At 69.8% G+C, this 56,306-nt stretch carries 49 protein-coding genes (2 of these 49 only partly in view); 24 read left to right on the forward strand and 25 right to left on the reverse strand.

Annotated elements, in window-relative coordinates; translation table 11 throughout:
- The 4 genes from ASF94_RS01655 to ligD all read left to right on the forward strand — a co-directional run.
- Positions 1 to 205 carry the 3' portion of a ligase-associated DNA damage response DEXH box helicase gene (locus tag ASF94_RS01655; protein ID WP_056660809.1) on the forward strand. 2,717 nt of this gene lie to the left of the window's left edge, so only the last 205 of its 2,922 coding nucleotides appear in the window; the start codon falls outside the window, past its left edge; its stop codon occupies positions 203 to 205.
- 31 nt (positions 206 to 236) lie between these two features.
- Positions 237 to 938, forward strand: coding sequence for a ligase-associated DNA damage response endonuclease PdeM (pdeM, locus tag ASF94_RS01660; protein ID WP_056660532.1), 702 nt, complete (start codon positions 237 to 239; stop codon positions 936 to 938).
- Between the two features lie 89 nt (positions 939 to 1,027).
- Positions 1,028 to 2,131 (forward strand): Ku protein, encoded by a 1,104-nt coding sequence (locus ASF94_RS01665; RefSeq protein ID WP_056660535.1) that lies wholly within the window; start codon positions 1,028 to 1,030, stop codon positions 2,129 to 2,131.
- Between the two features lie 14 nt (positions 2,132 to 2,145).
- The gene (ligD, locus tag ASF94_RS01670) at positions 2,146 to 4,833 is read left to right on the forward strand and encodes a DNA ligase D (protein ID WP_056660536.1); all 2,688 of its coding nucleotides are present in this window, start codon (positions 2,146 to 2,148) and stop codon (positions 4,831 to 4,833) included.
- 52 nt (positions 4,834 to 4,885) lie between these two features.
- On the opposite strand, the gene ASF94_RS01675 is transcribed toward ligD, so the two are convergent.
- Entirely contained in the window at positions 4,886 to 5,074 is a 189-nt protein-coding gene (locus ASF94_RS01675; RefSeq protein ID WP_056660537.1) for a hypothetical protein, read from the reverse strand.
- Positions 5,075 to 5,295: 221 nt separating this feature from the next.
- Here ASF94_RS01675 and ASF94_RS01680 point away from each other — a divergent pair, with 221 nt between their 5' ends.
- From ASF94_RS01680 to ASF94_RS01700, 5 genes are all read left to right on the forward strand, one after another.
- Positions 5,296 to 6,180 (forward strand): hypothetical protein, encoded by an 885-nt coding sequence (locus ASF94_RS01680; protein WP_056660538.1) that lies wholly within the window; start codon positions 5,296 to 5,298, stop codon positions 6,178 to 6,180.
- 145 nt (positions 6,181 to 6,325) lie between these two features.
- A complete protein-coding gene (locus ASF94_RS01685) occupies positions 6,326 to 9,763 on the forward strand; it encodes a response regulator (protein ID WP_056660543.1) in 3,438 nt (1,145 codons plus the stop codon).
- 62 nt (positions 9,764 to 9,825) lie between these two features.
- Positions 9,826 to 10,683, forward strand: coding sequence for a protein-glutamate O-methyltransferase CheR (locus tag ASF94_RS01690; protein ID WP_056660812.1), 858 nt, complete (start codon positions 9,826 to 9,828; stop codon positions 10,681 to 10,683).
- Positions 10,683 to 11,321, forward strand: a complete 639-nt coding sequence (locus ASF94_RS01695; protein WP_056660545.1) for a chemotaxis protein CheB — start codon at positions 10,683 to 10,685, stop codon at positions 11,319 to 11,321. Before ASF94_RS01690 ends, ASF94_RS01695 begins: the two co-directional genes overlap by 1 nt.
- A complete protein-coding gene (locus ASF94_RS01700; RefSeq protein ID WP_056660548.1) occupies positions 11,318 to 12,496 on the forward strand; it encodes a hybrid sensor histidine kinase/response regulator in 1,179 nt (392 codons plus the stop codon). Before ASF94_RS01695 ends, ASF94_RS01700 begins: the two co-directional genes overlap by 4 nt.
- A gap of 56 nt (positions 12,497 to 12,552) precedes the next feature.
- On the opposite strand, the gene ASF94_RS01705 is transcribed toward ASF94_RS01700, so the two are convergent.
- Positions 12,553 to 12,927, reverse strand: a complete 375-nt coding sequence (locus tag ASF94_RS01705; RefSeq protein WP_056660815.1) for a response regulator — start codon at positions 12,925 to 12,927, stop codon at positions 12,553 to 12,555.
- A gap of 601 nt (positions 12,928 to 13,528) precedes the next feature.
- Between ASF94_RS01705 and ASF94_RS01710 the strand changes: the two genes are divergently transcribed.
- Positions 13,529 to 14,446 carry a transglutaminase family protein gene (locus ASF94_RS01710; RefSeq protein WP_056660551.1) on the forward strand — a complete coding sequence of 306 codons (918 nt, stop codon included), beginning with the start codon at positions 13,529 to 13,531 and terminating at the stop codon, positions 14,444 to 14,446.
- Positions 14,447 to 14,537: 91 nt separating this feature from the next.
- On the opposite strand, the gene alkB is transcribed toward ASF94_RS01710, so the two are convergent.
- On the reverse strand, positions 14,538 to 15,191 hold the full coding sequence (gene alkB / locus ASF94_RS01715; protein WP_056660554.1) for a DNA oxidative demethylase AlkB: 654 nt from the start codon (positions 15,189 to 15,191) through the stop codon (positions 14,538 to 14,540).
- Between the two features lie 175 nt (positions 15,192 to 15,366).
- Between alkB and ASF94_RS01720 the strand changes: the two genes are divergently transcribed.
- Together ASF94_RS01720 and ASF94_RS01725 are read left to right on the forward strand one after the other, a co-directional pair.
- A complete protein-coding gene (locus tag ASF94_RS01720; RefSeq protein WP_056660556.1) occupies positions 15,367 to 16,053 on the forward strand; it encodes a DsbA family oxidoreductase in 687 nt (228 codons plus the stop codon).
- A 170-nt stretch (positions 16,054 to 16,223) separates the two neighbouring features.
- A complete protein-coding gene (locus ASF94_RS01725) occupies positions 16,224 to 16,652 on the forward strand; it encodes a GFA family protein (RefSeq protein ID WP_056660818.1) in 429 nt (142 codons plus the stop codon).
- Between the two features lie 24 nt (positions 16,653 to 16,676).
- Here ASF94_RS01725 and ASF94_RS01730 read toward each other — a convergent pair whose 3' ends face one another.
- The 3 genes from ASF94_RS01730 to cphA (ASF94_RS01740) all read right to left on the reverse strand — a co-directional run bounded on the left by ASF94_RS01730 (position 16,677) and on the right by cphA (ASF94_RS01740) (position 22,079).
- Positions 16,677 to 17,180 (reverse strand): CreA family protein, encoded by a 504-nt coding sequence (locus ASF94_RS01730; protein ID WP_056660558.1) that lies wholly within the window; start codon positions 17,178 to 17,180, stop codon positions 16,677 to 16,679.
- 34 nt (positions 17,181 to 17,214) lie between these two features.
- Positions 17,215 to 19,797 carry a cyanophycin synthetase gene (cphA, locus tag ASF94_RS01735; protein ID WP_056660821.1) on the reverse strand — a complete coding sequence of 861 codons (2,583 nt, stop codon included), beginning with the start codon at positions 19,795 to 19,797 and terminating at the stop codon, positions 17,215 to 17,217.
- A 65-nt stretch (positions 19,798 to 19,862) separates the two neighbouring features.
- Positions 19,863 to 22,079 carry a cyanophycin synthetase gene (gene cphA / locus ASF94_RS01740; protein WP_056660561.1) on the reverse strand — a complete coding sequence of 739 codons (2,217 nt, stop codon included), beginning with the start codon at positions 22,077 to 22,079 and terminating at the stop codon, positions 19,863 to 19,865.
- A gap of 234 nt (positions 22,080 to 22,313) precedes the next feature.
- Between cphA (ASF94_RS01740) and ASF94_RS01745 the strand changes: the two genes are divergently transcribed.
- The 3 genes from ASF94_RS01745 (at position 22,314) to ASF94_RS01755 (ending at position 25,838) form a co-directional block, all read left to right on the forward strand.
- Positions 22,314 to 24,638, forward strand: a complete 2,325-nt coding sequence (locus ASF94_RS01745; RefSeq protein ID WP_056660564.1) for an ABC transporter ATP-binding protein — start codon at positions 22,314 to 22,316, stop codon at positions 24,636 to 24,638.
- 31 nt (positions 24,639 to 24,669) lie between these two features.
- Positions 24,670 to 25,170, forward strand: coding sequence for a DUF1854 domain-containing protein (locus ASF94_RS01750; protein WP_056660567.1), 501 nt, complete (start codon positions 24,670 to 24,672; stop codon positions 25,168 to 25,170).
- Positions 25,171 to 25,388: 218 nt separating this feature from the next.
- Entirely contained in the window at positions 25,389 to 25,838 is a 450-nt protein-coding gene (locus ASF94_RS01755) for a hypothetical protein (protein WP_056660570.1), read from the forward strand.
- 101 nt (positions 25,839 to 25,939) lie between these two features.
- Here the strand turns inward: ASF94_RS01755 and ASF94_RS01760 are convergent, their stop codons facing one another.
- The 4 genes from ASF94_RS01760 to ASF94_RS01775 form a co-directional block, all read right to left on the reverse strand.
- A complete protein-coding gene (locus ASF94_RS01760) occupies positions 25,940 to 26,179 on the reverse strand; it encodes a hypothetical protein (protein ID WP_369818615.1) in 240 nt (79 codons plus the stop codon).
- A 182-nt stretch (positions 26,180 to 26,361) separates the two neighbouring features.
- Complete coding sequence (locus ASF94_RS01765) at positions 26,362 to 27,300, reverse strand: 5'-nucleotidase (RefSeq protein ID WP_056660574.1); 939 nt, start codon at positions 27,298 to 27,300, stop codon at positions 26,362 to 26,364.
- Between the two features lie 52 nt (positions 27,301 to 27,352).
- Positions 27,353 to 28,588, reverse strand: coding sequence for a type II secretion system inner membrane protein GspF (gene gspF, locus ASF94_RS01770; protein ID WP_056660575.1), 1,236 nt, complete (start codon positions 28,586 to 28,588; stop codon positions 27,353 to 27,355).
- A 341-nt stretch (positions 28,589 to 28,929) separates the two neighbouring features.
- On the reverse strand, positions 28,930 to 29,964 hold the full coding sequence (locus ASF94_RS01775) for an LLM class flavin-dependent oxidoreductase (RefSeq protein ID WP_056660576.1): 1,035 nt from the start codon (positions 29,962 to 29,964) through the stop codon (positions 28,930 to 28,932).
- A 200-nt stretch (positions 29,965 to 30,164) separates the two neighbouring features.
- Here ASF94_RS01775 and ASF94_RS01780 point away from each other — a divergent pair, with 200 nt between their 5' ends.
- The gene (locus ASF94_RS01780) at positions 30,165 to 30,656 is read left to right on the forward strand and encodes a CZB domain-containing protein (protein WP_056660577.1); all 492 of its coding nucleotides are present in this window, start codon (positions 30,165 to 30,167) and stop codon (positions 30,654 to 30,656) included.
- A gap of 194 nt (positions 30,657 to 30,850) precedes the next feature.
- Here ASF94_RS01780 and ASF94_RS01785 read toward each other — a convergent pair whose 3' ends face one another.
- Positions 30,851 to 32,575, reverse strand: coding sequence for a hypothetical protein (locus ASF94_RS01785; protein WP_156382380.1), 1,725 nt, complete (start codon positions 32,573 to 32,575; stop codon positions 30,851 to 30,853).
- 151 nt (positions 32,576 to 32,726) lie between these two features.
- Between ASF94_RS01785 and ASF94_RS01790 the strand changes: the two genes are divergently transcribed.
- On the forward strand, positions 32,727 to 33,740 hold the full coding sequence (locus ASF94_RS01790; RefSeq protein WP_056660583.1) for a LuxR C-terminal-related transcriptional regulator: 1,014 nt from the start codon (positions 32,727 to 32,729) through the stop codon (positions 33,738 to 33,740).
- A gap of 171 nt (positions 33,741 to 33,911) precedes the next feature.
- Here ASF94_RS01790 and ASF94_RS01795 read toward each other — a convergent pair whose 3' ends face one another.
- The 10 genes from ASF94_RS01795 to gspG form a co-directional block, all read right to left on the reverse strand.
- Positions 33,912 to 35,276: a GspE/PulE family protein gene (locus ASF94_RS01795; RefSeq protein ID WP_056660586.1), complete on the reverse strand. Its 1,365-nt coding sequence runs from the start codon at positions 35,274 to 35,276 to the stop codon at positions 33,912 to 33,914.
- 13 nt (positions 35,277 to 35,289) lie between these two features.
- The gene (gene gspD, locus ASF94_RS01800) at positions 35,290 to 37,707 is read right to left on the reverse strand and encodes a type II secretion system secretin GspD (protein ID WP_056660589.1); all 2,418 of its coding nucleotides are present in this window, start codon (positions 37,705 to 37,707) and stop codon (positions 35,290 to 35,292) included.
- 4 nt (positions 37,708 to 37,711) lie between these two features.
- A complete protein-coding gene (gene gspN, locus ASF94_RS01805) occupies positions 37,712 to 38,464 on the reverse strand; it encodes a type II secretion system protein N (protein ID WP_369818618.1) in 753 nt (250 codons plus the stop codon).
- Between the two features lie 155 nt (positions 38,465 to 38,619).
- The gene (gene gspM / locus ASF94_RS01810) at positions 38,620 to 39,261 is read right to left on the reverse strand and encodes a type II secretion system protein GspM (RefSeq protein ID WP_056660824.1); all 642 of its coding nucleotides are present in this window, start codon (positions 39,259 to 39,261) and stop codon (positions 38,620 to 38,622) included.
- 5 nt (positions 39,262 to 39,266) lie between these two features.
- Positions 39,267 to 40,514 (reverse strand): type II secretion system protein GspL, encoded by a 1,248-nt coding sequence (gene gspL / locus ASF94_RS01815; protein WP_056660592.1) that lies wholly within the window; start codon positions 40,512 to 40,514, stop codon positions 39,267 to 39,269.
- Between the two features lie 89 nt (positions 40,515 to 40,603).
- Positions 40,604 to 41,620, reverse strand: a complete 1,017-nt coding sequence (gspK, locus tag ASF94_RS01820; protein ID WP_082492921.1) for a type II secretion system minor pseudopilin GspK — start codon at positions 41,618 to 41,620, stop codon at positions 40,604 to 40,606.
- 74 nt (positions 41,621 to 41,694) lie between these two features.
- A complete protein-coding gene (locus ASF94_RS01825) occupies positions 41,695 to 42,390 on the reverse strand; it encodes a type II secretion system protein J (RefSeq protein WP_369818616.1) in 696 nt (231 codons plus the stop codon).
- A gap of 202 nt (positions 42,391 to 42,592) precedes the next feature.
- Positions 42,593 to 43,000 (reverse strand): type II secretion system minor pseudopilin GspI, encoded by a 408-nt coding sequence (gspI, locus tag ASF94_RS01830; protein WP_082492905.1) that lies wholly within the window; start codon positions 42,998 to 43,000, stop codon positions 42,593 to 42,595.
- Entirely contained in the window at positions 42,997 to 43,431 is a 435-nt protein-coding gene (locus ASF94_RS01835; protein WP_056660603.1) for a Tfp pilus assembly protein FimT/FimU, read from the reverse strand. Before ASF94_RS01835 ends, gspI begins: the two co-directional genes overlap by 4 nt.
- Positions 43,432 to 43,468: 37 nt before the next feature.
- Positions 43,469 to 44,014: a type II secretion system major pseudopilin GspG gene (gene gspG / locus ASF94_RS01840; RefSeq protein WP_304439484.1), complete on the reverse strand. Its 546-nt coding sequence runs from the start codon at positions 44,012 to 44,014 to the stop codon at positions 43,469 to 43,471.
- Between the two features lie 23 nt (positions 44,015 to 44,037).
- On the opposite strand from gspG, the gene ASF94_RS01845 reads away from it, so the two are divergent.
- Positions 44,038 to 44,478: a type II secretion system protein N gene (locus tag ASF94_RS01845; protein WP_056660604.1), complete on the forward strand. Its 441-nt coding sequence runs from the start codon at positions 44,038 to 44,040 to the stop codon at positions 44,476 to 44,478.
- Positions 44,479 to 44,507: 29 nt separating this feature from the next.
- Here the strand turns inward: ASF94_RS01845 and ASF94_RS01850 are convergent, their stop codons facing one another.
- Genes ASF94_RS01850 through ilvA form a run of 3 tightly spaced genes read right to left on the reverse strand, consistent with a single transcriptional unit; the run spans position 44,508 to position 47,581 of the window.
- Positions 44,508 to 45,113 carry a histidine phosphatase family protein gene (locus ASF94_RS01850; RefSeq protein WP_056660606.1) on the reverse strand — a complete coding sequence of 202 codons (606 nt, stop codon included), beginning with the start codon at positions 45,111 to 45,113 and terminating at the stop codon, positions 44,508 to 44,510.
- The gene (locus ASF94_RS01855; protein WP_056660609.1) at positions 45,110 to 45,967 is read right to left on the reverse strand and encodes an adenosylcobinamide-GDP ribazoletransferase; all 858 of its coding nucleotides are present in this window, start codon (positions 45,965 to 45,967) and stop codon (positions 45,110 to 45,112) included. The genes ASF94_RS01850 and ASF94_RS01855 overlap by 4 nt, the downstream gene beginning before the upstream one ends.
- 54 nt (positions 45,968 to 46,021) lie before the next feature.
- Positions 46,022 to 47,581, reverse strand: a complete 1,560-nt coding sequence (ilvA, locus tag ASF94_RS01860; protein ID WP_056660612.1) for a threonine ammonia-lyase, biosynthetic — start codon at positions 47,579 to 47,581, stop codon at positions 46,022 to 46,024.
- 289 nt (positions 47,582 to 47,870) lie between these two features.
- Between ilvA and ASF94_RS01865 the strand changes: the two genes are divergently transcribed.
- Positions 47,871 to 48,320 carry an OsmC family protein gene (locus ASF94_RS01865; RefSeq protein ID WP_056660615.1) on the forward strand — a complete coding sequence of 150 codons (450 nt, stop codon included), beginning with the start codon at positions 47,871 to 47,873 and terminating at the stop codon, positions 48,318 to 48,320.
- Positions 48,321 to 48,458: 138 nt separating this feature from the next.
- Here ASF94_RS01865 and coq7 read toward each other — a convergent pair whose 3' ends face one another.
- A complete protein-coding gene (gene coq7, locus ASF94_RS01870) occupies positions 48,459 to 49,076 on the reverse strand; it encodes a 2-polyprenyl-3-methyl-6-methoxy-1,4-benzoquinone monooxygenase (RefSeq protein WP_056660616.1) in 618 nt (205 codons plus the stop codon).
- Positions 49,077 to 49,371: 295 nt separating this feature from the next.
- On the opposite strand from coq7, the gene ASF94_RS01875 reads away from it, so the two are divergent.
- The 5 genes from ASF94_RS01875 to ASF94_RS01895 form a co-directional block, all read left to right on the forward strand.
- Positions 49,372 to 50,421 carry a porin gene (locus tag ASF94_RS01875; RefSeq protein ID WP_056660619.1) on the forward strand — a complete coding sequence of 350 codons (1,050 nt, stop codon included), beginning with the start codon at positions 49,372 to 49,374 and terminating at the stop codon, positions 50,419 to 50,421.
- 193 nt (positions 50,422 to 50,614) lie between these two features.
- Positions 50,615 to 51,811 carry a porin gene (locus ASF94_RS01880; RefSeq protein WP_056660622.1) on the forward strand — a complete coding sequence of 399 codons (1,197 nt, stop codon included), beginning with the start codon at positions 50,615 to 50,617 and terminating at the stop codon, positions 51,809 to 51,811.
- A gap of 543 nt (positions 51,812 to 52,354) precedes the next feature.
- Positions 52,355 to 53,335 carry an ABC transporter permease gene (locus ASF94_RS01885; RefSeq protein WP_056660623.1) on the forward strand — a complete coding sequence of 327 codons (981 nt, stop codon included), beginning with the start codon at positions 52,355 to 52,357 and terminating at the stop codon, positions 53,333 to 53,335.
- 277 nt (positions 53,336 to 53,612) lie between these two features.
- A complete protein-coding gene (locus ASF94_RS01890) occupies positions 53,613 to 54,860 on the forward strand; it encodes a M20 aminoacylase family protein (RefSeq protein WP_056660624.1) in 1,248 nt (415 codons plus the stop codon).
- Between the two features lie 68 nt (positions 54,861 to 54,928).
- Positions 54,929 to 56,306: the 5' portion of an ABC transporter substrate-binding protein gene (locus ASF94_RS01895; protein ID WP_082492922.1), read on the forward strand. The gene runs 170 nt beyond the window's last position; only the first 1,378 of its 1,548 coding nucleotides appear in the window; the start codon lies at positions 54,929 to 54,931; its stop codon lies beyond the right edge, outside the window.

Below are 56,306 nucleotides of genomic sequence, written 5' to 3' on the forward strand. Positions count from 1 at the left end.
GCCGCGCGTCCAGGCGGCGCGCCCCGGATCGGCGCCCGACCCAGTGGCCCCGGAGCAGGGCGAGCCCACGGAGCTGCAGGCGGCTGCGGCCACGGTGCGGCGGATGCTCGATTTTTCGCTCACCAGCGCTGACGGGCCGGAAGCCGGCCGCAGCCAGCGCCAGCGCCGCGTGCGCAAGCCCTCGCGGCCTTTGCCGCCCCTCTGAGGGGCCTCTGCCCGACCGCTACCATCGCTGAATGCTTTTCGGATCCGAGACGTTGTCCCCCGCTGCGCTGATCGGCGCGCATGCCACCACCCTCGCCGGCGAGCCGGTCCATCTGCTGGCGGGCCATGCCGTGTGGTGGCCGGCGGGCGCCACCGTGTTCGTGGCCGACGTGCACCTGGGCAAGGCTGCCACCTTCCGGGCACGGGGCATTCCCGTGCCCGGAGGCACCACGCAGGACAACCTGGCGCGGCTGACGGCGCTGCTGCACGGCCTGCCGGCGCGGCGCCTGGTGGTGCTGGGCGACTTCCTCCACGCCGCCGAGGCGCACACGCCCACGCTGCGCGCGGCGCTTGCCGACTGGCGCGACCAGCACGCGGCGGTCGACATGGTGCTGGTGCGCGGCAACCACGACAGCCATGCGGGCGACCCGCCGCCGGGCCTGGGCATCGCGGTGGTGGACGAGCCCTGGTGCGCGGGCCCGTTCGCCTGCTGCCACCACCCGCAGTCGCACGCCACCCACCATGTGCTGGCAGGCCATGTGCATCCGGCCACGGTGCTGTGGGGCCCCGGGCGGGACGCCTTGCGCCTGCCGTGCTTCGCCGTCGCGCCACGGCTCACGCTGCTGCCCGCCTTCGGCAGCTTCACCGGCGCTGCCACGCTGCCGCCGCAGGCCGACCGCCGGCTCTTCGCCGTGGGCGGCGGGCGGGTCTGGCCCGTGCCGCCCGGGCGCTGAGCGCGCGGCCTTCCGCGTCCCTCCGCCGTCCTACAGGAGCCTGCGGGGCCGGGTGCTAATTTGCCCCTCGCAGCTTCTGGAGACACCCCATGGCAGACGACGACGGCAAGGCCCCCACATCGACCCGCACCCTCTGGAGGGGCGCCATCAGCTTCGGGCTGGTGCACGTGCCGGTGGGGCTCTATGCGGCCACGCAGAATTCCGGCATCGACTTCGACTGGCTCGACAAGCGTTCGATGGAGCCGGTGGGCTACAAGCGCATCAACAAGATCACCGGCAAGGAGATCACGGCCGCCAACATCGTCAAGGGCGTGGAATACGAAGACGGGCGCTATGTGGTGCTGTCGCCCGAGGAGATCGAGGCGGCCTTCCCCAAGACCACGCAGACTATCGAGATCGAGGCCTTCCTCGACGCCGACGAGATTCCGTTCGTCTACCTGGAGCGGCCCTACTACACGGCTCCGCTCAAGCGCGGCGAGAAGGTCTACGCGCTGCTGCGCGAGGCGCTGCGCAAGACCAACAAGGTGGGCGTGGCCAAGGTGGTCATCCAGACCAAGCAGCATCTGGCGGTGCTCATCCCCTGCGGCCGGGCGCTCATCCTGAACCTGCTGCGCTGGGGCGGCGAGATCCGCTCGTTCGAGCAGTTGAACCTTCCGCCCCTGGGCGCGAAGGCGGCCGGCATCCGCGATGCGGAGATGACCATGGCCACGCAGCTGATCGACGACATGACCCAGGGCTGGAACGCCGACCAGTTCCGCAATTCGTTCGCCGAGGAAATCCACAAGCTGGTGCAGACCAAGGCCGAGGCGGGCGACATCGCCGACGTGGTGAAGGCTGCCGCGCAGGAGACCGCGCCCGCCAGCGCCGACGTGCTCGATCTCACCGCGCTGCTCAGGCGCAGCCTGGAGGGCGGCAAGGGCAGGAAGGGCGGCGGCAGCGGCAAGGGCGCCGCGGACCCGGAGGCGGATGAAGACGCCGCAGCAAAAGAGGCCGGGAAGAAGACCGCCAGCCGGGGCGGCAAGTCCGCCTCGGTGACCGACCTGCCCCGCAAGGCCGCCGCCAAGAAGGCTGCGCCCGCGGCGAAGAAGGCCGCCGCTGCCAGGAAGGCTCCCGCCAAGAAGGCCGCTGGCGCTGCCAAGGCGAAGAGCCGCAGCCCCGCGCCAGCGAAGAAGCCCGCCCGCCGGGCGGCCTGAGGGGCAGGCGCGCCATGGCCCGAAAGACCCAGGACCCGACGAAGGCGACGAGCGGCACGAGCGCCACGAGCGCGAAAAAGAAGAAGGCCGCTCCCGCTCCCGCAGCCGACGCTGCGGCCGCACCCGACGCACCCGACGCACTCGCGGTCTACCGCGGCAAGCGCAACTTCGCGGTGACGCCGGAGCCCGCGGAGGGCGGCGAACCGGGCACGGAGGCGCTGCAGTACGTGATCCAGAAGCACTGGGCCAGCCGGCTGCATTACGACCTGCGGCTGGAGATCGGCGGCACCATGAAGAGCTGGGCGGTGCCCAAGGGCCCCAGCTTCGACCCGGCCGACAAGCGCATGGCGGTGCAGGTGGAGGATCACCCCATTTCGTACAACCGCTTCGAGGGGCAGATTCCGGCCAAGCAGTACGGCGCCGGCAAGGTGATCATCTGGGACAGCGGCTACTGGTCGCCGGTGGGCGACCCGGAAGCCGGCTGGCGCGAGGGCAAGCTCAAGTTCAGTCTGCACGGCCACAAGCTGGAAGGCCACTGGACGCTGGTGCGCATGCACGGACGCGGCAGCGAGAAGCAGCCGCCCTGGCTGCTCATCAAGGAGCGCGACGGACTGGAGCGCCCAGCCGCCGAGTTCGACGTGGTGGAGGCCATGCCCGACAGCGTGGCCGCGCTGCCCCCCGTGCCGGCACCGGGCGCGCAGGTGGCGCGTGCCGCTGCAGAACCCACGGTCAAGCACGCCGCCAAGGCTCGCCGGGCGGCGTTGCCGCAGGAGCTCAAGCCCCAGCTCGCCACGCTGGTGGACGGGCCGCCCGCCGATGCGCAGGACTGGCTGTGGGAGCTCAAGTTCGACGGCTACCGGCTGCTCGCCCGCATCGAACGCGGAGCGGTGCGGCTGATCACGCGCAACGGCAACGACTGGACGGAACGCATGCCGCGCCTGGCGAAGGCGGTGGCGCAGCTGCCGCTGAAATCCGGCTGGATCGATGGCGAGGTGCTGGTGATGGACGAACAGGGCGCGCCCGACTTCCAGGCGCTGCAGAACGCCTTCGACGCCCAGGCGACCAGCCACCTGGTGTATTACGTCTTCGACATGCCTTTCGCCGACGGACGCGACCTCAGGCCGCTGCCGCTGGACGAGCGACGCGAGCTGCTGCGGGCGGTGGTCGAACAGGCGCCCGAGGCTGCGGCCGATGCGGTGCGTTTCAGCGAGGCCTTCGAGGCGCGTGCCTCCGACCTGGTGCCTGCCGCCTGCCGGCTGGGGTTCGAGGGCGTGATCGGCAAGCGCCGTTCGGCTCCCTATGCATCGCGCCGCAATGCCGACTGGATCAAGCTCAAGTGCAGCCAGCGGCAGGAATTCGTCATCTGCGGCTTCACCGAACCCCAGGGCACGCGCACCGGCCTGGGCGCGCTGCTGCTGGGGGTGCACGGCGACGACGGCCAATTGCGCTATGCCGGCAGCGTGGGCACCGGCTTCAACGAGCGCACGCTGGCGGAACTGCGCGAGCGGCTGGAGGCGCTGCAAGCCGACGCCAGTCCGTTCGACCGGGCGCCCGCCATCGGCAAGAAGCCCCTCTGGGTCCGGCCCCGGCTGCTGGCCGAGGTGTCCTTTGCCGAGTGGACGCGCGAGGGCCGCATCCGCCACGCGGTGTTCCATGGCCTGCGCGAAGACAAGCCGGCCCGGGCCATCGTGCGCGAGCAACCGCAGCAGGCGCCGCGCCCCGCCACTGGCAAGGCGGCGGCGAAGAAGAAGGCAGAGAAAGCAGAGAAGGCGGGCCGCAAGAAGCAGGGCGCTGCCGCCGCTGCCCCGCAGGTGCCATCGTCTCTGCGCGTGACGCATCCGCAGCGGGTGATCGACCCCTCCACCGGCTTCACCAAGCTGGACCTGGTGCGCTATTACGCCCAGGTCGGCCCGCTGATGATGGAGCACCTGGAGCGGCGCCCGGTGGCGCTGGTGCGGGCGCCGGACGGCGTGGGCGGCGAGCTGTTCTTCCAGAAGCACATGGAGCGCACGGCGCTGGACGGCATCGCCCAGCTGGACCCGGCGCTGGATCCGGGCCACGGCCCCTTGATGGCGGTGGCCCGGCCGGAAGGGCTGCTGGCTGCGGCGCAGATGAACGTGCTGGAGTTCCACACCTGGAATGCCCGGCAGGACCGCATCGAAAAGCCCGACCGCCTGACCCTGGACCTGGACCCGGGTGAGGGCGTGCCATGGGGCCATGTGCAGGAAGCCGCCGAACTGGTGCGGGTGCTGCTCACCGAACTGGGCCTGCCTGCCTACCTGAAGACCAGCGGCGGCAAGGGGCTGCATGTGGTGGTACCCATCAAGCGCCTGCACGGCTGGGACACCGTCAAGGGCTTTTCGCAGGCGCTGGTGCAGCACCTGGCCCGCACCATTCCGCAACGCTTCGTCGCCAAGAGCGGGCCGAAGAACCGGGTGGGCAAGATCTTCGCCGACTATCTGCGCAATGGGCGGGGCGCCACCACGGTGAGTGCCTGGTCGGCACGCTCACGGCCCGGCATGGGGATTTCGGTGCCTGTGGGGTGGAACGAGCTGGAGAAGCTCACCAGTGGCGCGCACTGGACGGTGGCCACGGTCGACGAGCGGCTGCGGCTGGGCAACACGCCGTGGGAGGGTTACGCCGAGGCGGCGGTGTCGATCACGGCCGCCATGAAGCGTCTGGCAGCGCTAGGCGGGGGGTGACCGGGCGAGAAACGATCGGGTGGGTGGAGGGCGGGCGGCGGGCTGCGAGCCCTCAACCCAGCGCCTGGGGCTCGGAAAACGCGGAGTCGGCGAATTGCCGCTCCTCGGCGCGCCTGCGCCGCTCGCTGCCGTAGAGCGGCAGGTCGTCCGCCTGCTGGCGCTGGTGGCCGGGAAGGTCGGCCTCGCCCATCTGCCAGCGGGGCGCTTCGTCTTCGTCGAAATGGCTGTCGAACAGGAACATGGCTTGGTCTCCGCATGCCGGCGCGAGATGGCCAGCTTGACAGCCATTGGGCCGCTGTAATGGCAAGGCCGGGGTCGGCCCGGCGACGCAGTCGGTGTAGGCGCCCGCCGACGGCTGCGGAAGGTGTGACAAGCTGTGACAGGACTAGCCATGCAGGCTTCTCTAGAATCGCGCCCTTTGCCTGGCGCCAACGCGTCCGTCTTCCGTCTTCCGTCCCCACCATGCACATCGTCGTCAACGAAGAACTCAAGGCCTACATCGACCCCCTCACCCCCCAGGAATACGAAGCGCTGGAACGCAGCCTGCTGGCCGAGGGCTGCCGGGACGCCCTGGTGCTGTGGGGCGACGTGCTGGTGGACGGCCACAACCGTTACGGAATCTGCATGCGCCACGGCCTGCCGTTCCAGACCGTTCAGGCCACCCGGTTCGAGACGATGGAGGACGTGCATCTCTGGATGATCGACCAGCACCTGGGCCGGCGCAGCGTGTCCGACTTCCAGCGCGGTGTCCTGGCCCTGCGCAAGAAGGAGATCGTGCAGTCGCGCCTGGCGCGCAGCCAGGGCGCCAAGGCTCCGGATGGCGGCGAGCAGGGCAACAGGGATGGCGGCGCAACGGACGCCAGCACGCACGCCGGCGCCCAGGCCCCGTCCGATCCCACGGCCTCGCTCCCCGCGCCAGATGCGCTGGACAGCCGCGAAGCCATCGCACGGGCGGCGCGCATCAGCAGCAGCCAGGTGTTGATGATCGAGAAGATCCGCAAGCAGGCCGCGCCCGAAGTGGTGGCCGCCGTGAAGTCGGGGGCCATCTCGATCAACGCGGCCGCTGCGGTGGCGACGCTGCCGGCGCAAGAGCAGGTGGCGGCGGCCACCGGCGGCAAGGAAGAATTGCGCCAGGCGGCCAAGCGTGCCCGGGAGGCCAAGCGCAAGCCGCCGGCGGACGCGCCCTCGCAGGCGGCTCCGCAGGACGCGGCCGAATCGCCCCGGGCTGCGGAAGGCGATGAGCTGCAGGCCCTGCGCGACCGCGTGGCCGCCCTGACCGCCGAAAACGCCGCACTGCGGGCCCGGTTGCAGGCCCTGAGCGACAGCGACGCGGCGGCGCCCTTCTGACCCGGCGCGGAACGGCTGCGGTTGAAGGCCTCAGCCTACAAGCGAAAGGGTATGCGGCCCCTATCATCCGCGACCACTTCTTCCGCCACCCTACTCCGTGACCCTATCCATCGACGACGAGAAGCGGCGCCTAGAGCGCCCCACGATGCCCCTGCGCCTGTTCGTGGGCTTCATGCTGGCAGCGCTGGCCACGGTGGTCATCGCCCTGTTCACCTACCAGTCGAACCAGACCCGCGTCGCGGCAGTCACTCGCATCAATGCGGCTGTGGAGGTGATATCGCAAGTGCAGGCGGTGCTGTCCACGCTCAAGAATGCAGAAACCGGCCAGCGCGGCTTCCTGCTCACGGGCAAGGAGATCTACCTGGAGCCATTCCGCGCCTCGGAGGCTGCGCTGGGGCAGGAATTCGATGCGCTGCGCAAGCTGCTGGAAGACAGCCCTGACCAGCTTGCCCGACTGAACACCGTGCAGCGCATGGCGGGCCAGAAGATGGACGAGCTGCGCCGCACCATCGCCCTGCACCGCGCCGGCCAGCACGATCAGGCGCTGCTGCTGGTGCAGAGCGACGAAGGCTTCGTGCTGATGAACGACGTGCGCGCCACGCTGCGCGACATGCTCAATGCGGAGCGCCTGTCCCTGGAAGAGCGGCGGCGCACCTGGGAAGATGCAGCCACCTTCGGCGCCTACTTCACCTGGGGCAGCTCCTTGCTGTTGCTGGTGCTGATCTGCGCTTCGGCCGCCATGACCGCTGCCGACCACCGTGCCAAGGCCCGCGAGAACTGGATCAAGTCCGGGCTGGTGGCGCTGGGCTCGCGCCTGCAGGGCGACCACCGGCTCGATGAGCTGGGGCAGCGGGTGGTGGAGTTCCTGGCGCAGTGGCTGGGCGCCAGGGTGGGCGCGGCCTATGTGAGCGAGGGGCACGGCCTCTACCAGCGCATGGGCGGCTACGCCTTGGAGGACGGGCAGCTGAAGACCAAAGTGGTGAAGGGCGAGGGCCTGCTGGGCCAGACCGTCCAGTCGCGCGAGCTGCTGCACGTGCGGGACGTGCCGGAAGGCTATCTGCCCATCACGTCGGGGCTGGGCAGCGGCACGCCGCGGGAGGTGGCCCTCGTGCCGGCGCTGTTGCACGGCAAGGTGCACGGCGTGATCGAGCTAGGCTTCCTGCGCAGGCTCAGCGCCACCGATCTCGACTTCCTGCAGCGTGCCGCCGAGCAGGTGGCGCTGTCGGTGCGCTCGGCCATCGACCGCACCCAGCTCGAATCGCTGCTGGAGGAAACCCAGCGCCAGGCCGAGGAACTGCAGGCGCAGCAGGAAGAGCTGCGCGTGAGCAACGAGGAGCTGGAGCAGCAGAGCCGCGTGCTGCAGGAATCGCAGGCGCAGATGGAAGTGCAGCAGTCCGAGCTGGAGCAGAGCAATGCCCAGCTGGAGGAGCAGACCCAGCAGCTGGAGTACCAGAAGCAGCAACTGCTGCGCGCCCAGGACGCGCTGGGTTCCAAGGCGCGCGACCTGGAGATGGCGAGCCAGTACAAGAGCGAATTCCTCGCCAACATGAGCCACGAGCTGCGCACGCCGCTCAACTCCAGCCTGATCCTGGCCAAGCTGCTGGCCGACAACAAGCACGGCAACCTGACCGAAGAGCAGGTGCGCTATGCGCAGACCATCCATGGCGCAGGCAACGACCTGCTGGCGCTCATCAACGACATCCTCGATCTGGCCAAGATCGAGGCCGGGCAGGCGACCATCACGGTGGAAACGGTGCCCATCGCCCGCTCGGTGCAGGGCTGGGTCGAGCCGCTGCGCGCGCTGGCGGAGGACAAGGGCCTGCAGCTCAACGCCGTGGTGGAGCCTGAGGCACCCAACGCCATCGAAACCGACCCGCAGCGGCTGGGGCAGATCCTGAAGAACCTGCTGTCGAACGCGCTCAAATTCACCGAGAGGGGCCAGGTCACCCTGCATGTGCTGCCAAGGGAGCGCGGCGGCGTGGCCTTCGAGGTGCGCGACACCGGCATCGGCATTCCCGAGCACCAGCAGCAGCTGATCTTCGACGCCTTCCGGCAGGCCGACGGCAGCACCCACCGCAAGTACGGCGGCACGGGGCTGGGGCTGTCGATCTCGCGCGACCTGGCGCAGCTGCTGGGCGGCAGCATCAGCGTGCAGAGCGTGCCAGGGCAGGGGAGCACCTTCACCCTGGTGCTGCCGGCCGTGGCGCCCGAGCAGCCCGAAGCCGCCGCACCGGCCCAGGCCACCTCCGCCGCCGTGCCCGTCGCCGCACCCCGGCCCGCGCCCCTTCCGAGCGAACGCCGCGAGGCGCCCGTGCCGCCCCCGGTCGAGCCGCCTCCGCTGGTGCGCCGCTCCCAGGGCAACGGACCGGACGACCGCGACCGGCTGCAGCCCGGCCAGCGCACCATGCTGGTGGTGGAGGACGACCCCCGCTTCGCCCGCATCCTCTACGACCTGGCGCACGAGATGGGCTTCCAGTGCGTGCTGGCCGGCACCGGCAGCGAAGGGTTGGCGGCTGCGCTGGAACACCAGCCCAGTGCCGTGGTGCTGGACATGAATCTGCCGGACTTCTCCGGCCTGGGCGTGCTCGACCAGCTCAAGCGCAACCCGGCCACCCGGCACATCCCGGTGCATGTGGTGTCGGTGGCCGACTATTCGCAGGAAGCCCTAGGACGCGGCGCGGTGGGCTACGCCCTCAAGCCCGTCAAGCGCGACGAACTCAAGCAGGCGCTGGAGCGGATGGAGGCGAAGTTCACGCAGAGCCTGCGCCGCGTGCTGGTGGTGGAAGACGACGAACGCCAGCGCGAGAGCGTGGGCCATCTGCTGGCCAATGGCGACGTGGAGATCGTCGGTGCCGAGACGGCGGGCCGCGCACTGGAGTTGCTGCGTTCCACCACCTTCGACTGCATGGTGATGGACCTGAACCTGCCCGACCTCAGCGGCTACGAGCTGCTGGAGCAGATGGCCAGCCAGGAGGACGTGGCCTTCCCGCCCGTCATCGTCTACACCGGCCGCTCGCTCACCCGCGACGAAGAGCAGCAGCTACGGCGCTTTTCCAAGTCCATCATCATCAAGGATGCGCGGTCGCCCGAGCGGCTGCTGGACGAGGTGACGCTGTTCCTGCACCAGGTCGAATCGGCGCTGCCGATGGAGCGGCGCAAGATGCTGCAGGTGGCCCGCGACCGCGACGCGAGCTTCGAGGGCCGCACCATCCTGATCGTGGAGGACGACGTGCGCAACGTGTTCGCGCTCTCCAGCGTGCTGGAGCCCACCGGCGCCAAGGTCGAGATCGCGCGCAACGGCCGCGAGGCGCTGCAGGCGCTGGAGCGGGCCCAGTCCGCCAGCGGCAGTGCGGTGGACATGGTGCTGATGGACATCATGATGCCGGAGATGGACGGCTTCACCGCCATGGTGGAGATCCGCAAGCGCCCCGAATGGCGCCGCCTGCCCATCATCGCCCTGACGGCGAAGGCCATGAAGGACGACCAGGAAAAATGCCTGGCCGCCGGAGCCAACGACTACATCGCCAAGCCGCTCGACGTGGAGAAGCTGCTGTCGCTGGTGCGGGTCTGGATGCCCAAGTGATCCAGGACCGCCCCGTGCCGCTGCACTTCGAGGAGGCAAGCCCTCCGGAGCATTCGGTGTTGGTGTCGGCATCGGCGTCGGTATCGGCGCCGCACCGCAAGAAGACCTTCGATATCGAGCAGCAGTTGCTGGTCGAGGCGATCTACCACCGCTACCACTACGATTTCCGCGGCTATGCCCAGGCCTCGCTGAAGCGGCGGCTGCAGACGGCGCTGACGCGTTTCCAGTGCCGCACGCTGTCGCAGCTGCAGCATCTGGTGCTGCACGAACCCGAGGTGTTTCCGGCGATGCTGGAGTACCTCACCGTGCAGGTCAGCGAGATGTTCCGCGACCCGCCGTATTTCCGCGCCCTGCGCGAGACGGTGGTGCCCATCCTGCGCACCTATCCCTCGCTCAAGATCTGGGTCGCGGGCTGCAGCACCGGCGAGGAGGTGTATTCACTCGCGATCCTGCTGCGCGAGGAGGGGCTGCTGGAGCGCACCCTGATCTATGCCACCGACATCAACGCCACGGCGCTGCAGAAGGCCGAGGCGGGCGTGTACGACATCGACCGGGCGCGGGGCTTCACCGAGAACCACGCCCGCTCGGGTGGGCGGGGTTCGCTGTCGGATCACTACACGGCTGCGTACGGCCGCATGATGATCGACAAGACCCTGCGCCGGCACATCGTGTTCTCGGACCACAGCCTGGCGACCGACAGCGTCTTTGCCGAAGTGCACCTGGTGTCCTGCCGCAACGTGCTGATCTACTTCGACCGCGATCTGCAGAACCGGGCACTGTCGCTGTTTTGCGATGCGCTGTGCCACAAGGGCTTTCTCGGCCTGGGGTCCAAGGAGTCGCTGCGTTTTTCCACGCAGGCGCCGGCCTTCGACGAATTCGCGCCGGAAGAGCGCGTCTACCGCAAGAAGGCCGGGCTGTGATGGCACAGACAGGGACGCAGGCGCAGACAGGTACGCAGCCGCAGCCCGGGGCCTCGCGGCAGCGGCGGTTCGAGACGGTGGTGATCGGCGGGTCGGCGGGCAGCATCGACGCGCTGGCGGTGCTGCTGGAGGCCTTGCCGGCCAGCCTGCGGGCGGCCATCGTGGTGGTGGTGCATCTGCCCCGTGAAAAGCCCAGCCTGCTGCGCAGGATCTTCGAGCCGCGCTGCGCACTGGCGCTGCGCGACGCGCACGACAAGGAACCGCTGGAGCCGGGCACGGTGTATTTCGCGCCGCCCGACTACCACGTACTGCTGGACGCCGGGCCCACCCTCGCGCTGTCGGTGGATGACCCGGTGCATTTTTCGCGGCCGTCCATCGACGTGCTGTTCGAGTCGGCGGCCGACGCCTGTGGCGACCGGCTGCTGGCCATCCTGCTGTCGGGCGCCAATGCCGACGGTGCGCAGGGCCTGGCGGCCGTGCAGGCCGCCGGCGGCGCGACGCTGGTGCAATCGCCCGCCAGCTGCCTCATGTCCTTCATGCCCGAAGCCGCCCTGGCGCGGATGCAACCAGACCATGTCCTGCCGCCAGACGCCATGGCGGCGCTGTTGCAGCAATGGCATTCCGGGAGACAACTGTGATTCTTGCCCCTTCCTCTCCTCGAGGCGCGCCGCTGAACAGCTGCGTGAAGTGCCTCATCGTCGACGACGTCGAGGAGAACCTGATCGCGCTGGAGGCCTTGCTGCGCCGCGATGGCGTGGAGATCCTGCGCGCGGCCTCGGGGCCCGAGGCGCTGGAGCTGCTGCTGCAGCACACCGATGTGGCACTGGCGCTGCTGGACGTGCAGATGCCGGAGATGAATGGGTTCGAACTGGCCGAACTCATCCGCGGCAGCGAGCGCACCCGCCATGTCCCGCTCATCTTCATGACGGCCGGCTCGCGCGACCAGAACTGGCAGTTCAAGGGCTATGAATCCGGCGCGGTCGATTTCCTCTACAAGCCCATCGATCCGCACATGCTGATCAACAAGGCCAACGTGTTCTTCGAGCTGCAGCGGCAGAAGCAGGCGCTGGCCTTCGAGCTGCAGGAGCGGACCGAGGCGCTGCGCATCAACGACATGTTCATGGCCGTGCTGAGCCACGACCTGCGCGGGCCCCTGAGCGCCATCCTGGCCTCGGCCGTGGTGCTGCAGCGGTCCATCGACGCCGAAAAGGTGCCGCTGCTGGGCAGCAAGATCCAGGCAAGCGGCAGGCGCATGAGCCGCATGATCGAGGATCTGCTGGACGTGACCCGTGCGCGGCAGGCCGGCGGCCTGGTGATGCAGACCGGCACGCAAGCCGACCTGGCGGCCGCGGCCCAGCGCACGGTGCAGGAATTGCGCGACGCGCACCCGGCGCGCGTGATCGAGATGAGCCAGCAGGGCGACCTGCAGGGGTGGTGGGATATCGACCGGCTCTGCCAGGTGCTGGGCAACCTGCTGGGCAATGCGATCCACCACGGCACGCCCGACCAGCCGGTGCAGCTGTACCTGGACGGCACCGCACCCTGCGAAGTGGTGTTGAGCACGTCCAACGGCGGCAGCATCCCGGCCGCCCTGCTGCCCCATCTGTTCGATCCGTTCCGGGGCAGCACGCAGGCGGCGCCGGGCCAGCACAAGGGCCTTGGCCTGGGGCTCTACATCGTGCAGCAGATCGTGCACGGCCACGGCGGGCAGATCGAGGCGGCGTCCGAAGGGGGGCGCACCGTGTTCCAGGTGCGGCTGCCGCGCGGCGGCCCGCCTACGGAAGCTCCAGGCTTTTCAGAACTGCAAAAGTGAAGCAGGCTGGCCAGGGGCGGTGCATCCACCGCCCGCTGCGCCGAGGCGGGGCGTGTTCAGGAGAGGCGTGTGGCCTGTAGGCCGGCCTCTACTTCGTCCAGCAGCATTTCCAGCTCGTCCATGTCGAACGGCTTGAGCAGGGCGCGCACATTCGGTCCCAGGGCGGTGGCGCCTTCCTGGGCAAACTGATAGCCCGAGCACAGGACGAGCCACCGCGCGGGGTGCTTGCCCAGCAGGCAGCGCGCCAGATCGGTGCCCGTCATGCCGGGCAGGGTGACATCGGTGATCACCAGGTCGAAAGGCTCCCGCGCATCGTGCTGCAGCGCTTCTTCTGCGGTGGCGCACACGGTCACCTGGCGCTCGTCGCTCTCCAGCAGCATGCCCATGGCTTCCCGCAGTTCGCAGTTGTCCTCCACATAGAGGATGCGCAATGCGGACCTGCAGGGATGGAAGGCGATGGTGTCGGCGGCGTCGGTGGCGATCAGCGATGAAGTCAGGCGGTTGTCCTCGATAGGGGTGGAGAAAGGCGATGCGTTGGAAGCTTGCGCAGCCAGCAGGCGCGCATCCGCCGCACGAGCGGACGCCGAATGGTTATCGGCTTGCATGGGTTGTGGCCCGCTGAATGCTGAAAGGACCTGCCGTGCCAGAGAATCGCCCACGTCCGCAGGCCTTGGCCCGCAATGGGCGCGCAGGAGAGCAGTGGCGGGATGCCATGGCGACGGGCCTTCCGAGAAGAGGACGAATGAGAGGACGAATGTTCGGGGGGCAGGCAGCGGTGCCGCCGGCACCGAACGCACCGTCGATGTTTTCCGGCAGCCACGCTGGCTGGCTGAGGGTGCCGCGATCTTCTGCGTCTTCGTCCGATGGGCTTGTAGGACAACGGCGCTGAGCGCTTTCCTGCGGTGTCTGGCGGCTTGCGCTCGGGTGCGGTGTTTGCCGACAGCTTTCCCATGCCGTCGGCGTGATACTGACGTGAGGCCGTGGTGGCGTGCGTCTTGCATGGCCCCGGCGATGACTGAAAACGCTCGTCCCATGATCAGAATCAAACTGCAGGTCGATCTCGCCTACACCGTGAACGCTCCCGGCGGCGATTTCATTTTCAACTTCCATGCGGCGCACACCGGCCATCAGTCCGTGCAGGACGAGACGCTGTCGGTCACGCAGGGACGGGGCAATGGCGCCCCTCCCGTGGTGACGAATCTCTCGACCGACCCGACCACCGGCACCCGCTGCCTGCGGCTGAACGCCGAACCCGGCCCGCTGAACGTGGCCTATGCCGCCACCGTGGACATGCACCATGATGTCGCCGACCCGGCGCGCATTCCCGAGGTGCCTGTTTCCCAACTGCCCAACGAGACACTGCAGTACCTCTACCCCAGCCGTTACTGCCAGTCCGACCAGCTGGCCACGCTGGCCTTCCGCGAGTTCGGCCACCTGTGGCAGGGCTACAGCCGGGTACAGGCGATCCGCGACTGGGTTCACGCCCACGTGGAGTTCCGCTCCAACACCTCCAACTCCACCACCTCGGCGCTGGACACGTTCGTGCAACGCGTGGGCGTGTGCCGCGACTTCGCGCATCTCATGATCGCCCTGTGCCGCGCGCTGAACATTCCCGCGCGCTTCGTCACCGGTACCGACTACGGCGCCGATCCGGCCCTGGGCCCGCCGGACTTCCACGCTTACGTCGAAGCGTATCTGGGTGGCCGCTGGTATCTCTTCGATCCGTCCGGCACCGCCATCCCGATGGGCATGATCCGCATGGCCACCGGCCGCGATGCGGCCGACGTGGCGTTCGCCACCATCTTCGGCAACGTGGGCACCGAGGCGCCAAAGATCCGGGCCTGGGCCGTGCAGGACCCGGCACGCGGCTTCGAGCTGCCGCACCATTCCTCGCTGGCCCTGTCCACCGACGGCCCGTCGCCTCAGCAGGACCGGCGCCAGGCACAGTAACTGCGCCCCGGCGTGGCTTGGCCCGGGCGCTCCTGGATCAAGAGCGATCGGCCATCGCATGCAGGACTGCAGCAGCCCGCCTCACCCCGCCTCACCCCGCCTTGCGGAAGGTGAGGTTGATGCGGCAAGGCCCCGTGAGCGCGTGGGTGCCCTCCGCGACCGGCGCCACGCCGTGAAAGCGCAGCCGGTCTTCCCCTCCCCACACCACGACGTCGCCGTGCGCCAGCGGCACCCGCTGCACGGCATCGCCACGTGCATGGCCGCCCCAGAGAAAGGTGGCGGGAAGTCCCAGTGACACCGACACGATGGGTGCCCCCAGGTCCTGTTCGTCGCGGTCCTGGTGCAACGACAGGCGGATGCCCGGGGTGTAGCGGTTGATCGGGCAGGCGTCGGGAACGAAACCGCCGCCCAGCCCGGCTTCGGCCGCCGCTGCGGTGGCGAGCGCCGCAAAAGCCGCTGGCAGCGGCGACCAGGCTGCTCCGCTCAGGGGGTCGGTGGCTTGATAGCGGTAGCCGCGCCGGTCGCTCACCCAACCCAGGGCGCCGGCGTTGGTGGTCGCCACTCCCATGCGCCGTCCGCCGGGAGTTTCCATGTGGCGCCACGGCGCGGCTGCCGCGGCACGGTCCACGCCTTTCAGCAAGGCCGGCACGGCCGTGAGCGCGAACCCCCGGAGCAGGGTGGCATGCCGCCCCAGCGGCAGCGCCTGCGGGGCTTGCGGGTCGTTCGAGAACAGATCGTCAGTCATGCAATGTGGGTGAGCGGGGTGAGCGGGGTGAGCGGGGTGCTTGGGGCGGGCGGCGTGGTGCAGGTAGGTGTCATGCCGGAAGCGGGCCGCCGTCTGGAGATGGCAGTGCGGCCCACAGGGCCACGGCATTGCGCCTACCATGCCAGTTTCGCATTCACCTTTCACGACGTCTGCCATGACCGCTGCCAGCCCCTCTCAACCCGCCGCACCCCGATCGCTGAAGGTCGACTTCGTCTCCGACGTCTCCTGCCCCTGGTGCATCATCGGCCTGCAGGCGCTGGAGCAGGCGGCCGGCCGCCTGAAGGACGAAGTGGCGCTCGACCTGCACTTCCAGCCGTTCGAGCTGAACCCGCACATGGGCCCGGAGGGGCAGGACATCGGCGAACACCTGCAGGAAAAGTACGGCGCCACGCCCGAGCAGTCGCAGCAGAACCGCGACGCCATCACCCAGCGCGGCGCGGCGCTGGGTTTTCCGTTCCGCATGGACCAGCGCAGCCGCATCTACAACACCTTCGACGCGCATCGGCTGCTGCACTGGGCCGGGGAAGAGGGCGCCGCTGGAGCCCAGGCGGCGCTCAAGCACGCGCTGTTCACTGCGTATTTCACCGAAGGCCACAACCCTGGCGACCACGGCGTGCTGCTGCGGCTGGCAGGCACGGTGGGGCTGGACGTGGAGAGGGCGCGAGCGGTGCTGGCCTCCGATGAGTTCGCCGACGCCGTGCGCGAGCGCGAGGCGTTCTACCAGCAGCATGGCATCCACTCGGTGCCCGCCATCATCATCAACGAGCGCCATCTGATCCAGGGCGGCCAGCCGGTCGAGGTGTTCGAGCAGGCGCTGCGGCAGATCGCCGCACAGGGGTGAGCCGGACGGGGCTTGCCGCCTGGCAGGCCCTGGATACCATCGACGCCTGACAACGCATGCCTCGGTGCAGGCCGGAGGGCGCGCACGGGCGGCGACGACGCCTGCTGCTGCTCCCGCTTCCTGCGCCCCCCGGGCTCATGCGGGCACTGCAACAGAGGAGGAGCCAGGACATGAACGCAGCAACTACCGAAGAGCCCGGGCGATGCCTGTGCGGCGCCGTGCGCTTGCGCGCGACGATCCGCGCCCGCGAGATGGGCGCCTGCCATTGTTCGATGTGCCGCCGCTGGTCGGGCGGTGTGTTCCTCGCGGTGGAGTGCCAGGGCGTTGCCGTCGAGAACCCGGAGCACCTGGGCGTGTACCCATCCTCCGAATGGGGGGAGCGGTGCTTCTGCAGGCAGTGCGGCAGCACGCTGTTCTGGCGTTCGAAGGACGGTGCGCACCATGCCGTCTCGGTGCAGGCCTTCGACGACCCCTCGGCCTTCGCACTGGTGTCGCAGATTTTCGTGGACGAGAAACCCGCCAGCTACTCGTTTGCCGAACCGACCAGGAACATGACCGGCCCTGAGTTCATGGCGATGATCGCCTCAGCCGGGCCGTGAAGCGCCGGCCCCGCCGGCACCCCCTTATTTGCCCACCGGAATCGGCGTGGCCCGGTCCACCGGCACGGCGGTGACGCTGTTCTGTGGCGAACCGTCGATCAGCCGGTCGGAATAGCTCAGGTAGATCAACGTGTTGCGCGTCGAATCCACCATGCGCACCACGCGCAGCCGCTTGAACAGGATGGACGTGCGCTCGCTGAACACCTCCTCCTGCTTCTTGAGCGGCGCCTTGGCGAAGCCGAGCGGCCCGGTCTGGCGGCAGGCGATGGAGGCTTCGGACTTGTCTTCGGCCAGGCCCAGCGATCCCTTGATGCCGCCGGTGCGGGCGCGCGAGACATAGCAGGTCACGCCCTGCACGGCAGGATCGTCATACGCCTCCACGATGATGTCGTGGTCGCGGCCGAGCAGCTTGAAGGCCGTGTCCACGGTGCCGATGGTGTCCGCCGCGGCCTGGGCCGACAGCGCGGCGCCGGACAGGGCCAGCAGCACGCCGATGCGCCGCGTCGTGCGGAATGGGTCGCGGGTCATGGTGGTTGGGGGTGTCATGCGGGATGCCGGCCTGTCAAGCGGTTTCGGAGGGAGCTTCGGCACAGCGGCGGGCCAGGTGGGCCAGCGCTTCTTCGACCTGGTCCACCAGCACCAGGCACAGGTCGCCCGGCTGCAGGCGCTCCAGCGCGGTGTCGATGGCGACAAATTCGCCGCGGATCTCTTCCACGTGCGTGGTGCGCGCCGCGCCGGCCAGGCCTTCGCGCAGCAGCGCCATCACCTCGCCGTCGGCCCGGCCGCGCTGCGCGGCGTCCTGATAGAGCAGCACGTCGTCGAACGCCTGGCCCAGTATGGCGGTCTGTTCGCGGATGTCTTCGTCGCGCCGGTCGCCCGCGCCGCTGATGACCACGCTGCGGCGCTTGGCAGGCAGGGCCTCCACGGCCTGCACCAGGGCGCGCATGGCGTCGGGGTTGTGGCCGTAGTCGGCGATGACGGTGGCGCCGCGGAAGTCCATGATGTTGAAGCGGCCAGGCGCGTTGTCGCTGTCGTTCACGAAGCCCGACAGTCCGCGGCGGATGGTCTGCCACGGCAGGTTCACGCCCCAGGCAGCGGCCACGGCGGCCATCACGTTCTCGACCTGGAAGCCCAGCTTGCCGCCCTGCGTGATCGGCACGTCGCGCAGGTGGATGGTCTCGCGCCAGGAGCCTTCGGCCGCGACGATGGAGTCGCCGTCCACATACACCGAGCGGTGCCCCTGCGCGCGGTGCGTGGCCATCACCGGGTGGTGGCGGTCGCTGGCGAAGTAGATCACCTTGGCCGTGGTGGCCGAGGCCATGGCGGCAACCACCGGGTCGGTGGCGTTGAGCACGGCATAGCCGTCGGGCGCGACGTTCTGCACGATCACCCGCTTGACCAGGGCCAGGTCCTCCACGGTGTTGATGTAGTTCATGCCGAGGTGGTCGCCCGCGCCGATGTTGGTCACCACGGCCACCGAGCAGCGGTCGAAGCCCAGGCCCTCGCGCAGGATGCCGCCGCGCGCGGTCTCGAACACGGCCGCGTCCACCTCGGGGTGCAGCAGCACGTTGCGGGCGCTCTTGGGCCCGGAGCAGTCGCCGGAGTCGATCTGGTGGCCGTTGACGTAGACGCCATCGGTGTTGGTCATGCCGACCCGCAGGCCTTGGGCCGAGAACAGGTGGGCCATCAGGCGTGCCGTGGTGGTCTTGCCGTTGGTGCCGGTGATGGCGACGGTGGGAATGCGGCCGTCCTGGCCGTGCGCGTAGAGCTTGTCCACCATGGCCTGGCCCACGTTCCGGGGCTTGCCGTAGCTGGGCGTCAAGTGCATGCGCAGGCCGGGGGCGGCGTTGACCTCGACGAAGCCGCCGCCTTGCGTCTCCAGCGGCTGCAGCACGGTTTCGGCCACCATGTCCACGCCGCAGATGTGCAGGCCGACCATCTGGGCGGCCGCGATCGCACGGGCCGCCACGTCGGGGTGCACGTCGTCGGTCACGTCGGTGGCGGTGCCGCCGGTGGACAGGTTGGCGTTGTTGCGCAGGATGACGCGCTGTCCCTTGGCCGGCACCGATTCGGGCGTCAGGCCCTGCATGGCCAGGCGTGCGACGGCGATGTCGTCCAGCCGGATCTTGGTGAGCGAGGTGGCGTGGCCCTCGCCCCGGCGCGGGTCGAGGTTGACCAGGTGCACCAGGTCGCGCACCGACCGCTCGCCGTCGCCCAGCACCTGGGGCGGCTCGCGGCGGGCGGCCGCCACCAGCTGGTCGCCCACCACCAGCAGGCGGAAGTCGTGGCCGGGCAGGAAGCGCTCGACCATCACCGTGCCGTATTCGGCCGCCGTGCGAAAGGCTTCCTCCAGCTGCGCGCGGTCGGTGATGTTCACCGTCACGCCCTTGCCCTGGTTGCCGTCCTGCGGCTTGACGACCACCGGCAGGCCCACCTTCAGGGCGACTTCCCAGGCTTCGTCGGGGGTGTCCACCGGGGCGCCCAGCGGCACGGGAACACCGGCCGCGTGCAGCAGGCGCTTGGTCAGGTCCTTGTCCTGCGCGATGGATTCGGCCACGGCGCTGGTGGAGTCGATCTCCGCCGCCTGGATGCGGCGCTGCTTCGAGCCCCAGCCCAGCTGCACCAGGCTGCCGCGCGTCAGCCGCCGGTAGGGGATGCCTCGGGCCACGGCGGCATCGACGATGGAGCCGGTGCTGGGACCCAGCCGCTCGTCTTCGTCCAGCTCGCGCAGGCGCGCCACGGCGGCATCGGCGTCGAAATGGGTGCCGGCCAGCGCCGCGGCGATCAGCGCCTGGGCGTCCTCGAAGGCCTGTCTGCCCACCGCTTCCTCGCTGTATTCGACGACCACCTGGTACACGCCCGCATCGGTGGTGGCGGTGGTGCGGCTGAAACTCACCGGGCAGCCGGCCTGCGCCTGCAGCGCCAGCGCGGCGGCCTGCAGCACGTGCGCCAGGGAGATGTCGGCGTCGGTGTTCTCGGCATGCAGCGCGCCCACTGCCGGGAACAGCGCCCGCAGGCGGCTCTCGAAGCCGGCGATCTGGTGCATGGCGCGCTCGTTCTCGGCGCAGGTAACGATGGCCTCGATGGAGGTGTGGCGGCTCCAGAGGTTGGGGCCGCGCAGGGCCCGGGTGCGGGATACGTCCATGACGAATCGGTCTTTCTTGGGTTCGTTCGCGGTCGAAAAGTCGAAGGTGCGGTGGCGCCTGGCGCTCAGCGCGTGGCAGCCGCGGCGGTGCACGGCGTCTCGGGCTCGAAGGTCTTGATGCCGGCACCGATCAGATCGGGCGCGATGTCCATCGCCCAGGCCGTGGCGACGATGGCCAGCAGCGTGTCGGTGTCCGTGGCGACGGCGTTGCGGCCGAAGGTCAGGTCGGCCACCGCGCCCAGCGCGTGCTCGGCCGTGCCGGTCGCCAGCACCACCTGGCCGTTCTTCACGAACACGGCGCGGCCGGCGCTGTCGGCGCGGTGGGCAGCCAGCGCGGGCAGCGTGCCGTCCTGCGCATACAGCACCACGCTGCCGTCGCAGAGCTCGGCCAGTTCCAGCACCTGCGGCTCGGCGGCGTTGAGCACCGCGGCGCCGCCCGGCAGCACCACGTCCACCTGCGTGCGCAGCACCTTGTACATCTGCGACTGCTCATGCACGTCGAATTCGGCGAGCGTGTCCAGGCCGTCCATGTCGGTCACCACGCCCACCTGGCAGCGGTCGTAGGCCAGGCCGTCGCGCAGGATGGTGCGGGCATCGTTCTCGATCACCGCGGCCTGCACCATCTGGTTCATCAGCAGGCGGTGGGCGGCTTCCCAGTGGGCGCTGTCGCCGGTGTCCACGCAGCGGCGGTCCAGGTAGAGGCCTTCACGGCAGGCCAGACCCGTGTGGTGGCCGCCCAGGTGCATCAGCCAGCCCACCACGCGGGCGATGGTGCTGGTGCCGCGCGTGCCGGCCACGCCCACCAGGGGAATGCGTCCGGCGCTCTGGCGGCCGTCGTCGGCTTCGGCCGAGGGGAACAGGTGGTCGGCAATCGCCTGGCCCACCGGGCGCGGCGCGCCGATGGCGGGCTTCAGGTGCATCAGCAGGCCCGGGCCGGCGTTGACTTCAACGATGGCGCCGTTCTGCTCGCGCAGCGGGCGGGAGATGTCGGTCGCCACCATGTCGATGCCGGCGATGTCGAGCCCGACCACGCGCGCCGCCAGCTGGGCGATGTAGGCGACCTCGGGATGCACGTCGTCGGTGCAGTCCACCGCCACGTTGCCGTTGCGCTGCACCACGATCTGCCGGCCGGCGGCGGGCACGGAGTCGGCAGCGAGGTCCTGGCGCTTGAGTTCGAGCTGCACCTTGGCGTCGGTCGCCACGTCGATGATCTCGAGCGGATACTCTTCCTCGTAGCCGCGCCGGGGGTCGGAATTGAGCTGGCTGTCGATCAGTTCGCGCACCGTGGAGCGGCCGTTGCCAGTGATGCTGACCACCTCGCCCCGCGCCACTGCCACCACCTTGCCGCCCACCACCAGCACGCGGTGCTCGTCGCCGGGGATGAAGCGCTCGACCATCACGTCGCTGCCCTCGGGGTAGGCCACGTGGTAGGCGGCCTCGATGTCTTCCTTCTTGCGCAGGTCGAGCGTCACGCCGCGGCCATGGTTGCCGTCGGAGGGCTTGACCACCACCGGCAGGCCGATGTCCTCGGCCGCTTCCCAGGCTTCCTCGGGGCTGTTCACCACCCGGCCCTCGGGCACCGGCACGCCGCAGGAGCGCAGCAGGCTCTTGGTGAGGTCCTTGTCGCTGGCGATGCCTTCGGCGATGGCGCTGGTGAGTTCGCTCTCGGCCGTCCAGATGCGGCGCTGCGCAGCGCCGTAGCCCAGCTGCACCAGGTTGCCGTCGTTCAGGCGGATGTGCGGAATGCCGCGGTCGGTGGCGGCCGAGACGATGCACGCCGTGCTGGGGCCGAGGTACTGGTCGTCCACCTCGGTGCGCACCCGCGCCACGGCGGCCTGCACGTCGAAGGGTGTGTCGTTGATGGCGGCCATGATCAGGGCGTGGCCCTGTTCCAGCGCCACGCGGGCCACGCGCTCGTCGCGCGCCCGGAACACCATGCGGTAGACACCCGCCTGGCTGGTCGATCGCGTCTGGCCGAAGCCGGTGGGCATGCCCGCCAGGTTCAGCAGCTCGATCACGATGTGCTCCAGCACGTGGCCGCACCAGGTGCCGCCCTCCAGCCGCTCCAGGAACCCGCCGCGCTCGCCCACGCCGCAGTGGTGCTCGATCAGCGCCGGCAGCCAGGCCGTGAGCCGCTGGTTGAAGCCGGGCAGGGTGTTGGACGGGTATTCCTCCAGGGCGCCCAGGTCGAGCCAGACCTCGAGCACGGGACGGTACGTCCAGATGTTGGGGCCGCGCAGGTAGTTGATGCGCAGCAGTTGGATGTCTTTGAAGGTCGCCATGGATTGCAGCGGATTGGAATGCGGAGGGGCCCTGCGGCAGGGCCGGCGGACGGAGGGGTCGATGGGGAGATTGTGCGCCGACTCGGGGCGTCTTCCCCGGCTGTGTCAGCGCCTTGTAGGACGGGCGCGTTAGGCAGTGATCATGATGGCGCCGCCGGCAGGCGTCCTGAGACAATCGGATACAGGCCCTGTGGCCGAGACGGCGCGCCGGCGGGAGCGCAGGAAACCAACACAATGCAGCAACATCACCATCCTGTGGACGCCTCGGGTGTCATGACGGGCCCCGTGGGGGCCGAAGTGCGAGCCAGGCTCGCGCCTTCAGAAAACGTGCTCGCCGAGCTGGAGGTTGACCTGAGCGCTGCCCTGCGCTTCGAGCGGGGCCTGCTGCTGCTGACCAACGCCCGCCTGCTGGCACAGGACGCGCACGGCGCGGTGCAGGAATGGCCGCTGGAATCCGGCATGGGGCTGCGCCTGATCGACCATGCCGGCGTCGGCACGCTGGAGCTGCACGACGGCACCCGCCGCCTGGCCCTCTGGCGCTTCACCCTGGGCGCGCACACCGCCGCCCTGCGGTTGGTGCAGGCGTTCGAGCGGCAACTGGCCCGGGTGGCGCTGCCTGCCGGCGCGGCCGTCGGCCCGCGGGACGAGGAGGCCACCCTCTGCCAGGACTGCGGCGCCCCGCTGCCGCCCGATACCGAGGAATGCCCCGCCTGCGCCCGGGTGCAGGGTCCGCAGACCTCCACCTGGGTGCTGCTGCGCCTCTGGCGCTTCGCGCGCCCCTACCGCAAGCAGCTGGCGGCGGGCTTTGCCCTGACGGTGGCGTCCACCGCCGCCACGCTGGTACCGCCCTACATGACCATCCCGCTGGTCGACGACATCCTCATTCCCTATCAGAACGGCCAGGCCATCCCGGTCACGCTGGTGGCGATGTATTTGGGCGGCCTGCTCGCGGCGGCGCTGCTGGCCTGGGGCCTGGGCTGGGCGCGCACCTACACGCTGGCGCTGGTATCCGAGCGCATCGGCGCCGACCTGCGCACCACCACCTACGAGCACTTGCTGAAGCTGTCGCTCGACTACTTCGGCGGCAAGCGCACGGGCGACCTGATGGCCCGCATCGGCTCGGAGACCGACCGCATCAACGTCTTCCTGTCGCTGCACGCGCTCGACTTCGTCAACGACGTGCTGATGATCCTGATGACGGCGGCCATCCTGTTCTCGATCAACCCCTGGCTGGCCCTCGTCACCCTGGTGCCGCTGCCGTTCATCGCCTGGCTGATCCACAACGTGCGCGACCGGCTGCGCACCGGCTTCGAGAAGATCGACCGCGTCTGGTCCGAGGTGACCAACGTGCTGGCCGACACCATTCCCGGCATCCGCGTGGTCAAGGCCTTCGCCCAGGAAAAGCGGGAGGCCCAGCGCTTCCGCGACGCCAACCAGCACAACCTGGAGGTGAACGACCGCCTGAACCGCACCTGGTCGCTGTTCACCCCCACCGTGTCGCTGATGACCGAGATCGGCCTGCTGGTGGTCTGGGGCTTCGGCATCTGGCTGGTGGCGCACAACCAGATCACCGTCGGCGTGCTGACGGCCTTCATCGCCTACATCGGGCGGTTCTACACCCGGCTCGACTCGATGAGCCGCATCGTCTCGGTCACGCAGAAGGCGGCGGCGGGGGCCAAGCGCATCTTCGACATCCTGGACCACGTCAGCAACGTGCCCGACCCGGTGCAGCCCGCCCGGCTGGAGAAGGTGCAGGGCGCGCTCACCCTGCGCAACGTGGGCTTCCGCTACGGCAGCCGCTCGGTCATCAAGGGCCTGAACCTGGACATCCGCCCGGGCGAGATGATCGGCCTGGTGGGCCACAGCGGCTCGGGCAAGAGCACCCTGGTCAACCTGATCAGCCGGTTCTACGACGTGAGCGAGGGCTCCATCCTGGTCGACGGGGTGGACCTGCGCCGCCTGCGCGTGGCCGACTACCGCAGCCACATCGGCCTGGTGCTGCAGGAGCCGTTCCTGTTCTTCGGCACCATCGCCGAGAACATCGCCTATGGCAAGCCGAGCGCCACCCGCGCCGAGATCATCGCGGCGGCGCGGGCCGCGCATGCGCACGAATTCATTTTGCGGCTGCCGCATGGCTACGACTCGCTGGTGGGCGAGCGCGGCCAGGGGCTGTCGGGCGGCGAACGCCAGCGCATCAGCATCGCCCGCGCGCTCTTGATCGACCCGCGCATCCTGATCCTGGACGAGGCCACCTCGGCCGTGGACACGGAAACCGAAAAGGAAATCCAGAAAGCGCTGGACAACCTGGTGCAGGGCCGCACCACCATCGCCATCGCCCACCGCCTCTCCACGCTGCGCAAGGCCGACCGGCTGGTGGTGATGGACCGGGGCGAGGTGGTGGAGGTCGGGCCGCACGACGAGCTGATGGCCAAGGAAGGCGCCTACTGGCGTCTGTACGAAGCCCAGGCCCGTCGGGCGGAGGAAGACGCCCAGGCCGCCGGCGTGGTGATCGTGGAAAGCGGGCTGCTGCATCCGGCGCACCCCGCGGGCCAGTCCTGAGCCCTGTCTCCCACGAACCGAAAGCAGCTCCATGACGAACCATCCCACCTCCCTTCCCGACGCGGCGCCGGGTTTCACGCTGCGACGCAACGACTACGGCCGGCTGGTGCTGCGCCTGCCGGACGGCTCCGAGCATGCCGGCGTGGTGCCCGTGCGGGCCTTTCCCATCGCCGCGCCCGACGAAGGCGTGTCGCTGGTGGGGCTGGACGGCCACGAGCGCATCTGGATCGCCCGGCTCGATGCCCTGCCCGCCGCGCAGCGCCAGCTGATCGACGAGGAACTGGCCTCGCGGGAGTTCGTGCCCATCATCCAGGGCATCACGGCGGTTTCCAGCTTTTCCACGCCCAGCACCTGGACGGTCAATACCGACCGGGGCGAAGCACGTCTCGTGCTCAAGGCGGAAGACGACATCCGCCGCCTGGGCGTGCGCACCTCGCTGCTGATCGCCTCCAGCGACGGCGTGCAGTTCCGCGTGCCCGACGTGACGGCGCTCGACCGCCAGTCGCGGCGTCTGCTCGAACGGTTTTTGTAGCAGCCGCCCCAGGCCTGGCGCCGGGCCGAAGGCTTCCTGGACACCCAAGCGGGGGTGTCTGCGGGCGCTGTAGTGGAATCCGGAGATAGGGGTAAACCCTGGTTTTTGGCCTTAAAGGCAGAAAAGGGCTCAATTTCCCCTTTTGTTTGCCGTTATAGGGTACGACAAGGGGGTTACTCCGCCTGCGTCACCGCTGCCATGTTGAGGAGCCCGCTGCCATGTCCATCCCCTCTCTAGACCGATCGCCGAGCTGGCGCCCGCAGGGCGCCGACCTGTACCCCACCGGGGCTGCCGTCGCCATTCCGGCCGCGCGTGCCGGCGGCGGGAACGCGCCCGCGCCGGTGGAGTCGGCCGACCGGCTGGGGGAGGGCGCGAAGATGCGCGACCCGGACAAGCCCTCGGCCACGGCCGAGGCGACCAACCGGGACTGGACCGAGGCGAAGAAGGCGGAAAAAGCCAAGGAAGAAGAGCCGCCGAAGGAGCCCATCTCCAAGCTCCTGCTGGAATTCATCCAGTCGATGTGGCGTGCCAGCGGCAGCGCGGTGGAACTGGCACAGGAGATCAACAAGGCGTCGCAACAGGACCGGCAGGCCCAGCAGGAGCAGCAGACGCCCAAGACGCCGCTCACCTACGCCGATCCGAAGGTCAAGCGCACCAGCGGTCTGTGAGTGGAATGCGCTGCACGGCGGCCGGGTCGATTGCTATAAAAATAATAGCACAAAACCCTTGCTGAACGGGCGCAGAAGCCCGATTTGGCGCTGATCTGGCGTCAGGGTTTGGCCGGCGTGCCAGCGGCCGCCGCCTTGGCGCGGTCCCGCTCGGCGCGGTACTTCACGGCGAACGCGCGCACCTCGTCCAGGGTCACGAAGCCGTCGTGGTTGGTGTCGGCGTCGTCGAAGGCCCCCGCCAGGCGCGGCACCAGGGCGACCTCCTGGCGGCTGAGCTTGCCATCGCCGTTGAAGTCCAGCATCTTGAATTCGCGAATCGCCTTGGCTTCGCCCTTGCTCATGGGGGCGCTGGCCGGCGCCGCCGGCGCGGGTGCGGCAACAGCCGACCCGGCCGCGCTGGCGATGCCCGAGCCCCAGGCCAAAGACGCGGCGACGCAGCCCAGCAGGACTGCGCGGTGCCACGGGGCGACCGGGCTGGAGTCAGCGAAAGGGCGGGCGAGCGGTGGGCAGGGGAATGAAGGCATCACCGTGGGACCTCCACCGGTGCCTCGGGTGCCCGGCGGAGGGGGTTGGAGATGCCGGAGCGCACATGGCCGGCAGGCACGTGCCGCGCGGCGGAGTCCACATGGCCGGTCTGGTCGTCGAAGAAGAAATCGGGTTCGAACTCGCGCAGGAACGGGCCTTTTTCCAGCCCGCCCAAGAACATGGCTTCGTCCACCGCCAGGTTCCATTTCATCAGGGTGTTGATGGCGCGTTCGTGCGCCGGGGCGCTGCGGGCCGTCACCAGCGCGGTGCGCAGCCGCATGCCCGAGACGTCCGCCTGCTGCTGCAGCTGGTGCAGCGCCGCCAGCAGCGGCTTGAACGGCCCGCCGGACAGGGGCAGCGCCGCCTTGGTGATCTCGTGGGTCTGGAAGGCGGCCAGCCCTTCGGCCTGGTAGACCCGTTCGGCCTCGTCCGAGAACAGCACCGCGTCGCCGTCGAAGGCGATGCGCAGCTCGTCCGGATAGTTGTCGCCTGCCGCCACCGACTGGGTGAGCACCCGCGCGGCAGGAAAGCCCAGCGCCAGTGCCTCGCTCACATCGTCCTCGTTGGCCGACAGGAACAGGTGCGCGCCCAGCGGCCGCAGGTATTTGAACGGGTCGCGCCCCTGGGTGAACACGCCCCGCTCCAGCGGCAGGCCGGCGTCCTGCGCCGAATGGAAGATGCGCAGCGCACTCACCGGGTCGTTGCGCGAAAGGATCACCACCTCCACCCGCCGCGCCTGCGCCGTATTGAACGCCAGCAGCTTGCGCACCAGCGGAAAGGCCACGCCCGGCTTGGCCGGCACGTGCAGGCGCTCCTGCTGCAGCTGCATGTAGGGCAGCGGGTCCTTCGCGTCGAAGATGCGGTTCTCCTCCTCGAAGTCGAAGAGCGCGCGGGACGAGATCGCGACGACCAGCTTGTCGTTGAGGTGGAGGGCCATGGCGCTGAGAGCTGAAGACTGAGAAGGAAGGATGCGGCGCTTAGCCGGAGGGTTACTTGACGAACTGGTTGAGCTGGATGATGGGCATCAGCACCGCCAGCACGATCAGCATGACGATCAGGCCCATGGCCACGATCAGCAGCGGCTCCAGGATGGTGGCCAGCTGCATCGAGCGGCGCTGAACCTCGGCCGACAGCTGGATGGCCGCGCGCTGCAGCATCACGGGCAATTGGCCGGTCTGTTCGCCCAGCCGCGCGAACATCGCCACCAGCCCGGGGAAGCGCTTTTTCTGTGCCAGGGCGGATGCCAGCGGCGCACCCTCGCGCACCAGCACCAGCGCGTCCATGGCGTCGGCCCGCAGAGCGCGGTTGTTCAAGGTTTCGGCAGCGGCCTGCAGTGCCTTCAGGATCGGCACCCCCGCGCCCGCCAGCATGGCCAGCGTGCCGGCGAAGCGCGCCGCGTTGTAGCCGCGTGCCAGCCGGCCCACCACCGGCAGGGTCAGCCACCAGCCGTCGAACTGCTGGCGAAAAGCGGGCTGGGCCAAGGCGTAGCGGCCGCTGACTGCTATCAGGATCAGAGCGCCGAGCATCGCCCAGCCGTAATGCCGCACGGCGTCGCTCACGGCCAGCATCGCCACCGTGAGGAACGGCAGGGCGCGCTTGGTGCCGGCGAACACGCTGGCCACCTGCGGCACCACGTAGCCCACCAGGAACAGCACGATGACGATGGCCACCACCGTGACGATGGCCGGGTAGAGCGCCGCCCCGATCAGCTTGCCGCGCAGCGTCTGGCGCTCTTCCAGGTCATCCGCGAGCCGCTCCAGCACCAGGCCCAGGCTGCCGCTGGATTCACCCGCGCCCACCACGGCGCAGTAGATGTCGGAGAACTCGCGCGGATGGCCCGACAGCGCCCGCGCGAAGGTCGAGCCGGCGTTGACCTCGGCCCGCAGCGCGGCCACCAGATGCCGCTGGCGGTCGCCTTCGGCCTCGTCGGCCAGCGCAGTGAGTGCGCGCTCCAGCGGCAGGCCCGATGCCACCAGGCCCGAGAGCTGCCGCGTCCAGATCGCCAGGCCCGATGCGTTGAACACCGGGCGGGTGAGCAGCCGCTCGCCCAGGCCCGGCGCTGCGCCGCCGGGGGCCTGGGCCGACGAGGCCAGCGGCTCGACACCTAGCGGCACCAGCGCCTGCGCGCGCAACAGGCTGCGGGCCGCCTTGGGAGAGTCGGCCTCGATGGTGCCCTTGCGGGGCTGGCCCTGGGCGTCGATCGCTTCAAAGGAAAAGGCGGGCATGCGGGCGTGGAGGATGAGGGAAAGACACCCCGGGGTCCTGGACCGGACGGTTGGATGGGGTCGTCGGTGCGGCGGGCCACGGCGGGCCACGGCGGGCCTGGCCGGAGCCTCCGGCCAGTGCGAGACAGGTCAGGCCCCGCCCGCACGGTTGGCGAGGGCCTCCGACGCGCCAACACTCAGCACGGCGGCGGGCTCTCCACGCGCTTCGACGATCTTTCCAACTGAACGGCAGGGCCCCGTGGGCTGGCGATCAGCCTGCGATGGTAGCCGCTGCCGCCAGGCGCCCGTGTGACGGGCCGGTGCCGCCCGTCTTCCGCCCACCGTCCACCCGCCGTCCGGGATCAGGCCAGGGCCGCGGCCGCGGGTGCGCCCAGTGCGGCATGGGCCTGGGCGGCGATCTCCAGCGAGCGCAGGCGCAGGTCACCGTCGAACACGTCGCTCACCAGGATGAATTCGTCCGCCTCGGTGGCGCGCGCCAGCTCGGCGAAGCCCTCCCGCACCGTGTCGGGACCGCCCACCACGCCGGCTGCGAGGAAGTCGCCGATCGCGGCGCGCTCCTGCGGCTGCAGCGACTGGGCATAGCCCTGTACCGGCGGCCGCAGCAGGCCGCGCTGGCCGGTCAGGATGCCCAGCACGCGCTGGTAGGTGCTGCTGGCCAGGAACTCGGCTTCTTCATCGGTGGGCGCGGCGATCACCGGCACGCCGATGGCCACGTACGGCCGCTGCAGCGTGGCCGAGGGCTGGAACAGGCGGCGGTAGAGGTCGATGGCCGCGTGCATCAGGCGGGGCGCGAAGTGCGATGCGAAGGCGTAGGGCAGACCTTTCTCAGCCGCCAACTGCGCGGAAAAGAGGCTCGAGCCCAGCAGCCAGATCGGCACCTCGGTGCCCGCGCCCGGCACGGCCGTGATGCGCTGGCCGGGCTGGGCCGGGGCGAACAGGCGTTGCAGTTCGGCCACGTCGCGCGGAAAGTCGGCTTCCGTCTCCACCCGGTCGCGGCGCAGGGCGCGCATGGTCGGTCCGTCGGTGCCGGGCGCGCGGCCCAGGCCCAGGTCGATGCGGCCGGGGTACAGCTCGGCCAGCGTGCCGAAGGCCTCCGCCACCACCAGCGGCGCGTGGTTGGGCAGCATGATGCCGCCCGAGCCGACGCGGATGCTGCGGGTAGCACCCGCCACATGGCCGATCAGCACAGCCGTCGCGGAGCTGGCGATGCCCGGCATGTTGTGGTGCTCGGCCATCCAGTAGCGTCGAAAGCCCAGGCTCTCGACGTGCTGCGCAGTGCGCACGGCCAGCGCCAGCGCGTCGGCCACGGTGGCACCTTCGCGCACGGCCACCAGATCGAGCATGGACAGAGCGGGTTGTCGTGGGATGGAGTTCATGCAGCCATTGTGGGCGCCGGGTCATTTCCGTGCTGGGGTCAGGAATAAGCCCGTCTCGACCTCGCCCGGTCATCTGTCAACAAACGATAGCTATGATCAATGAAATCCCCAGAATTCATCGGCTCGGCCGAGAATTCCGCGTGCAGTGCTCGCGCGCCGCCCTCCCTTCCACCGTTCCTCTCCGCTCTACCTCCACCGCCATGGGATTCTTCAGCCGGCTCTTTCCGCCCCGCGACGACGGCCGCGCGGCGCCGGACGACTGGACTTCGTTGCCGCAGGGCGAGAGCAGCGCCCTGGCGTTGCCGGCCGGGGCCGCAGCCCAGTTGCTGACCAGCCTGGACATCGACCAGGCCATTGCCAGCCACGCGCGCTGGGTGCCCTGGCTCGAACAGGCGCTGCACGGCGTGGTCGATGCGCAGTTGCAGCCCGAGGTCATCGAGCGCGAGGATTGCTCCGAGCTGGGCCAGTGGCTGCGCGGCAGCGGCCAGCAGGCCCTGGGCCACCTGCCGGCCTTCGACATGCTGGTGCGCCGCAACCGCTTCTTTCACACCCAGGCGGCCGAGATGCTGACGCTGATCGCCGCTGACGAGCCCCGCCAGGCCGAGCAGGCCTTCAAGGCCTGCCGCCATGCGTCGACGCAGGTGGTGCTGCTGCTCAAGGAATTGCGGCGCGGCCTGGTGCGCAACTCCTGACCGCAGGACATGACGCCAAGGCGGGCTGCTTGCGCGACGCCTGCCTCTGGCCGGGGATGCCGGCCCGGGCTGGCTGGTCGTTCTTGTCCCCACACCCGCCCACGCGGACTGATGCAGGTCCCGAATAGCCCTTGGCGCCTGTGAACCAAGCGCTAGGCGCTATTTTTTTCTCAGCAAACGCCAGCGGCGCGCTGTCACTGGAGGCCGAGCTGCGCCTTCAGCGCCCCCCAGGCCGTGCCGTTGAGGCGTTGCGCGTAACTCAATACCTGATTCACGTCGGTGGCGGGCCGCTGCTGCCGGGTTTGGTAGACCGCGCCGTTGTATTCGGCATAACCTCGCGTGCTGTCCAGCGTGGTGGTCGGGAAGGCGGTGAACTTGAGCACGTTCACGCCGCCGATGACCTGGATGGTGAAAGCGCTCTGCGCGAGCGGCGTGCAGTTGCTGGAATCGGTGTAGTTCGGTGCCGTGGCGTCGCAGCGGTACAGCTGGGCGGTGCCGCCGTCGATGAACGCGGCCCGCAGGCTGTGGGTGGAGTCCACCAGGCCCAGCGGCAAGGTTCCGGCGGCAGTGGCCGGGTTGGCGGCGGCTACCGTGCGGGTGGCCACCAGGTTGGCCAGCGTGCCGTTGCCCAGGGAGTCGGTCGCCGTGTTGTTGATGCGGATCGGCCAGTTCAGCTGTGCGCTCACATTGGTGCGCAGCGTCGAGCCCGCGGGGAAGGTGGCGGTGCCCAGCGCGGTGGTGGACGCCATGGTGACCACCGGCGTGCGTGTCACGCCCTCGGCATTCAGCCGGCTGTCGCCCACCTGCATCTGCGCCACCACGTCGGCCATGGCGCGGCCCGACACGTCCTGCTCGACCAAGGTCGCGCTGTAGAAGCGGGTGGCACCGTCGCAGAACCGGGTGCGACTCGGCGAGCCCCGCGTGTTCAGGCGTGGCGGCGTGCCGTCGCAGCGGTTCCAGCCGTTGTCGGTGAGCTGTACGGATGCTGGCGTCGGGTAGAGCTGAGCGCCAGTGAGTGCGGTGCCTGCAGCCAGGCCGGCGCGGCGCTCGAACTGCTGCACGTTGCCGTTCGCATCCACCACGCCGTCTGTCTCCCGCACGGCATAGGTGTAGTTCTGCGCGTCGGTGTAGTTCAGCGATGCCAGCGTGGCGGCGGGCATGGCGGGGGCCGCGACGGCCACGGTGGTGGCAACGCCGCCCCATTCGAACACCGTGGCCGTGACCTGGGCGGCGGTGCGGGCCGTGTCGGGCAGCACGGCCGCGGAGGACAGCGGGTCGCCCTGGTAGTCGTAGAGCTTGGCCACCGGCACGGCCAGTTGCTGCGCCACGGCGGCTTCTGCGTCGGCCAGCGACAGGCCCTTGGCCACGGCGTTCTGCACCAGGGTGGTCAGGGGCGAGATCTGGGCCGCCTTGCCGGCGGGTGCCGCCAGCACGTATTCGCGCGTGGTGGCCGTCGAGTTGGGGTCGGCCGCATCCACTGCCGACGCGCCCACCACCGCCAGCACCGCTGCCGCCTGGAAGGCGCTGGCGGCCGCGACGTCGGTGGGCTGGTAGGTCAGCGTGTAGGCGCCGTCGGCACCGGTCGCGGCGGACAGGGGCTCGGAGGCATCGCAGGCCTGGTTGGCATTCAAGTCCACGCAGACCTTGGCGCCCCGGACCCCCTGATCGATGACGACCGTACCGGACAGCGTGATGGCGGCGGGTGCCGCCGGAGCGGGGGCTGGTGCTGGTGCTGGTGCGGGAGCAGGTGCGGGGCTTGGCGCGGGCGAGGCGGTGTCGTTGTCCCCCCCGCCACCTCCGCAGGCGGCGAGCAGGCTCAACACGCCGGCGGCCAACAGGCTCTTGTAGAGCGGCGGGAAGGCCACGCCCGTGTCGGCGCGGAAGGGAGAGGGGCAGGGGGAGGTGCGGCGTGTGGTCATGGCGTGATTTCTCGAAACGTGTGGAGATGACGCGCCGACGTTACGGTGATACGTTCGGAAACGACATGATGCAAATGCATCATGCGTTGCGACCCTGACGTGCTGCAACCTGGCATCGACACAACGACAACGCGACAGGGAGGGAGGGTGCATGGCTCAGACCCCAGGCATGGAAGACTTCAGCGATCTGCTGCTGCACGTGTATCGACTGGCGCACGAGCAGCCGCTGCACGCCTTTCAGGACGCATCGCTGGATGCGCTTCGCAGGGTGCTGCCCTTCGATTCATCGATGTGGGGTTCGGCGACCCCTGGAGTGGCGGGTATCGACATCCACACGCTGCACCTCGACCGCCAGCCCGCCGAGATGCTTTCGGCCTACGAGGCAGTCAAGCACCTGGACACCGCTGCCGCCCGGGTGATGCAGGCGCCACGCGCCACGCTCGGTTTCGATGCCGCGGCGCAGTTCGGCGCCCCGCATCAGAAGGCCATCAGCGCCTACGGCCGGCGATTCGGGCAGCGGCACTTCTTCATCACGTCGACCGCCAACCCGGCCAATGGCCTGACGCAGTGGATCACGCTGTTCCGGGCGCACGAAGGCGCATGTGGAACGGAGCGGGAGCGCACCCTGCTGGCGGCGGTGGCGCCGCACTTTCACCAGGCCGTTGGCTACAACCGGATGCGCCATCTGGAGGCTCTCGCGCCAGACCATGCGCCCGGCGGTGACGCACTGAAGCCCGCGCAGGGAGAGCGCGCCCAGGCCGTCGCGGACCTGCGCGGCACCGTCTATCACGCCACGCCTGCCTTCGATGCGATGCTGCGCACCGAGTGGAGTGCGCAGCCGGCCCGCCGCCTGCCGCCGCCGCTCCTGCAGCACTTCGCCAGCGGCAGCGCACGGTTCGCCGGCCACACGCTGGTGGTGCGCTGCCATGTGGAGCGCGATCTGATGTTCGTGAACGCCCGTCCCCGCTGCGCGGCCGACCAGTTGACGCCGCGCGAGTGGCAGATCGGCTGGCTTCTGGCACAGGGCCTGAGTCACAAGGAGATAGCGCGCCGGCTGGACCGCGCACCGGCCACGGTGCGCAACCACATCCAGACGATCTACCGGCGTCTGGACGTGGGCAGCGTCGCGGCCTTGATCGCCGAGCTGCATGCCGCGCTGGACTGATACGGATCTGCCTTCAGCCGGCTAACGCAAGTGGGTTCGCCTCGCCGTGCGACAGCGCTGTTTTCGGCTTACCGCCTGGTCATTTGATGGAAGACAAACCGTAGGGAGAGCACCGCCGGAACCCCCGCGCACCCCCGTACCCACCGTCGCGGCGCAGGGCCGCCAGAGCCGTCAATCGCGCGTGACGCGCAGCACCTCTTCGGGGCTGGTGATGCCGGCCTGCACCAGCCGCTCGCCGTCTTCCCGCATCAGGCGCATGCCGCGGGCCAGGGCGGCGGTGCGGATGTCGGCCTCCGCCGCCTGGTTGTGCACCTTCTCGCGGATGGCGTCGTCCACCACCAGCAGCTCGAACACGCCCGTGCGGCCGCGGTAGCCGCTCGGGTCTGCGGGATCGAGCTTGCGCACCAGGCGCTGGGCCAGCACGCCCAGCAGCGAGCTGGACAGGAGGAAGGGCTCCACGCCCATGTCGGTCAGGCGGGTGATGGCGCTGGCGGCGTCGTTGGTGTGCAGCGTGGCCAGCACCAGGTGGCCGGTGAGCGATGCCTGGATGGCGATCTGTGCGGTCTCGAAGTCGCGGATCTCCCCGATCATGATCACGTCCGGGTCCTGCCGCAGGATGGCGCGCAGGGCCTTGGCGAAGGTCAGGTCGATGCGGGCGTTCACCTGCGTCTGGCCCACGCCCGCCAGTTCGTACTCGATGGGGTCTTCCACCGTCATGATGTTGCCCTGCGTCGCGTCCATGCGCTGCAGCGCCGCGTAGAGCGTGGTGGACTTGCCCGAGCCCGTGGGCCCCGTCACCAGGATGATGCCGTGCGGCTGGGCAATGAGCTGCTCGAAGCGCGACAGCGTGTCGCCCTGCATGCCCACCGATTCGAGCGTGAGCTTGGTCTGCGTCTTGTCCAGCAGGCGCAGCACGGCGCGTTCGCCGTGGGCGCTGGGCAGGGTGGAGACGCGCACGTCGATGGCCCGGGTGCCCAGGCGCAGGCTGATGCGGCCGTCCTGCGGCAGGCGCTTTTCGGAGATGTCGAGGTCGGCCATGATCTTCAGGCGCGAGATCAGCGCGGCGTGCAGGGCGCGGTTGGGCTGCACCACTTCGCGCAGCGTGCCGTCCACCCGGAAGCGCACGCTGGAATGGCGCTCGTACGGCTCGATGTGGATGTCGCTCGCGCCGTCGCGCGCAGCCTGGGTCAGCAGCGCGTTCAGCATGCGGATGATGGGCGCGTCGCCGGCCGACTCCAGCAGGTCTTCCACGGCCGGCAGCTCCTGCATCATGCGCGAGAGGTCGGCGTCGCTTTCCACCTCGCTCACCACCATGGCGGCGCTGGATTCGTTCTGCGAATAGGCGGCGCTGATGCGCTGGGCCAGCGCGGTGGCGTCCAGCGGCATCAGCTGGCGTACGCCGGGGTGCTTGCGCAGCACTTCCGACAGCGCGCCGGCATCGGGCACCAGGCCGTGCCAGAGCACCAGGCTCTGGCCGTCGTCTTCCAGCAGCAGCTGCGCGGAGCGCGCGAACGCATAGGGCAGGGGGTGGCGCATGGGTGGCCGTGCCTTATTGCGGGCTGTAGGGCGACGGGTTGCCCGGCACATAGGCCGGGGCTGGCGCGGGCGCGGCGGGCTGCACCAGCGGCACTGGCTGCAGCGGCGCGATCAGCGGCGGCGGCGTGGGCGCGCGCGGCGCCACGGGCGCGCCGGGCTGCGTGGCGATGGGTTGCGCGGGCAGCGGCGGCAGCACCGGCGCGTCGGGCACGCTGCGCATCACCGTGCTGGGCGCGGGCTGCGTGGCCTGCTGCAGCGCGCGGATGGCCTCGTAGCGGTCCATCACCAGCGCGTCGCTGGTGGCGCCGTCGCGGATCACCACCGGGCGCAGGAACACCATCAGGTTGGTCTTGCGGCGCGAGCGGTTCTCGTTGCGAAACAGCGCGCCCACCACCGGCAGGTCGCCCACCACCGGCACCTTGTCCTGGCCCAGGGCATAGCGGTCTTCCAGCAGGCCGCCCAGCACGATCACGCTGCCGTCGCCCACCAGCACGGTGGATTCGATGGAGCGCTTGCTGGTGGTCGGGCCGTTGACCGAGTTGAGCGTGGAGGCGTCCACCTGCGACACCTCCTGGTAGAGCGTGAGCTTGACGGTGCCGTTCTCGTTGATCTGCGGGCGCACGCGCAGCATCAGGCCCACGTCCTTGCGCTCCACCGTGGTGAACGGGTTCACCGTGGAGCTGCCGGTGGTGTTGGCATAGGAGCCCGTGGGGAAGGGCACGTTGTTGCCGATGATGATCTGGGCCTCTTCGTTGTCCAGCGTCATCAGGTTGGGGGTGGAGAGCACGTTGGCGTCGCCCGTGTTCTCCAGGAAGTTGGCGAGCGCGCCCAGGTAGTAGTTGCCGTTGATGCGCGGCGCAACGGCGATGTTGAGGCCGTTGTTCAGGTTGGACGCGGCGCTGGCGATGGTGGTGGTATTGCCGGTGGCCGCAGCCAGCGCCAGGCTGAGGATGTTGGCCCCGCCCCCGGAACTGGACGCGCCGGAATTGGTGCCCAGCACGCCGACGGTGCCGTTGCCGTAGTTGCCCATCACGCCCTGCCACTGGATGCCGAATTCCGCCACTTTGTTGGCCGAGACCTCGACGATCAGGCTCTCCACCAGCACCTGCGCACGCCGGCCGTCGAGCTGGTCGATGACCGCACGCAGCTGGCGGAACTGCGGCTCGGGCGCCGAGATGATGAGCGAGTTGGTGGTCGGGTCGGCCTGGATCTGCCCGCCGGTCGAAGGCTGGTTGCTGTTGGCCGAATTCAGGCTGCCGGCGGCGCTGCCCAGGCCTCCGGCGCCGCTGCTGCCCGAGCCCATGGCGCCGGCGCCGCCGCCGAAGCTGCCGCCGGCCGTGCCGCCCGCCATGCCGCCGCCCGTCTGCGACAGGCCGCCCGTGGCGCTGCTGGTGGCGCCGCCGCTGGCGCTGCCGCCCGCAGCATTGCTGCCCATCGAGGCCGCCAGCGCGGCGCGGAGGGTGGTGGCTAGCTTCGTCGCGTCGGCGTTCTTCAGGTAGACCACGTGGATGTTGCCGTTTGCCGCACTGCTGCCGGGCGCGGCCGGCTGGTCGAGCTTGGCGACCAGCGTGCGCACCAGCGCCAGGCGCGCCGGGTTGGCTGCGCGCACGATCAGCGAATTGCTGCGCGGCTCGGCCAGCAGCGTGGTGCGAAAGCCCGTGTCCGACTGGCCGGCCGTGGGCGTGCCCTGGCCGGCGGCAGCCGTGGGGGCCGCGCTGCCCGACCCTTCGATCAGCCGCGACACCAGCGGTGCCAGCTCGCTCGCCACCGCGTTCTGCAGCGGGATGATCTCCACGTCGCTGGCATTGGACACATCCATCGCCGCCACGATGCGCGCGATGCGCTGCAGGTTGTCGGCGTAGTCGGTGATGACCAGCGAGTTGTTGCCCGGGTTCACGTTGATGGTGTTGTTGGGGCTGATGAGCGGGCGCAGCACCGGCACCAGGTTGGCTGCGTTCTCGAAATTCAGCTTGAATATCTGCGTGACGATCTGGCCGCCCGAAGGCGCGCGGCCCGAGCTGCCCTGCGTCACGCTCACCGAGCCGGCCTGCAGCTTGGCGTCGGCCTCGGGCACCACCTTGTAGAGCCCGGCCGCCTCCACCACGGTGAAGCCCTGCAGGCGCAGCGCCGCCAGGAACTGGTCGAACGCGGCGGCCGGCGTCACGGCCCGCTCGGTCACCAGGTTCAGCTGGCCCTTCACGCGCGGGTCCACCACCACGTTGCGGCCGGTGATGGTGGCCATGGTGCGGGCCAAGGCTTCGATGTCGGCACCGGCGAAGTTCAGCGTGACCGGCTCGCCCGCGCGCACGCTGCCGGTGCTGGTGGATACCGCAGTCTGCGCATGCAATGGGCCGCTGGCGCACGCCAGTAGGGCACAAGTAGCTATAAAATTAATAGCAAAATGCAGGCGCTGGGAAGGCAAGGAATTCATACGGTCAACCCACGGTGATGATGGAGCGCGCGCCGTTGCGCCGCCCGATGATGTTGAGAAGGTTCGCCAGCGCGGCTTCGCGGTCGGGCGCGGCGCTGGCCTCGCCGGTGAAGCGCAGGCGGTTGCCCACCCACTGGCCGCTGCCCTGCAGCAGCAGCGCGCCGCCCAGCGTGGTCAGCGTGAGCGTGGGGGCCGGGCCGCTGCCCTGCAGCGCCAGGCGGTAGCTGCCCATGGGGCGCAGGGTGGAAAGGCGGGAAGACATGTCGAGCGCATCGAGCTGCAGGCTGCCGCCCAGCTGCATGCGGCCGTCGGCCCACGACAGGGTCAGCGCCTGGGTGGACAGCTGCAGCTGGCCCTGCGGCTGCACGGTGTTCCAGGGCGTGCCCAGGCCGGCCAGCACCGCGGCGGGCCACTGGCTGCGGCCGTCGGCCAGCGCCACGTGCGCCGTGCCCCAGCCGGCGCGCAGCGCGACGCGCAGCGGCTCGGCGGCGCTGGTGCAGCAGTCGGCCCGCAACTCGGCCCGCACGCCGGCCCAGGCCGGGCGCAGCCGCCACTGCAGCCGGCCGGGCAGGGCGGCGCGGTCCTGGCTGCCGCCGCCGCCCGTGAGCAGCAGCTGCGCCGAGCCGTTCCAGACCGTGCCGCGCGGCTCGGCCAGCTGCACCTGGCCGGCGCTGGCACGGGCCACGCCCGCGGCCAGCCAGCGGGCGGGCGCGAACAGCGCCATCGCCGGCAGCACGCCCAGCAGCAGCCCGAGCACGGCCCAGCCCCACGGCGAGCGGGGCGCGGCAGTGGAGGACAGGTTGCGCGAGGAAGAACGGGCCACGGGGAAAAGCGGTGTGAAGGGTGCGGGATGGAGGAAAGAGTTGCCAGGAGGCAGCGGAATGCGGGTGTACGCCGGCGGACGCTGGGCGCTCAGGTGGGCGGCAGCACCAGCACCAGCGTGCCGTCCCAGCGGGGCGGGCCGCTCGGGCTGGCCGGGCCGGCAGCGGACGCCGGGGCCGCGCCGGGCAGGCCGGCTCCTGCGGCCGTGCCGGCTCGGGGCGCGCCGGGCGCAGCCGGCGCCGCCGTGGCGGTGGCCGACCGGGTCAGCCTGGCTTCCAGCGGCACGGCGCGGCTGGTGCTGCGCACCTGCGTGAGCCACTGCGCCAGGGCGTCGGCGGGCGTGCCCTTCAGGGTGACGGTCACCCGGTCGCCTGCTGCCGTCAGCTGCGCGCTGGCGCCCAGCTGCTGGGTGAGCGATGTCTGCAGGCTGCGCAGCGCATCGCTGCCGCGTGCGCGGGGCACGGCCTGCAATTGCAGCGCCTCGGCCTGCAGCGACTGCATGTGCTGCAGTTGCGCGTCGAGCGCGGCATGGCGGGCGGGGGCGGTGCGCAGCGTCTGCAGTGCCGGCGCCAGGGCCACCCACCACAGCAGGGCCAGTGCGACCACGCCGCCTGCGGCCAGCACCAGGGTCTGTTCGCGGCGCGCCATCGCCCTCCAGCGGGCCTGCAGCGCGGGGGCCAGCGGGGCGGCCGCGCCGCCGGGCGGGGCGCCGGCGCCGTGCTTCTTGCGCATGATGTTCATCGCTGCACCTCCAGCCGCACCTGCAGCAGGCCGTTCTGTTCACGCGCCAGGTAGCCGCGGGCCATCAGCCGCTGGTTCAGCGTGTCGATGGCGGCGGCGTCAAGGTCGAGCCCGCGCAGGCGCAGCTCGCCGCCTGCATATTCCAGCGATGCCGGCAGTTGTCCGTCCGGCAGCGCCGCGCCGGTGGCGGCCATGACCGGTTCCAGATCGGCGGGCGAGAGGCTGCCGGCGGCCTGGCGCAGCAGGGCCAGCTCGCGTTCCATCTGCACCGGCGCGTCCACGATGGCCCTGACTTGCGGGAAGGTCTGGGTGAGCGCGCTGCGCACGCCGGCTTCCTTGGCCGCCAGCGCCCGGCGTTCCTGCCAGGCCCACACGTTCAGTCCCACCACCTGTGCGACGAGCAGCACCCCGATGGCCCAGCGCGCGGCGCGCCACTGGGGGGCGCGCGCCAGCAGGCCGGCGGCGCTGCCGGCCTTGCGCAGGGCGCGGGTGCGGCCGCTGCTGGCCAGGTCGAACTGGGCCAGGTCCCAGTCGCCGCGGGCCGCTTGCAGGGCGCGCTGGCTGGCGGTGTGCAGTTCCACCGGGCGGCCCAGCAGGCGCTCGGCCAGGGTGGCCACCGCGGGTTCCGCCCGCAGCGGCTCGGGCGCGGCAGCGTCGCCGGCGGCCTGGGCGCTGGCGCCCAGCCAGTCGAGCGACGCGGGCGTGAGCGGCAGCATCACCACGGCCTGATCGGCGCCGTGGCCGGTGGCCACCAGCTGCGGGTCTTCCGGCGTGCCGACGGCGAAGAATTCGGCCGCGCCGCTGGCCGTCGGGCCGGGCGCGAATTCGGGCACCACGCGCGACACCGGCCGGCCGGCGGCCTCCAGCGTCTGCAGGGCCGCGCGCAGCCAGGCGCGGTCGCACACGGCGACCCAGGCGGGCTCGCCCGCACGCGCGCCGGGCTGCAGCGCGAAGTGCAGCAGCACGGTGTCGTCGAGCAGGCGCTCTTCCAGCAGGCCTTCCAGCACGGCGCGCAGGCGCGGCGCCTGGCCGCCCGTGCCCTGGGGCAGGGTCACCCGGTGCCAGGAAAGCAGGCGCGCGGGCACCACGGCCACCGTCTCTCCGGCGCGCCCGGGGTCGGGCAGCAGGGCGGCGGTGGCGCTGGCATGGCGGATGGCGGTGTGGCCGTCGGCGGTCAGCGTGTAGCTGTACTCGGCGGCGGGCCCCGGCGTGTCCGGGGACAGGGTCAGGATGAGGGTGCTCATGGATCGGTTCGGCGGGCCATTCTAGAGGCGGGCGATGACAGTGCCGCGCGCGGGACGGGGGCGGGGCCGCTGGCGGGACGCGAGGACGCTCAGCGGCGCAGGGCGTCGGCACTGTCGCGCACGAAGCTGCCGCGCTCGCGCCACAGGGTGCGCACCAGTCCCCGCTGCTTGAGCACCAGCGACCGTTCCTCCACCACCGCCGTGCCCAGCCGCAGCCGGCCGCGCACCTCGAAGTAGCTGGACGACACGGAATGCGTGGCCCCGGTCAGCTCGGCCTGGCTGCCGATCAGCCTGGCGGCGTCGGTCTCGGTCTTGAAGTAGTTGCCCTCGCGCGCCTGCACCAGCCGCTGCGCATCGGCCATGTCCAGCTTGTCGATGCTGGCCCACAGCACCACGGCGTCGGCCGTGTTCACGTTGACCCGGGTGGGCACGGGCAGCAGCGTGGCATAGGGCGCGAGTGCCGCGACGCTGGCCGCCGACAGGCCCCACCAGGTCAGTTGCGACACGGTCTGCGGCAGCAGCGGCGCCGCTGCGTTGCGGCTGGCACTGACCGCGCCACCGGTCCCACCGGCACCGATCGCGCCGGTCGGCACGCCGGAGCCGGTGCCCGAGCCGATGCCGCCGCTGCGCTGCACCTGGGCCTGCGCCATGCCCTGGCTCAGCAGCGTCAGCTCCTGCATCGGCAGGCCCAGGTATTCGAAGAGCCGGGTGAACTGGCGCAGCGCCACCGGGTTGACCTGCCCGTTGCTGGCCAGGTTGCGCAGGTTCAGGCGTGACTGCAGATCGGTGATCTGCCCCGAGAGAAAGGCGTTGGCCGTGTCGGTGCTGGCATCTTCCACCTGGGCCACGCCCCGCTGCGCGGCCAGGAAGGTGGAGAGGCGCGCCTCTTCCAGCGGCACCGCCCAGGGCTCCGTCAGGTTGTCGGTGCCGTCGCCGTTGCGTGCCAGCGAATCCTCCCGCAGGATCAGCCGCGACCAGTCCAGCGCGCCCACCAGAATCCAGGCGGACTGCACGCGCGCGCGCTCGGCGGTCTCCACTTCCACCGACCGCCACTGCTGCCACATCGCGGCGGAGGCGAACGCGGCCACCAGCGTCACCGTCAGCATGGCTGCCAGGAGCGCGGCGCCCCGCTGGGCAGCGCTGCGGCAGGGGGCTGCCGTCTGCAAGGTGCGGCGCCCGCTCATGACTTGTTGCCCCCTTGCAGCGGGTTGACCCAGTCGATCGTCATCTCGCCGGCCAGTGGGCCGCCCGCAGGCAGCAGCAACTGCAGGCGAATGCCGTCGGGAATGCTGGCCGCCTCGGGCGACAGACCGCCCGGCGTCTGCGGCGATGCCGAGGTGCCGGTACTGGACTGCGCGTTCGACCACGCGCCGCCCCGGTAATAGAACACCTGCCATTGCTGGACGGGCATCAGCACGGTTTCCGCGCGGCGCTCGGCCTCGCCCGGCGTGCGGGCCCACTGCGCCGCGCGCTGCCAGGCGTCCTCCCACTCGCCATGCGTGCGCAGCGGCGGCGACTGCCAGCGCAGCCACTGCGTCTGGCCATCCACCGCCCGGGACGCCCAGGCCACCACCAGCGCGCCCTCGTCGGGCAGCCGCGTGCCATGCCGCGTCAGCCGGAGCACCTGGCCGTCCCAGGCCAGGGGCTCCGTGCCCTCGATGGCCTGCAGCGCATCCAGGTCGGCCTTCCACTGCGCCAGTACCGTCTCCATGACCAGCAGGCCATCGGTGCGCTGGCGCGTCTGCTCCTGCGACCGCACCATCCCATCCAGCCCGCGCCAGCTCATGATGGCGATCAGCGCCATGACCGCGATGGCGACCATCAGCTCGATCAGGGTGAAGCCATGTGCGCTACGGCGATCAGCAAGCAGCCTCAATTGCCCGCTCCCCGTTGGTCGGCAGCGTCCACATGCCCCGAGCATCGCGCGGCGCTGAACTGACCGAAGGCCGCGGAGCAGGCCAAGCCAGCAGACGGCGGGGAGCTGGCTTGGCCAGGCCACTGCCGGCGCCCCTCTGCCCGACGTGCGCAGAACGTCGAGAGCGGGGGGAAGCGGCGGAGCCGCTCAGGGGGGAGGGCCATCAATACCTCCCCACGATGGTCGAAACCCGCAGCACGGAGTTGCCACCTTCCGACACCTGCGCATCGACGCGGCGGAACTGCGGGTTGGGCAGCGGCAGCACCGACACCAGCACGTCGTAGCGCCGCCCCGCCTGCTCGCACGTGAGCTGGGAATCGCCGATCGAGGGAATCTGGCTGGAAAGCCGCACCTTCACCAGCTCGTTTTCGGCGCACACATGCGCCAGCAGCACATCGGTCTGGCGTGCCGCGTTCCGCGTCAGGGCGGACGTGGCCTGCAGCCCCGCCAGCAGGGCGATGGCGACGATGGCCAAGGCCACCATCACCTCGACCAGCGTGAAGCCTCGCTGCTGGCCGGCGCAGCGGCGGGGGCGGGGGTGGCGGCGGATGCGGGCGTGTGCGCGCGTCATTGCAGGCCCTGCGCCGCAAAAGGCCGCAGCCCGTCGGTGGCCACCCGCACCGCGCGCTGCGGATACGCGCTGCTGACGATCACCACCTGCTGCGCGCCGATCAGCGGCTCCGGCCCCAGCCAAAGCACGGCCGGCCCGCGCACGCCGGTGGCGGCGTCCAGCCACTGCGTGGGCAACTGCGCGCCCTGCGGCAGCCCGTCGAAGCGGAACCCCTGCGGCCCACCCTGCCAGCGCACGGCCACGCCCGAGGTGCGCGACTGCACCCGCGCCGATTCCAGCAGCGCCGCCAGGCGCTCGCCCTCGCGCTGCAGCTGCGTGTCGCCGCTGTCGCGCAGCGCGAACCCCACGCCGACGGTGGCCAGGGCGATGATGGAGATCACGACCAGCAGCTCCAGCAAGGTGAAGCCGCGTGAAGGGGGACGAGAGGTCAAGGCTCACACCCGGGGTGGAGGACCCCAGGCCACAGGATCACTGCCAGCTGCCGATATCGGCATCCTTGCCTTCGCCGCCCGATTGGCCATCGGCGCCGAACGACATCACGTCGACCTCGCCCTTGATGCCCGGGCTGAGGTACTGGTAGGGCCGGCCCCAGGGGTCGTTGGGCAGCTTTTCCAGGTAAGGGCGCCAGTTGCCGGGCACCGGGCCGGTGGAGGGCTTGGCGATCAGCGCCTGCAGGCCCTGCTCGGCCGTGGGGTAGCGCTGGTTGTCCAGGCGGTAGAGCTTCAATGCCTGCACGATGTTGGTGATGTCGGTGCGGGCGGCGGTGCTGCGGGCGTCATCGGCGCGGTCGAGCACGTTGGGCACGATCAGCGCGGCCAGCACGCCGATGATGACCAGCACCACCATGAGCTCGATCAGGGTGAAGCCGGCTGCCACGCGGCGGCGGATGCGCTGGCCGAGCCGCCGCTGTCCGGTCGCGGCGGGCCCGCCAGGGGTGGCGGGGCCGGGCCGGGAAGCGGTGGCGATGGGCTGCATGGTGTCGATCAAACGCGTATGGGGGCTCGGATGGGACATATCCGGTCAATCATAATCCTGCGATGGTGACAAACACATACAGCCCCTGGGGCGTGCGGCTGGGCACGATGGCGCTCTGGGCTCTGGCGGGCGCAAGCACGGTGTACTGGGGCTTGAAGCTGTCCGCCCAGGCGCCGTCCCTGCCCGTCGCGGTGGCCGCGCCCGAGCCGGTGGCGCCGGACGCGCTGGCGCTGGCCCGCTTGCTGGGCGCAGGGCCGCCCACCCCGGTGGCGGCGCCGGCCGCAGCCAGCCGCTTCGCGCTGGTGGGCGTACTGGCCGGCACGTCCAGCGGCGGCGGTGCCGCGCTGATCGCCATCGATGGCAAGCCCGCGAGGCCGTACCGCGTCGGGGCCGAACTGGAGCCCGGGCTGGTGCTGCAGTCGCTGGGCCGCAACCAGGCGCGTCTGGGGCCGTCGATGGGCGGAGACACCAGCGTGGCGCTGGACATGCCGCTCCGGAAATAGCCACCCACGCCGGCCCCCTGGCCCGGGCTTCAGCCCAGCGGCACCGTGGCCCAGCCGCCGAATGCGGGGGCGGCGTCCGTCCATTCCTCCGACCGGGGCAGCCGCCCCCCATGCCGCTGCAGCCAAAGCACGCACCGCACCACGCCAGCGTGGGTGATCCAGAGCACGTCCGCACCCGGTGCCCGGGCGGCGGCCCGCCGGGCGTCGGCCAGCGCATCGGCCACGCGCAGCAGCATGGCCGACAGGCGCTCTCCGCCGCCGGGGGCGTGATCGGCGAAGGCATCGGTCCAGGCGTCGATGTCGGCGCGGGCGATGTCGTTCCAGCCGCGGGCCTCCCAGAGGCCAAAGTGCAGCTCGGTCAGGCGGTCATCTGCATCCAGGGTCATATCGGGCCGCAGCGCTTTGAGCTCCAGCGCGAGCTGCTCACATCTTTGGAGCGGTGAATGCCGGCACGCCACCAGCCGCCGAGGCAGGGCGGCCTGCAGCGTGGCCGCTGCCTGCGCGGTGGCGTGCGCATCGGCCGGGACGTCGTGGCGGCCATAGCAGATGCCCGGCCCGATCAGCGGTTGCGCATGGCGGGCCAGCCAGAGCCGGGGGCCGGGGGGCGGCGGGAGCGAGGGCGGGGGCGCAGTCACAGCGCGCGGGGTGCCAGCGCGATGGCGGCGCCCAGGTAGAAGGCGATCTCGCACACCTGCTGGGTGGCGCCCAGGCAATCGCCGGTGAAGCCCTGCAGCCGGCGCGCAAACCAGCGGCCCATGGCGGCGGCGGCCACGGCGCTGGCGGCCAGGCATGCTGCGAGAGTGAGAGCGCCCAGCGCCCATGCCACCAGCGCCAGCGGCAAGGCGCACCAGGCAGCTGCGGCCCCCAAGGCCGGCAGGGCGATCCGGTCGGCCAGCGGCTTGCTCTTGGAGGTGGCGGTGTCGCCCACATGCGGCAGGCAGCGGATCAGCAGCAGCGGCCAGCCGCGCGAGACGACGTGACCCGTCCAGAGCAGCAGCAGCGTGGGCGCCAGCCCGTGGCGGCCGAGCAGCGCCAGCAGCGCCACCTTGGCCAGCAGCGCCAGCACCAGCGCCATGGCGCCGAAAGCGCCAACCCGCGAGTCCTTCATGATCTCCAGCGCCCGCTCGCGTTGCGCGCTGCCGCCCAGGCCGTCGGCCACGTCGGCCAGGCCGTCTTCATGGAAGCCGCCCGTGGCGACCACGGTGGCGACGGTGCAGCCCACCGCGGCCACCAGCCACACGAGCGGCGTTCCGGCGTGGGCTGGCGCCAGCCCGCCGCCCAGCGCGGCGTGCAGCAGCCCGTACACGGCCACGGCCACACCGCCGACCAGCCAGCCGACGCCCGGAAAGTGTGCGGCGCTGGCCCGCAGCATGGCGGGGCTGTAGCCCACCCAGTCCGCCAGCCTGCCGGTCACTGGCAGCCGGGTGAAGAACTGCACCGCCAGCAGGTAGTGGCGCAACGCCTGCGGCAGGCGGAGCAGGGGTTTCATGGGTTTGCTATGAAAATAATAGCTATTAACGCTTATGAATAAAGCGCTGCAGGCCTATTTGGCTTGAAGAAACAGCTGGTAGGCCGGGTTGGCCGTCTCTTCGACCCAGGGGTAGTCGAGCGCCTGCAGGAAAGCATCGAACGCGGCCTTGTCCTCGGGCGGCACCTGCATGCCGACGAGGATGCGGCCGTAGTCGGCACCCTGGTTGCGGTAGTGGAACAGGCTGATGTTCCAGGTGGGCTGCATCAGGCTCAGGAACTTGAGCAGCGCGCCGGGCCGTTCGGGGAACGTGAAGCGCATCAGGCGCTCGTCCTGCGCCAGGGCCGAATGGCCGCCCACCAGGTGGCGCAAGTGTTCCTTGGCCAGCTCGTCGTGGGTCAGGTCCAGCGCCCGGAAGCCGTGCTGCTCGAAGGTGCCGGCGATCTGCGTGGATTCGCCCCGGCCCAGCGTGGTCAGGCCCACGAACACGTGGGCGCGGTCGGCGTCGCTGATGCGGTAGATGAATTCGGTCACGTTGCGCGGGCCGCCGGGCAGGGCGCCGACGACTTCGCAAAAGCGGCGGAAGCTGCCCCGCGCCTCGGGAATGGTCACGGCGAACAGGGCTTCGCGCTCCTCGCCCACCTCGGCCCGCTCGGCGACGAAGCGCAGGCGGTCGAAATTCATGTTGGCGCCGCAGAGGATGGCGGCATACGTCTCGCCCGAGGTGCCGCGCTCTGCCACGTACTGCTTGATGGCGGCCACGGCCAGCGCGCCGGCCGGCTCCACGATGCTGCGCGTGTCCACGAAGATGTCCTTGATCGCGGCGCAGACGGCGTCGGTGTCGACGGTGATGAATTCGTCCACCAGGCCGCTCGCGACGCGGAAGGTTTCCTCCCCCACCAGCTTGACGGCCGTGCCGTCGGAAAAGAGGCCCACGTCGGGCAGCGTCACCCGCTGGTGGGCGCGCACCGACTGGGCCATGGCGTCGGAATCGTTCATCTGCACGCCGATCACGCGGATGTCGGGCCGCACCGCCTTGATGTAGTTGGCCACGCCGCTCACCAGCCCGCCGCCGCCGATGGCGACGAAGACGGCGTCGAGCCGGCTGCTGCCCAGGCTCTGCAGCTGCCGCAGGATCTCCATGGCGATGGTACCCTGGCCTGCGATGACGTCGGGGTCGTCGAAGGGGTGCACGAAGGTCAGCCCCTGCTCCTGCTGCAGCCGCACGGCATGGCCGTAGGCGTCCGAATAGCTGTCGCCATGCAGCACCACGTCGCCGCCAAGCGTGCGGACGGCATCGATCTTCAGCTGGGGCGTGGTGGTGGGCATGACGACCACGGCCCGGGCGCCCAGCTTGCGCGCGCTCATCGCGACACCCTGGGCATGGTTGCCGGCGGACGCGCAGATGACGCCCTTTTGCAGCTGTTCGGCCGTCAGGTGCGCCATCTTGTTGTAGGCACCGCGCAGCTTGAAGCTGAACACCGGCTGCTGGTCTTCGCGCTTGAGCAACACCTGGTTGCCGAGCCGCTGGCTCAGGGCGCGGGCCGGCTGCAGATCGGACTCGACGGCCACGTCGTAGACGCGGGCAGTGAGGATCTTCTTCAGGTAATCGAAGGGGGTGAGAGGCTGGGTCATGGGCAAGGCGTCAGGAAGAGCCCGCCGCGGCAAGCGGCGGGGCCGTCATCATAGGCGCTTGCCTTCAGCGCCCGGACGGGGCGCCGACCGGGCAAAAAAAACGGCCCCGAACCGTGAGGTCCAGGGCCGAATCCATCCTTTGAGGAGATGGAGGAGACAATAGGTGCACTGATCAAATGAAGCAGCGCATGGGTCAAGTGTAGCGCAACGGATGCTGCGATGCAGCAAAATTGCATGACCGGCGGTCGGGCAGTCTGTACCGCCGATCCAACTTTGGGGAAAAAACAACATGGAATGCACCGTCAGCTGGACTGGAACCAGCGGAACCCGCTCTGGCATGGGCTTCATCGCGGAAACCGGCAGCGGCCACGTTCTGGCCATGGATGGCGCGCCCGACGCCGCCAACCCCGCCAACGGCGGCCAGAACCTGGCGCCGCGCCCGATGGAAACCGTGCTGGCGGGCACCGGAGGCTGCACCGCCTACGACGTGGTGCTGATCCTCAAGCGCGGCCGGCACGACGTGCGGGGCTGCAGCGTGAAGCTGACCTCCGAGCGCGCGCAAGTCGATCCCAAGGTGTTCACCAAGATCCACATGCAGTTCACGGTGACCGGGCGAGGCATTCCGGCGGCGGCCGTGGAGCGTGCCATCGCGATGAGCCACGACAAATACTGCTCGGCCAGCATCATGCTGGGCAAGACGGCCGAGATCACGACCGGTTTCGACATCGTCGAGGGTTGATGGCGCAGGCCCCGGGGCGCAGGGGCCGCAGCGCATGGCGTTGCAAGCGGCTCCGGTCCAGCCGGTGATGCGCCAGGGCGGGCCAGGCCCTTTCAAGCAGCGCGCCTCAGGGAGTCTCCTGGAGCCGCAGAAGGCCTTTTATAGATAGTGCGCCGTGGTCGTCATCACCTTGGCGGCTGCGCGCATGGCCCACCGTGCCGGCGCGGGAAGGGGCAGGGCGCCGGACGCCAGCGCATGGGCCGCATGGCGCTCCTCGTCCGCCTGCATGCGCACCACCACGGCGCGCGAGGCGTGGTCGGCGAGCGGCAGGCGGCTCAGGTGCCCCTTCAAATGCTGGGCCACCTGGCGCTCGGTTTCCACCACGAAGCCCAGGCTGGCGCGGTCGCTCACCTTCGCCGCCACCAGCCCGATCGTGAACGCCCCTGCGTACCAGAGCGGGTTCAGCAGGCTGGGACGGGCGCCCAGTGCGTCCAGCCGCTCCTGGGTCCATGCCAGGTGATCGGTTTCCTCGCGCGCCGCATCCAGCAGATCGCGGCGCAGTGCCGGGTCCCGCGTCACGCTCGCCTGTGCCGTGTAGAGCGCCTGTGCGCACACCTCCCCGACATGGTTCACACGCATCAACGCACCGGAAAGCCGTTTTTCTGGCGCGGAAAGTGCTTGTTGCCCTGTGCCGCGGGCGGGGGAGGCCTCCGAAGCCGAAGGCTTGGCGAACAGGGTCTTGAGCGCGGCATCCGCGGCAATCAGTAATTTGTCCATGGTGACGGCGAAAGTGAGGGAATCGGCCAGGGAATCAAGAGGAATCGGTGTAGGCGGGGACGACGCTGTTGCGAGGGTTTTCGTCGATTGCGCGGCCCTGTTGCAGCACTGCAACGGAATCCGCCTTCGCAATCGAATTGTGCGGGAATTCCTTTGCGAAACCCGCTGGCGTCTGTTGCAATACCCGTAACTTCCCCACCAGGAGGTTGGCCCGGGGAACCGGCGAGGGCTGCGCGTCTTTCGCAGCTCGGCCCTCTGAACCGGCGCCCTCTGTTTAACCTTGGAGTAACTCGCAATGAAAAAATCCCTGATTGCCCTGGCTGTGCTGGCTTCCTCCGGTGCTGCAATGGCTCAGTCGTCCGTGACGCTGTTCGGTATCGTCGACACCGGCGTGACCTACATCGACAACGCCAACCCAGCTGGCGACAACGTGTACGGCCTGACCACCAGCGGCAACGCGACGAGCCGCCTGGGCTTCCGCGGTACCGAAGATCTGGGTGGCGGCCTGAAGGCTGGCTTCTGGCTCGAAGGCGAAATCTTCGGTGACAACGGCAATGCTTCCGGTTTCAACTTCCAACGTCGTTCCACCATCAGCCTGATGGGCGGCTTCGGTGAAGTCCGTCTGGGCCGTGAACTGACCCCTGGCTACAGCAAGACCAGCGGCTACGACATCTTCGGTCAAACCGGTATCGGCCAATTCAACGGCTGGCAAAACTGGAACGGCAGCCCAACGGCTGACGCTGGCAACGTGCGTTCCAGCAACATGGTCAGCTACTACACGCCTAACTTCGGCGGCTTCACCGCTGGTCTGGGCTACGGCTTCGACGAGCAAACCGTCGGCAAGGCTGGCCGCTACGCTGGTGGCTTCGGCGCCTACGACAACGGCCCTCTGAGCGTTGCTGTGTCGTACGACCAACGTGACCTGGTGAACGCTGCTAACGCCGCTGTTTCCCGTGACACCCTGACGGTTGGCGCTTCGTACAACCTGAACGTTGCCAAGCTGAGCACGATCCTGCAACAGTCGAAGTACGACCGTCCAGGCCAATCCGATGCCAAGTTCAACGCATACGCTCTGGGCGCTTCCGTGCCAGTCGGCGCCGGCGAATTCAAGCTGCAATACGCTCTGTACGACCAAAAGGCCATCGACTCCAAGGCTCACCAGCTGGCTATCGGCTACGTGCACAACCTGTCGAAGCGCACCGCTGTCTACGGCACGTACGCATACCTGAAGAACAAGGATGCTTCGAACCAAGCTCTGCCAGGCACCAAGGGCCTGTCGATCACGGGTCCTGGCGCTGGCGAAAACCAATCCGGCGTGCAAGTCGGCGTGCGCCACTCCTTCTAATTCCTCGCTGGCATTCGCCAGCCTGGGTTAGCAAGACAAAAAAACCGCTGCATTCGTGCAGCGGTTTTTTTTTGTCGCATTGGTAACAGAAATCTAGGGAAAACGATTGTGGTTATGACGCGACCGGCCCTATCGATACGCAGTCTTGATTTCTAGAATGAAATCTTCCTCATCCTGCAGAAAGAGACAACACATGCGTACTTCGTCTGTGAAAAAAATGGTGGCGGTCACCGCCCTGGCAGTCGTGGGCCCCGTCGCATTTGCACAGCAGGCTGCCGTGAGCAGTGTGCAGCTGTACGGCATCGTGGACGTGGCGTACCGGCACACCAACAATGAAGGTGCCAACGCCAATGACTCGCTCAGCCAGCTGGTCGGCGGCGGCATGTCGCAAAGCCGCTGGGGCATCAACGTGAATGAGGAGCTGGGTGGCGGGCTCAAGGCCATCGCCAACCTGGAAAACCGCTTCGGCGCCGACACCGGCACCCCGACCACGCCGTACTTCCAACAGTCGTGGGTCGGTCTGCAAGGCGGTTTCGGCCGCCTGACGCTGGGTCGTCAATACAACATGCTGTTCGACCTGGTGACCTCCACCTATTCGTCCTTCCCCTATTCGCCCTACATGGAGGCCTACAAGCCCGAACTGGGCATGGCCATGGGCGCACGCGCCAACAACGCCATCAAGTACATGGCCGAAGTGGGCGGCCTGCGCGGTGCGCTGCAGTACTCCTTCGACGAAGGCAATACGGTCGACCAGCTGGGCACCTCGGTCAATCCAGCGGGCGCGATCCGCACCGCGGGTGGCTACCTGCGCTACGCCACCGGCGGCTGGGCCGGCGGTGTCGGTTACCTGAACACCCGCCTGCCGGGCGGCACCAAGGTCGATGCCTGGACGGCGGGCGGCTCCTACCGCACCGGCCCCTGGTACCTGAACCTGGGCTACGGCCTCAACAAGCGCCAGGATGACTATCCGCTGAGCGCTTCCGGCGTGGTGGACAGCGCCCTGATGGGTGCCTACTGGTCGGGCTCGTCCAATGGCGGTTTCCTTCCAGGCGCATCCGTCAACCCGGCGGCCCCCGCCACCTTGCTGGCCCTGCGCAACCACGCAGACAAGCGCCAGATGTACAAGGCCGGCTTCGGTTACCAGGCCACGCCCCAGATCAACGTGGGCCTGCATTACTTCCACGCCCGCCAGAGCGGCTCTGCCTCCGGTGCCTACAACGGCAAGGCCAACTTCCTGGTGTCCGTGCTGGACTACGCGCTTTCCAAGCGCACTGATGCGTATTTCGCGCTCGACCACACCCGCGTGAGCGGCGGCGCCGGCATGGCGCTGGACGCCAACGGCGCCCGTACCCGCACCGGCATCACGGTGGGCATGCGTCACCGCTTCTGATGGCGCCCGGGGCGGCGGCGCCCTGCGCCGTTGCCCGTGCGAGCGACCCACGGGGCCCGATGGTTCCTGGAATCAGCCAAGCCGACCGCCCGACCGGGTGGTCGGCTTCGTTTTTTCCAGCGGCTGCCCGCTCCTCCGCCATTCGCGGGTACGGCGGCGACGGGCGTTGCAGCGGCGCCCTCACGCCGTTGAGGCGACGGCCCGCGTGAGGTTGGCATCGGCCTTGCTCTGAACCCGCAGGGGCCGATGACCTGGTGCGCCAACGCACCATCGGTGGGAATGCGCGGGCGGCCGGAGCGCCATGCCCGCGCATCACCCGGCCCTGCTGCCAGCGAGCAGCGCACCGCGGCGTTGACCCATGACGCTTGCTGCCCGTTTGCAATCCCCGGATCCCTCCATCCTTCCTTCCACGTGGCCCTGCCGTTCATCCGCCCCGTCGCCCGTCCGGCGGTCCGCACCCTGCTGCCCCTTGGCCCGCACAGGCTTAGGTCCGATTCCGGCTGGCTCCCTGCTAGCATGCCCCGTCCAACTCCGGTTCTCTGAATGCTCGCCTTTATCCTGCGCCGCCTCATCCAGGCCGTGATCGTCATGGTCACCGTGGCCTTCATTTCCTTCATGCTCTTTCAGTATGTCGGCGACCCGGTCGTCTTCCTGCTGGGGCAGGACGCGACGCCCGAGCAGATCCGCGACATGCGCGCAGCGCTCGGGCTCGACAAGCCCTTCATCGTGCAGTTCTGGCATTTCCTGGTGAATGCGGCCCAGGGCGAATTCGGTCTCAGCCTGCGGCAGGGCGCCAAGGTGTCGCGGCTGATCGCCGAGCGGTTCCCGGCCACGCTCGAGCTGGCGCTGGTCGCCGCGTTGATGGCCCTGTTGATCGGCGTGCCGATGGGCGTCTATGCCGCGCTGCGCCGGGGCACCTTCACCAGCCAGCTCTTCATGACGCTGTCGCTGCTGGGCGTGTCGCTGCCCACCTTCCTGATCGGCATCCTGCTGATCCTGGTGTTCGCCGTGCACCTGGGCTGGTTCCCCAGCTTCGGACGGGGCGATGTGACGCAACTGGGCTGGTGGAGCACCGGCCTGCTGACCGCCAAGGGCTGGCACCACATCGTGCTGCCGGCGGTGACGCTGGCCATCTACCAGCTCACCCTCATCATGCGGCTGGTGCGTGCCGAGATGCTGGAGGTGCTGCGCGCCGACTACATCAAGTTCGCGCGTGCGCGGGGCCTCACCGACCGCGCCATCCACTTCGGCCATGCGCTCAAGAACACGCTGGTGCCCGTGATGACCATCACCGGCCTGCAGCTGGGTGGCCTGATCGCCTTCGCCATCATCACCGAGACGGTGTTCCAGTGGCCGGGCATGGGGCTCCTGTTCATCCAGGCCGTCACCTTTGCCGACATTCCCGTCATGGCCGCCTACCTGTGCCTGATCGCGCTGATCTTCGTCGTCATCAACCTGGTGGTGGACCTGCTGTATTTCGTGGTCGATCCGCGCCTGCGCGTCGGCAAGGCTGGAGGACATTGAGTGAGTCACCCCCCTGAGCGGCTTTGCCGCTCCGTGCCCCCGCCAGAGGCGCTGGCCCTTCGTGCACGTCCGAGCCTGCGCAGGCAGGCTTGGAGCCCCGGCACTCAGCCCCCGCTCTCGTCGCGCTGTGCGCTCCGGGCAGCAGGACGACGCCAGTGGCCTGGCAAAGCCAGTGCCACGGCGCCTGCTGGCATGGCCTGCTCCGCTGCCCCCGGACGGGTGAAGCCATGCCGGTTGGATGCGTTGTGGGCGACGCACAGCACCATGGACCACTGATATGAACCTTTCCTCCACCACCCCCACGCGGGCACAGCCACCGCGCCTGAAAGCCGGCGGCCGTGCCTTCGCGCAGATCGCGCAGTTCCACCCCGAACTCACCGCCTTCCGCCGCGACCTGCATGCGCATCCCGAGCTGGGCTTCGAGGAGGTCTACACCGGCGCGCGCGTCAAGGAAGCGCTCAAGGTCTGCGGCGTCGACGAGATCCACGACGGCATCGGGCGCACCGGCATCGTCGCGCTCATCCGCGGCCAGGGGCGGGGCAGCGGCAGCATGGTCGGCCTGCGCGCCGACATGGATGCCTTGCCGATGTCCGAGCAGGGCGAGGTGCCCTGGCGCTCCTGCAAGCCTGGCCTGATGCACGGCTGCGGCCACGACGGGCACACCGCCATGCTGGTGGGCGCGGCCCGCTACCTGGCCGCCACGCGCAACTTCGACGGCACGGCCGTGCTCATCTTCCAGCCCGGCGAGGAGGGCTTCGCCGGCGCGCGGGTGATGATCGAGGACGGCCTGTTCGAGCGCTTCCCGGTGCAGTCCGTCTTCGCCATGCACAACTGGCCGGCCATGAAGCCGGGCACGGTGGGCATCAACGACGGCGCCATGATGGCGGCGGCCGACCGCATCACCATCGAGATCAGCGGCCGCGGGGGCCACGGCGCGCACGCCTACCAGACGGTGGACGTGGTGCTGGTGGCGGCGCACATCATCACGGCGGTGCAGGGCATCGTCTCGCGCAATGTGCGGCCGCTCGACAGCGCCGTCATCAGCCTGTGCGCCGTGCAGGCGGGCGACCTGGGCGCCTTCAGCGTGCTGCCCGGCAGCGCCACCCTGGTGGGCACCGTGCGCAGCTTCGACCCCGCCGTGCAGGCGATGGTGGAGCGCCGCATCCAGGAGCTGTGCGCCGCCATCGCCCTCGGTTTCGGCGCCACGGCCACCGTGCGCTACGAGCGCATCTACCCGGCCACCATCAACACCGCCAGCCACGCCATCTTCGCGGGCGACGTGGCGCAGAGCCTGGTGGGTGCCGACAACGTGGTGCGCGACCTGGAGCCCAGCATGGGCGCCGAAGACTTCTCGTTCATGCTGCAGAGCCGCCCCGGCGCCTACCTGCGCATCGGACAGGGCATGGGGCCGGGCAACAGCGCGCTGCACAACAGCCGCTACGACTTCAACGACGACATCCTGCCGCTGGGCGCCGCGCTGCACGCCAGCCTGATCGAGCAGGCCATGCCGCTGGCCACGCTGTGAGGGCCGCCATGACTTCCGCCCCACCCGTGCCGCGTCTGAAAATCATGCGAAAACTGGCCTGGGCGCCCATGTTGATTGCGCTTCTTGCTATCACTACGGTAGCGTCGGCGCAAGTGGTTCGCGTGGCCAACCAGGGCGACGCGACTTCGCTCGACCCGCACTCGCTCAACGAGTCGCTGCAACTCAGCCTGCTCGGCAACGTGTACGAGCCGCTGATCACCCGCAACCGCGACCTGAGCCTGGCGCCCGCGCTCGCCACCGCCTGGCGGCAGACGGCGCCCACCGTATGGCGCTTCGAGCTGCGCCAAGGCGTGCGCTTCCACGACGGCACGCCGTTCACGGCCGACGACGCGGTGTTCTCGCTGGCCCGCACCCGCATGGACGGCTCCGACATGAAGAGCCACACCAACTACATCAAGGAGGCGCGCAAGCTGGACGACCACACGGTGGAGATCGAGACCACCGTGCCGTTTCCCGTGCTGCCGGACGTGCTCACCATGGTCTACATGATGAGCCGGCAGTGGTGCGAGGCCCAGCATGCCGAGGCGCCGGCCGACCGCCGCAGCGGCGCGGAGAACGCGGCTTCGTTCCAGGCCAACGGCACCGGCCCGTTCCGCGTGCGCGACCGCCAGCCCGGTGTGCGCACCGTGTTCGCGCGCCACACCGACTACTGGGCGCCACTCGATGGCAGCCCGGCCGAGGTCATCTTCACGCCCATCGGCAGCGACGCCACGCGCGTCGCCGCGCTGCTGTCGGGCCAGGTGGACGTGATGGAGCCGGTGCCGGTGCAGGATCTGGCCCGCGTCAACGCCGGCCCGGGCACCCGCGCGGTGACCGGCCCGGAATTGCGCACGCTCTTCCTGGGCATGGACCAGCAGCGCGATGAGCTGCTCCATTCCAGCGTGAAGGGCAGGAACCCGTTCAAGGACGTGCGCGTGCGCCGGGCCTTCTACCAGGCCATCGATATCGACGGCATCCAGAAGACGGTGATGCGCGGCGCCTCCAACCCGTCCGCGCTGCTGGTCGGCCCGGGCGTCAATGGCTTCCAGCCCGACATGAAGCGCCTGCCCTACGACGTGCGCGCGGCCCAGCGGCTGATGAACGAGGCCGGCTACGGCAGCGGCTTCGAGATCACGCTCAACTGCCCGAGCGACCGCTATGTGAACGACGCGCTCATCTGCCAGGCCGTGGCCGCCAACCTGGCGCGCATCCAGGTCAAGGTGCGGGTGCAGGCCGAACCCAAGGCCAGCTACTTCCCGAAGGTGCTGCGCCGCGATACCAGCTTCTATCTGCTGGGCTGGACGCCCGCCACCTACGACGCCTACAACGCCATGAACGCGCTGATGGCCTGCGTGGACGGCAAGGGCGCGGGCCAGTACAACCTGGGCAGCTACTGCAACCCGCGGGTGGACGAGCTGACGCGCCGCGTGCTGACCGAGCAGGACA

This window comes from Acidovorax sp. Leaf160, assembly GCF_001424265.1.
In the GTDB taxonomy this organism is placed as follows: Bacteria; Pseudomonadota; Gammaproteobacteria; order Burkholderiales; family Burkholderiaceae_C; genus Paracidovorax.

What these genes read in the sequence shown, in the direction of transcription:
- pdeM (WP_056660532.1), top strand. Translation starts at nt 237, where the DNA reads ATGCTTTTCGGATCCGAGACGTTGTCCCCCGCTGCGCTGATCGGCGCG.
- ASF94_RS01665 (WP_056660535.1), top strand. Translation starts at nt 1,028, where the DNA reads ATGGCAGACGACGACGGCAAGGCCCCCACATCGACCCGCACCCTCTGG.
- ligD (WP_056660536.1), top strand. Translation starts at nt 2,146, where the DNA reads ATGGCCCGAAAGACCCAGGACCCGACGAAGGCGACGAGCGGCACGAGC.
- ASF94_RS01675 (WP_056660537.1), bottom strand. Translation starts at nt 5,074, where the DNA reads ATGTTCCTGTTCGACAGCCATTTCGACGAAGACGAAGCGCCCCGCTGG.
- ASF94_RS01680 (WP_056660538.1), top strand. Translation starts at nt 5,296, where the DNA reads ATGCACATCGTCGTCAACGAAGAACTCAAGGCCTACATCGACCCCCTC.
- ASF94_RS01685 (WP_056660543.1), top strand. Translation starts at nt 6,326, where the DNA reads ATGCCCCTGCGCCTGTTCGTGGGCTTCATGCTGGCAGCGCTGGCCACG.
- ASF94_RS01695 (WP_056660545.1), top strand. Translation starts at nt 10,683, where the DNA reads ATGGCACAGACAGGGACGCAGGCGCAGACAGGTACGCAGCCGCAGCCC.
- ASF94_RS01710 (WP_056660551.1), top strand. Translation starts at nt 13,529, where the DNA reads ATGATCAGAATCAAACTGCAGGTCGATCTCGCCTACACCGTGAACGCT.
- alkB (WP_056660554.1), bottom strand. Translation starts at nt 15,191, where the DNA reads ATGACTGACGATCTGTTCTCGAACGACCCGCAAGCCCCGCAGGCGCTG.
- ASF94_RS01720 (WP_056660556.1), top strand. Translation starts at nt 15,367, where the DNA reads ATGACCGCTGCCAGCCCCTCTCAACCCGCCGCACCCCGATCGCTGAAG.
- ASF94_RS01725 (WP_056660818.1), top strand. Translation starts at nt 16,224, where the DNA reads ATGAACGCAGCAACTACCGAAGAGCCCGGGCGATGCCTGTGCGGCGCC.
- ASF94_RS01730 (WP_056660558.1), bottom strand. Translation starts at nt 17,180, where the DNA reads ATGACCCGCGACCCATTCCGCACGACGCGGCGCATCGGCGTGCTGCTG.
- cphA (WP_056660821.1), bottom strand. Translation starts at nt 19,797, where the DNA reads ATGGACGTATCCCGCACCCGGGCCCTGCGCGGCCCCAACCTCTGGAGC.
- cphA (WP_056660561.1), bottom strand. Translation starts at nt 22,079, where the DNA reads ATGGCGACCTTCAAAGACATCCAACTGCTGCGCATCAACTACCTGCGC.
- ASF94_RS01745 (WP_056660564.1), top strand. Translation starts at nt 22,314, where the DNA reads ATGCAGCAACATCACCATCCTGTGGACGCCTCGGGTGTCATGACGGGC.
- ASF94_RS01750 (WP_056660567.1), top strand. Translation starts at nt 24,670, where the DNA reads ATGACGAACCATCCCACCTCCCTTCCCGACGCGGCGCCGGGTTTCACG.
- ASF94_RS01755 (WP_056660570.1), top strand. Translation starts at nt 25,389, where the DNA reads ATGTCCATCCCCTCTCTAGACCGATCGCCGAGCTGGCGCCCGCAGGGC.
- ASF94_RS01760 (WP_369818615.1), bottom strand. Translation starts at nt 26,179, where the DNA reads ATGAGCAAGGGCGAAGCCAAGGCGATTCGCGAATTCAAGATGCTGGAC.
- ASF94_RS01765 (WP_056660574.1), bottom strand. Translation starts at nt 27,300, where the DNA reads ATGGCCCTCCACCTCAACGACAAGCTGGTCGTCGCGATCTCGTCCCGC.
- gspF (WP_056660575.1), bottom strand. Translation starts at nt 28,588, where the DNA reads ATGCCCGCCTTTTCCTTTGAAGCGATCGACGCCCAGGGCCAGCCCCGC.
- ASF94_RS01775 (WP_056660576.1), bottom strand. Translation starts at nt 29,964, where the DNA reads ATGAACTCCATCCCACGACAACCCGCTCTGTCCATGCTCGATCTGGTG.
- ASF94_RS01780 (WP_056660577.1), top strand. Translation starts at nt 30,165, where the DNA reads ATGGGATTCTTCAGCCGGCTCTTTCCGCCCCGCGACGACGGCCGCGCG.
- ASF94_RS01785 (WP_156382380.1), bottom strand. Translation starts at nt 32,575, where the DNA reads ATGACCACACGCCGCACCTCCCCCTGCCCCTCTCCCTTCCGCGCCGAC.
- ASF94_RS01790 (WP_056660583.1), top strand. Translation starts at nt 32,727, where the DNA reads ATGGCTCAGACCCCAGGCATGGAAGACTTCAGCGATCTGCTGCTGCAC.
- ASF94_RS01795 (WP_056660586.1), bottom strand. Translation starts at nt 35,276, where the DNA reads ATGCGCCACCCCCTGCCCTATGCGTTCGCGCGCTCCGCGCAGCTGCTG.
- gspD (WP_056660589.1), bottom strand. Translation starts at nt 37,707, where the DNA reads ATGAATTCCTTGCCTTCCCAGCGCCTGCATTTTGCTATTAATTTTATA.
- gspM (WP_056660824.1), bottom strand. Translation starts at nt 39,261, where the DNA reads ATGCGCAAGAAGCACGGCGCCGGCGCCCCGCCCGGCGGCGCGGCCGCC.
- gspL (WP_056660592.1), bottom strand. Translation starts at nt 40,514, where the DNA reads ATGAGCACCCTCATCCTGACCCTGTCCCCGGACACGCCGGGGCCCGCC.
- gspK (WP_082492921.1), bottom strand. Translation starts at nt 41,620, where the DNA reads ATGCTGACGGTGACGCTGGTGGCCGCGTTCGCCTCCGCCGCGATGTGG.
- gspI (WP_082492905.1), bottom strand. Translation starts at nt 43,000, where the DNA reads ATGACGCGCGCACACGCCCGCATCCGCCGCCACCCCCGCCCCCGCCGC.
- gspG (WP_304439484.1), bottom strand. Translation starts at nt 44,014, where the DNA reads ATGTCCCATCCGAGCCCCCATACGCGTTTGATCGACACCATGCAGCCC.
- ASF94_RS01845 (WP_056660604.1), top strand. Translation starts at nt 44,038, where the DNA reads ATGGTGACAAACACATACAGCCCCTGGGGCGTGCGGCTGGGCACGATG.
- ASF94_RS01855 (WP_056660609.1), bottom strand. Translation starts at nt 45,967, where the DNA reads ATGAAACCCCTGCTCCGCCTGCCGCAGGCGTTGCGCCACTACCTGCTG.
- ilvA (WP_056660612.1), bottom strand. Translation starts at nt 47,581, where the DNA reads ATGACCCAGCCTCTCACCCCCTTCGATTACCTGAAGAAGATCCTCACT.
- ASF94_RS01865 (WP_056660615.1), top strand. Translation starts at nt 47,871, where the DNA reads ATGGAATGCACCGTCAGCTGGACTGGAACCAGCGGAACCCGCTCTGGC.
- coq7 (WP_056660616.1), bottom strand. Translation starts at nt 49,076, where the DNA reads ATGGACAAATTACTGATTGCCGCGGATGCCGCGCTCAAGACCCTGTTC.
- ASF94_RS01875 (WP_056660619.1), top strand. Translation starts at nt 49,372, where the DNA reads ATGAAAAAATCCCTGATTGCCCTGGCTGTGCTGGCTTCCTCCGGTGCT.
- ASF94_RS01880 (WP_056660622.1), top strand. Translation starts at nt 50,615, where the DNA reads ATGCGTACTTCGTCTGTGAAAAAAATGGTGGCGGTCACCGCCCTGGCA.
- ASF94_RS01885 (WP_056660623.1), top strand. Translation starts at nt 52,355, where the DNA reads ATGCTCGCCTTTATCCTGCGCCGCCTCATCCAGGCCGTGATCGTCATG.
- ASF94_RS01890 (WP_056660624.1), top strand. Translation starts at nt 53,613, where the DNA reads ATGAACCTTTCCTCCACCACCCCCACGCGGGCACAGCCACCGCGCCTG.